Source organism: Bacillus sp. 522_BSPC (genome assembly GCF_001076885.1).
Lineage (GTDB): Bacteria > Bacillota > Bacilli > Bacillales > Cytobacillaceae > Niallia > Niallia hominis.
The window spans coordinates 1-52,160 of sequence record NZ_JVDT01000170.1; the positions used below are offsets into that span (position 1 = coordinate 1).

51 protein-coding genes are annotated in these 52,160 nt (G+C 35.9%); 14 read left to right on the plus strand and 37 right to left on the minus strand.

Annotation, left to right across the window (positions count from 1 at the left end):
- A partial coding sequence (locus tag ADJ83_RS14495) for an IS3 family transposase (protein WP_048717499.1) occupies window positions 1-260 on the plus strand: 260 nt, incomplete at its 5' end.
- Between the two features lie 441 nt (window positions 261-701).
- Here ADJ83_RS14495 and ADJ83_RS14500 read toward each other — a convergent pair.
- The 15 genes from ADJ83_RS14500 to ADJ83_RS14570 all read right to left on the minus strand — a co-directional run bounded on the left by ADJ83_RS14500 (window position 702) and on the right by ADJ83_RS14570 (window position 17,418).
- On the minus strand, window positions 702-2,639 hold the full coding sequence (locus ADJ83_RS14500) for a hypothetical protein (RefSeq protein ID WP_031534982.1): 1,938 nt from the start codon (window positions 2,637-2,639) through the stop codon (window positions 702-704).
- Between the two features lies 1 nt (window position 2,640).
- Window positions 2,641-2,874, minus strand: coding sequence for a hypothetical protein (locus ADJ83_RS14505; protein ID WP_031534983.1), 234 nt, complete (start codon window positions 2,872-2,874; stop codon window positions 2,641-2,643).
- Between the two features lie 228 nt (window positions 2,875-3,102).
- Window positions 3,103-3,885, minus strand: coding sequence for a serine hydrolase (locus ADJ83_RS14510; RefSeq protein ID WP_048718166.1), 783 nt, complete (start codon window positions 3,883-3,885; stop codon window positions 3,103-3,105).
- Between the two features lie 11 nt (window positions 3,886-3,896).
- Window positions 3,897-4,856: an ABC transporter ATP-binding protein gene (locus ADJ83_RS14515; RefSeq protein ID WP_031534985.1), complete on the minus strand. Its 960-nt coding sequence runs from the start codon at window positions 4,854-4,856 to the stop codon at window positions 3,897-3,899.
- A 12-nt stretch (window positions 4,857-4,868) separates the two neighbouring features.
- Entirely contained in the window at window positions 4,869-5,786 is a 918-nt protein-coding gene (locus tag ADJ83_RS14520) for a C40 family peptidase (RefSeq protein WP_031534986.1), read from the minus strand.
- Window positions 5,783-6,883: a mandelate racemase/muconate lactonizing enzyme family protein gene (locus ADJ83_RS14525; RefSeq protein WP_031534988.1), complete on the minus strand. Its 1,101-nt coding sequence runs from the start codon at window positions 6,881-6,883 to the stop codon at window positions 5,783-5,785. The genes ADJ83_RS14520 and ADJ83_RS14525 overlap by 4 nt, the downstream gene beginning before the upstream one ends.
- Window positions 6,884-6,970: 87 nt before the next feature.
- Complete coding sequence (locus ADJ83_RS14530) at window positions 6,971-7,900, minus strand: S66 peptidase family protein (protein WP_031534990.1); 930 nt, start codon at window positions 7,898-7,900, stop codon at window positions 6,971-6,973.
- A gap of 74 nt (window positions 7,901-7,974) precedes the next feature.
- Window positions 7,975-9,588, minus strand: a complete 1,614-nt coding sequence (locus ADJ83_RS14535; RefSeq protein WP_031534992.1) for a peptide ABC transporter substrate-binding protein — start codon at window positions 9,586-9,588, stop codon at window positions 7,975-7,977.
- Window positions 9,589-9,697: 109 nt separating this feature from the next.
- Window positions 9,698-10,690 carry an ABC transporter ATP-binding protein gene (locus tag ADJ83_RS14540; RefSeq protein ID WP_031534994.1) on the minus strand — a complete coding sequence of 331 codons (993 nt, stop codon included), beginning with the start codon at window positions 10,688-10,690 and terminating at the stop codon, window positions 9,698-9,700.
- Window positions 10,690-11,652: an ABC transporter permease gene (locus ADJ83_RS14545; RefSeq protein WP_031534996.1), complete on the minus strand. Its 963-nt coding sequence runs from the start codon at window positions 11,650-11,652 to the stop codon at window positions 10,690-10,692. The genes ADJ83_RS14540 and ADJ83_RS14545 overlap by 1 nt, the downstream gene beginning before the upstream one ends.
- Window positions 11,653-11,654: 2 nt before the next feature.
- Window positions 11,655-12,584: an ABC transporter permease gene (locus tag ADJ83_RS14550; protein ID WP_031534998.1), complete on the minus strand. Its 930-nt coding sequence runs from the start codon at window positions 12,582-12,584 to the stop codon at window positions 11,655-11,657.
- A 13-nt stretch (window positions 12,585-12,597) separates the two neighbouring features.
- On the minus strand, window positions 12,598-13,410 hold the full coding sequence (locus ADJ83_RS14555) for a M55 family metallopeptidase (RefSeq protein ID WP_031535000.1): 813 nt from the start codon (window positions 13,408-13,410) through the stop codon (window positions 12,598-12,600).
- A gap of 138 nt (window positions 13,411-13,548) precedes the next feature.
- On the minus strand, window positions 13,549-13,872 hold the full coding sequence (locus tag ADJ83_RS14560) for a DUF3870 domain-containing protein (RefSeq protein ID WP_031535002.1): 324 nt from the start codon (window positions 13,870-13,872) through the stop codon (window positions 13,549-13,551).
- A gap of 350 nt (window positions 13,873-14,222) precedes the next feature.
- Entirely contained in the window at window positions 14,223-15,878 is a 1,656-nt protein-coding gene (locus tag ADJ83_RS14565) for a histidine kinase N-terminal 7TM domain-containing diguanylate cyclase (RefSeq protein ID WP_031535004.1), read from the minus strand.
- 151 nt (window positions 15,879-16,029) lie between these two features.
- Window positions 16,030-17,418: a protoporphyrinogen oxidase gene (locus tag ADJ83_RS14570; RefSeq protein ID WP_031535006.1), complete on the minus strand. Its 1,389-nt coding sequence runs from the start codon at window positions 17,416-17,418 to the stop codon at window positions 16,030-16,032.
- A gap of 304 nt (window positions 17,419-17,722) precedes the next feature.
- On the opposite strand from ADJ83_RS14570, the gene ADJ83_RS14575 reads away from it, so the two are divergent.
- On the plus strand, window positions 17,723-18,145 hold the full coding sequence (locus tag ADJ83_RS14575) for an Rrf2 family transcriptional regulator (RefSeq protein ID WP_031535009.1): 423 nt from the start codon (window positions 17,723-17,725) through the stop codon (window positions 18,143-18,145).
- 357 nt (window positions 18,146-18,502) lie between these two features.
- Here ADJ83_RS14575 and tuaH read toward each other — a convergent pair whose 3' ends face one another.
- From tuaH to ADJ83_RS14640, 13 genes are all read right to left on the minus strand, one after another.
- Window positions 18,503-19,696, minus strand: a complete 1,194-nt coding sequence (gene tuaH, locus ADJ83_RS14580; protein ID WP_048718169.1) for a teichuronic acid biosynthesis protein TuaH — start codon at window positions 19,694-19,696, stop codon at window positions 18,503-18,505.
- Window positions 19,697-19,715: 19 nt separating this feature from the next.
- Window positions 19,716-20,465 (minus strand): teichuronic acid biosynthesis protein TuaG, encoded by a 750-nt coding sequence (gene tuaG / locus ADJ83_RS14585; protein WP_031535012.1) that lies wholly within the window; start codon window positions 20,463-20,465, stop codon window positions 19,716-19,718.
- Window positions 20,466-20,472: 7 nt separating this feature from the next.
- Window positions 20,473-21,147, minus strand: coding sequence for a hypothetical protein (locus tag ADJ83_RS14590; protein WP_031535014.1), 675 nt, complete (start codon window positions 21,145-21,147; stop codon window positions 20,473-20,475).
- 29 nt (window positions 21,148-21,176) lie between these two features.
- Window positions 21,177-22,616, minus strand: coding sequence for an O-antigen ligase family protein (locus ADJ83_RS14595; protein WP_048718172.1), 1,440 nt, complete (start codon window positions 22,614-22,616; stop codon window positions 21,177-21,179).
- Window positions 22,617-22,647: 31 nt separating this feature from the next.
- The gene (locus ADJ83_RS14600; RefSeq protein WP_031535018.1) at window positions 22,648-23,577 is read right to left on the minus strand and encodes an NAD-dependent epimerase/dehydratase family protein; all 930 of its coding nucleotides are present in this window, start codon (window positions 23,575-23,577) and stop codon (window positions 22,648-22,650) included.
- Complete coding sequence (tuaC, locus tag ADJ83_RS14605) at window positions 23,574-24,803, minus strand: teichuronic acid biosynthesis protein TuaC (protein ID WP_031535020.1); 1,230 nt, start codon at window positions 24,801-24,803, stop codon at window positions 23,574-23,576. Before tuaC ends, ADJ83_RS14600 begins: the two co-directional genes overlap by 4 nt.
- Window positions 24,804-24,838: 35 nt before the next feature.
- On the minus strand, window positions 24,839-26,281 hold the full coding sequence (tuaB, locus tag ADJ83_RS14610) for a teichuronic acid biosynthesis protein TuaB (RefSeq protein ID WP_031535022.1): 1,443 nt from the start codon (window positions 26,279-26,281) through the stop codon (window positions 24,839-24,841).
- Entirely contained in the window at window positions 26,282-26,941 is a 660-nt protein-coding gene (locus ADJ83_RS14615; protein ID WP_031535024.1) for a sugar transferase, read from the minus strand.
- 669 nt (window positions 26,942-27,610) lie between these two features.
- The gene (locus ADJ83_RS14620) at window positions 27,611-28,402 is read right to left on the minus strand and encodes an energy-coupling factor transporter transmembrane component T family protein (protein WP_031535026.1); all 792 of its coding nucleotides are present in this window, start codon (window positions 28,400-28,402) and stop codon (window positions 27,611-27,613) included.
- The gene (locus ADJ83_RS14625) at window positions 28,399-29,256 is read right to left on the minus strand and encodes an energy-coupling factor transporter ATPase (protein ID WP_031535028.1); all 858 of its coding nucleotides are present in this window, start codon (window positions 29,254-29,256) and stop codon (window positions 28,399-28,401) included. The genes ADJ83_RS14620 and ADJ83_RS14625 overlap by 4 nt, the downstream gene beginning before the upstream one ends.
- Window positions 29,241-30,044 (minus strand): energy-coupling factor transporter ATPase, encoded by an 804-nt coding sequence (locus ADJ83_RS14630; RefSeq protein WP_035415984.1) that lies wholly within the window; start codon window positions 30,042-30,044, stop codon window positions 29,241-29,243. Before ADJ83_RS14630 ends, ADJ83_RS14625 begins: the two co-directional genes overlap by 16 nt.
- A gap of 59 nt (window positions 30,045-30,103) precedes the next feature.
- On the minus strand, window positions 30,104-31,045 hold the full coding sequence (gene menA / locus ADJ83_RS14635) for a 1,4-dihydroxy-2-naphthoate polyprenyltransferase (protein WP_031535031.1): 942 nt from the start codon (window positions 31,043-31,045) through the stop codon (window positions 30,104-30,106).
- 23 nt (window positions 31,046-31,068) lie between these two features.
- A complete protein-coding gene (locus tag ADJ83_RS14640) occupies window positions 31,069-32,115 on the minus strand; it encodes an FAD:protein FMN transferase (RefSeq protein ID WP_031535034.1) in 1,047 nt (348 codons plus the stop codon).
- Between the two features lie 413 nt (window positions 32,116-32,528).
- Here ADJ83_RS14640 and ADJ83_RS14645 point away from each other — a divergent pair, with 413 nt between their 5' ends.
- The 3 genes from ADJ83_RS14645 to ADJ83_RS14655 all read left to right on the plus strand — a co-directional run bounded on the left by ADJ83_RS14645 (window position 32,529) and on the right by ADJ83_RS14655 (window position 36,258).
- Window positions 32,529-34,400 (plus strand): FAD-dependent oxidoreductase, encoded by a 1,872-nt coding sequence (locus ADJ83_RS14645; protein ID WP_031535036.1) that lies wholly within the window; start codon window positions 32,529-32,531, stop codon window positions 34,398-34,400.
- Window positions 34,401-34,722: 322 nt separating this feature from the next.
- Window positions 34,723-35,274 carry a Gx transporter family protein gene (locus ADJ83_RS14650; protein WP_031535038.1) on the plus strand — a complete coding sequence of 184 codons (552 nt, stop codon included), beginning with the start codon at window positions 34,723-34,725 and terminating at the stop codon, window positions 35,272-35,274.
- Between the two features lie 3 nt (window positions 35,275-35,277).
- Entirely contained in the window at window positions 35,278-36,258 is a 981-nt protein-coding gene (locus tag ADJ83_RS14655; protein ID WP_031535040.1) for a polyprenyl synthetase family protein, read from the plus strand.
- A gap of 78 nt (window positions 36,259-36,336) precedes the next feature.
- Here ADJ83_RS14655 and ADJ83_RS14660 read toward each other — a convergent pair whose 3' ends face one another.
- The 4 genes from ADJ83_RS14660 to ADJ83_RS14670 form a co-directional block, all read right to left on the minus strand.
- Window positions 36,337-36,567: a hypothetical protein gene (locus ADJ83_RS14660; RefSeq protein ID WP_031535042.1), complete on the minus strand. Its 231-nt coding sequence runs from the start codon at window positions 36,565-36,567 to the stop codon at window positions 36,337-36,339.
- The gene (locus ADJ83_RS24945; protein WP_081836540.1) at window positions 36,564-36,728 is read right to left on the minus strand and encodes a YvrJ family protein; all 165 of its coding nucleotides are present in this window, start codon (window positions 36,726-36,728) and stop codon (window positions 36,564-36,566) included. Before ADJ83_RS24945 ends, ADJ83_RS14660 begins: the two co-directional genes overlap by 4 nt.
- Entirely contained in the window at window positions 36,685-37,332 is a 648-nt protein-coding gene (locus tag ADJ83_RS14665; protein ID WP_031535044.1) for a sigma factor-like helix-turn-helix DNA-binding protein, read from the minus strand. The genes ADJ83_RS24945 and ADJ83_RS14665 overlap by 44 nt, the downstream gene beginning before the upstream one ends.
- Before the next feature lie 159 nt (window positions 37,333-37,491).
- Complete coding sequence (locus ADJ83_RS14670; protein ID WP_031535045.1) at window positions 37,492-37,929, minus strand: hypothetical protein; 438 nt, start codon at window positions 37,927-37,929, stop codon at window positions 37,492-37,494.
- A 139-nt stretch (window positions 37,930-38,068) separates the two neighbouring features.
- On the opposite strand from ADJ83_RS14670, the gene ADJ83_RS14675 reads away from it, so the two are divergent.
- The 5 genes from ADJ83_RS14675 to ADJ83_RS26900 all read left to right on the plus strand — a co-directional run bounded on the left by ADJ83_RS14675 (window position 38,069) and on the right by ADJ83_RS26900 (window position 41,866).
- Window positions 38,069-38,959 (plus strand): dihydrodipicolinate synthase family protein, encoded by an 891-nt coding sequence (locus tag ADJ83_RS14675; RefSeq protein WP_031535048.1) that lies wholly within the window; start codon window positions 38,069-38,071, stop codon window positions 38,957-38,959.
- Complete coding sequence (gene modA, locus ADJ83_RS14680; protein WP_031535050.1) at window positions 38,956-39,744, plus strand: molybdate ABC transporter substrate-binding protein; 789 nt, start codon at window positions 38,956-38,958, stop codon at window positions 39,742-39,744. The genes ADJ83_RS14675 and modA overlap by 4 nt, the downstream gene beginning before the upstream one ends.
- Complete coding sequence (modB, locus tag ADJ83_RS14685; protein ID WP_031535053.1) at window positions 39,725-40,405, plus strand: molybdate ABC transporter permease subunit; 681 nt, start codon at window positions 39,725-39,727, stop codon at window positions 40,403-40,405. The genes modA and modB overlap by 20 nt, the downstream gene beginning before the upstream one ends.
- 172 nt (window positions 40,406-40,577) lie before the next feature.
- Entirely contained in the window at window positions 40,578-41,267 is a 690-nt protein-coding gene (locus ADJ83_RS14690; RefSeq protein WP_031535055.1) for a metal-dependent hydrolase, read from the plus strand.
- A 341-nt stretch (window positions 41,268-41,608) separates the two neighbouring features.
- Window positions 41,609-41,866, plus strand: coding sequence for a TetR-like C-terminal domain-containing protein (locus tag ADJ83_RS26900; protein WP_353964064.1), 258 nt, complete (start codon window positions 41,609-41,611; stop codon window positions 41,864-41,866).
- A gap of 373 nt (window positions 41,867-42,239) precedes the next feature.
- Here the strand turns inward: ADJ83_RS26900 and ADJ83_RS14695 are convergent, their stop codons facing one another.
- From ADJ83_RS14695 to ADJ83_RS14710, 4 genes are all read right to left on the minus strand, one after another.
- The gene (locus tag ADJ83_RS14695) at window positions 42,240-43,211 is read right to left on the minus strand and encodes a rhodanese-related sulfurtransferase (RefSeq protein ID WP_109767885.1); all 972 of its coding nucleotides are present in this window, start codon (window positions 43,209-43,211) and stop codon (window positions 42,240-42,242) included.
- A gap of 346 nt (window positions 43,212-43,557) precedes the next feature.
- Window positions 43,558-43,803, minus strand: a complete 246-nt coding sequence (locus ADJ83_RS14700) for a hypothetical protein (protein ID WP_031535058.1) — start codon at window positions 43,801-43,803, stop codon at window positions 43,558-43,560.
- Window positions 43,804-43,816: 13 nt separating this feature from the next.
- Entirely contained in the window at window positions 43,817-45,163 is a 1,347-nt protein-coding gene (locus tag ADJ83_RS14705; protein ID WP_031535061.1) for a PTS sugar transporter subunit IIC, read from the minus strand.
- A gap of 90 nt (window positions 45,164-45,253) precedes the next feature.
- Window positions 45,254-45,556 (minus strand): PTS sugar transporter subunit IIB, encoded by a 303-nt coding sequence (locus tag ADJ83_RS14710; RefSeq protein ID WP_031535062.1) that lies wholly within the window; start codon window positions 45,554-45,556, stop codon window positions 45,254-45,256.
- Window positions 45,557-45,759: 203 nt separating this feature from the next.
- Between ADJ83_RS14710 and ADJ83_RS14715 the strand changes: the two genes are divergently transcribed.
- Window positions 45,760-46,503: a MurR/RpiR family transcriptional regulator gene (locus ADJ83_RS14715; RefSeq protein WP_031535064.1), complete on the plus strand. Its 744-nt coding sequence runs from the start codon at window positions 45,760-45,762 to the stop codon at window positions 46,501-46,503.
- 172 nt (window positions 46,504-46,675) lie between these two features.
- On the opposite strand, the gene ADJ83_RS14720 is transcribed toward ADJ83_RS14715, so the two are convergent.
- Window positions 46,676-47,665, minus strand: a complete 990-nt coding sequence (locus tag ADJ83_RS14720; protein WP_031535066.1) for a DUF3231 family protein — start codon at window positions 47,663-47,665, stop codon at window positions 46,676-46,678.
- Window positions 47,666-47,815: 150 nt separating this feature from the next.
- Between ADJ83_RS14720 and ADJ83_RS14725 the strand changes: the two genes are divergently transcribed.
- The 3 genes from ADJ83_RS14725 to ADJ83_RS14735 all read left to right on the plus strand — a co-directional run bounded on the left by ADJ83_RS14725 (window position 47,816) and on the right by ADJ83_RS14735 (window position 51,754).
- Entirely contained in the window at window positions 47,816-48,625 is an 810-nt protein-coding gene (locus ADJ83_RS14725; protein WP_231512495.1) for a MurR/RpiR family transcriptional regulator, read from the plus strand.
- A gap of 197 nt (window positions 48,626-48,822) precedes the next feature.
- Window positions 48,823-50,397, plus strand: coding sequence for a PTS transporter subunit EIIC (locus ADJ83_RS14730; protein WP_031535071.1), 1,575 nt, complete (start codon window positions 48,823-48,825; stop codon window positions 50,395-50,397).
- A gap of 1 nt (window position 50,398) precedes the next feature.
- Window positions 50,399-51,754 carry a 6-phospho-alpha-glucosidase gene (locus tag ADJ83_RS14735; protein WP_031535073.1) on the plus strand — a complete coding sequence of 452 codons (1,356 nt, stop codon included), beginning with the start codon at window positions 50,399-50,401 and terminating at the stop codon, window positions 51,752-51,754.
- Window positions 51,755-52,160: the final 406 nt, after the last annotated feature.

The following is a 52,160-nucleotide window of genomic DNA, read 5'->3' on the forward strand; positions in this document are numbered from 1 at the left end:
ATACTTTTCAAAATTATTTGAAGGAACATCATTTAGTAGGTAGTATGTCCAGACGAGGGAACTGTTGGGACAATGCGGTGATTGAATCATTTCATTCAAATTTAAAGACAGAGGAATTCCAATATTGTAAGTTTAATACCCTAGCTAATTTAGAAGTTATTTCTAGAATAGATGGGTACATTCATCATTACAACGAGGGTAGGATTCAAGCAAAATTAGGCTACTTAACTCCAATAGAATTTGGATTAAAGGCAGCTTAAAGGATTTCGGGGTTATCCACTTTGCATGTAGAAAAGACATGCACTTTATTTGGAGATGCGGGCATGATAGCCTATTATGGCTAAGCCAGATTCTCTTTGAGATATCTGGCTTCCTGGCTAAAGAATCTATGCCCGCAGAGGCTCCAAGTAAAGTGACAAAGTGCCTGAACTATTTCCAGTAAAGAACCAATATCAAATTAATGAAAAAGTGTTAAATTTAATATGGATAGGTGTTTTATATATGTCTCATTTGGCTAGGTCAGTTCAATTTGATGTCCCTTTTCTAATGCTTTTTTATATTTTGTACTCGAAAACGGAACCCGTTACCAGAAGTGGCCTTTTTTTGTGCAACAAATGACAATCAGGCTAAGATTGTATTCGCCAACACTAGTCGTAAATTTATTATCCCCTTGTTTAACATCAATACACAAAGAACGTGTTCTATCTAAAATAAATAATATCTTCCCAATTATATACTTTATCTACAATTCCAATTCTTTGTGCCGGAGTTGACAATTCCCCATAAGCCTTATAAGGCATACAAAAGTTGTAATATGTTCTTAAGATAGTTATAGCATACTGAGCATACTTAGGATTGAAGTTGGAATAGATATAACTCTTACCATCTCCCCTAGAAGTAACTAATGGTCTTTCTAATATAGAAATTCTTCTGCGAATTTGATTAATGAATGTATCAGTTGATTTATTATTTATTTTTTGTATCATTCTAGCAAGGTCTTCAGGTTCCAAAGTACTCACATCTGTTGTACAGTCAACGGTTGCGTATCCAGTATCCTTAAATGGAAGTGGATGTACAATAGGGTTTTGATACCATTTACGAACAAATCTTCCGTCTTTTTCAACTTCAGCGTAAAATTTGTGATGCTTCAATTCTTCGGCCAGCATTAATCTAGCTAATCTAGTAATGTTTTTGTCTTCGATATTCAAGTTTAATGCCCAATTTCTTATTACAGCTCTTGAATCTTTGTAATCTTCCATCGACTCACGTAAAGATTTACTTTTATCAATTTTATAAATGAAATGGTGTAAATCGCTCAATTTAACTTCTCTTGAAAACACCCTCATTAATGCTGAAATAATTGATGAATCCTGGTCAGTAGTAAATCGCCATTCATTCGCATTTAATATTTGTTTCAAATGCCAAAAATGAGCAACCGTTGTATAGGTTGAATTGGTGTGTAAACCATCGATGTAATTAGATCTCCTGAAAAACTTTTCCTTTTCCTTTTCATACTCATTGTTCGTTTGTGTGTCAAACTCAGTTGGAGGTTGAGGGGCAAACGGAAATCTTAAGTGACCGTATTTTTGAGCAAAAGTATGTAGATGATCGTCTTTATAGATTTTTGTGTGCTCATTGATTTCCTCTAAGGTAATATCCCAATCGTAAGCGATATCTGACCTAAAAACATATCTAGATAATATATCGCTGCTAATAATGACTTGCGTAGGGAATTGCTTTTCTTCCTGTTCTAAAAGATATTTTGAACCCGCGTTTTTCTTGCGTACATTGTTAAGGAAATAGATCATCTTATCAGTATTAATCCATAACTCTTTAAATTCTTTTTCTTTGAGCTTTATTTCGTGCCTCTCTTGAAACTCAAGGCACTTTTTATAAAGCCATTCCAACTTGTTATAGTAAGTTTGTGCCCCTATATCCAAAATTTCAATTACCCTATTTACAGGAGTTCTATTTGTAATTAATTCAGCAAATAAAGGTAATATATCGTTTCTTTTTTGATGATAAGTTGTACTTTCTTTTGTGGAAGGCAATACATTAGTGATTTTCTTGCAGCACTTACATTGATATTTTTGAGAATTACCGCTACTTTTTCCACATCTTCTAAATGCTTCTTTTTGATTGAAGGGTGTTAATCCTGATGTTTCACAACCTTCTTTATGAAAGTTATATTCAGATTCCATTGGCAGAACTGAATTAACTTCAGCCAGTCTTCTAATTTCTTCTGCGATAGCCCAATTAGACATCGCATAATTCCCGCAATTCCAAACTGCTCCAACACTAGGTGTTACTGGATTACAAATGAGCCTGGATTCGGTTCCAGATTTTGCGAGTGCTGATTTGTATCTTTTAGGCTTACCTTTTAATTCATATTGAACTTGAGGCATTCCGAAGTTATTGCAATAAGGATTAATACAACTATTCATTTGAATGGTATATTCTTGATCTTTGTACCTTATGGTAACAGGTTCGAATAGAGCATTACGGTATTTAGTCGCAAAACGATTATCCGGTAATAATAAGTAGTTCTCTTCTCTTTCTAATCGTTCTTCCTCGGAAACAGGAACAATTACATCAAAGATATTATCCGTTTTATTTGTTAATCTTTTTAACTTTGCCATCTTATGCTTCCTCACTAAGGTCTAATTGTTGCACTATCCTCTTATTTCGACGTTTTCGATTTATCCAATCGATAAAATTCTGATCATCTAAAAGGTTCTTCAAGAACATATCAACGACCTCATCTTCTGTGTAACCTGTATACTCAGCGTAATGTTTTACAGTTAATTTTGTGTGTTCTGAAACACGCCAGTCGGCTTTTTTCTCTAATCTCTTTTTAGGTTCAATGAAATGCATAATGACCTCCTAAATGACAATAAATTTGACACTATAATTGGCATCGAGTTTTCATTGTACAACAAGTATTGTCCAATGTGGAAAACTCTAAACTTTATGGTGTCAAAATAAATCAAAAAGTTTAATAAACCTTGATATAACAAGAAAATGACGTATGCCAATTCATACGTCATTTCTTATGTCATTTATTAAGAAAGCACCTCAAAACGGAACCCTTTATTAACAAGTTCAGACTTTTTTGTCGGATATACATTCAAAAATACTGGCCCCAATTAATTGGATAATCTCTTTTCCTTTTTGATTAGTTGGTAATTGATCTGTTAAAATCGCAACATAGATAATTTCATCCTCGTACTCGATAATAGCACAATCGTGTTCGACCTTATCTAACTCTCCTGTTTTATTGGCAATCCTAATAGAGCGATTCTCTCCAAGATAATAGGGCAGTTTATCAAGAAGTTGCTGATTGCTTAGGATTCTCTTAGCACTTTGATTCTTATCGTTCTGAATAGCCTTTAAACACCGAATAATGTCTAGAGGGGAAGTATAGTTATCCAATTTTCTTTCTCTTGCTTGTTGATCCATCATTTTTCGTTGAAGAACTGTATTGGACATTCCAAGCTGTTGGCATCTGCTATTAATACTTTCCAGTCCAAGTCGTTCAATCAAATAGTTGGTTGCCATATTATCTGAAACAATAATCATCGAAGTAAGTAAATCACCGATTGATAAATAGCTTTGTGGGGAGATGTATTGAACGATACCCGCTCCTCCTGCTTTCCGAATATTATCAACTCTTATTAACTCGTCCAACTCTAAGGTTCCACTTAGGCTTTGCATAAATCCTTCTATCATAATTGGTAATTTAATTAGACTAGCACTTGGAAAGACATCCCTTTCGTTTAGAAAAAAAAATTGTCCCTTCCACTCAATAGCTATCCCTAAATGACCTTGTCCCCTATGCTCCTGTGCAATTTTGTTTATACTTTTGCTTAATCTCTCTATATCCATTCTGCTATCTCCTAATAAAGATGACATGCTACAAAATGACCATTTTCTCGTTGCTGCCAAGTTGGCTTATCATTGGCACAAATATCCATTGCATGAGGACAGCGCGTTCGAAAAACACAACCACTTGGTGGGTTTACCGGACTTGGTATCTCCCCTTTTAAGATGATTCGTTCCCTTTTGTCTTCTATATCAGGATCTGGAATCGGAATAGCAGAAAGGAGCGCCTGTGTATATGGATGAAGTGGATTCGAATACAACTCTTTACTATCTGTTAATTCTACTAAATTCCCTAAATACATGACGCCAATTCGATCACTAATTTGCTTTACCATCGATAAATCATGGGCTATAAATAGATAGGTTAATTGTTTTTCTCTTTGTAATCGTTTTAATAGATTTACTACTTGAGCTTGAACAGAAACATCTAATGCAGAAATCGGCTCGTCAGCAATAATAAATTCAGGCTCTAACGCCAAAGCTCTTGCTATGCCAATTCTTTGTCTTTGTCCCCCACTAAATTCATGTGGAAATCGATTACCATGTTCTCTATTTAGACCAACACTTTCCAATAACTCATCTATCCTTGCATTTTTTTCTTCCTTTGTATGATACACTCCATGAATTTCCAAAGGTTCTGCCAAAATCTCTCGCACAGTAGAACGAGGATTTAACGAAGCATAAGGGTCCTGAAAAATCATTTGCATTTTGCGACGAAACGAAAAAGTATCCTTTTCAGAAATGTTCTCCATATTGGTATCATTATACAGAATCTGTCCATTTGAAGCTTTATACAGTCCAATAATCGTCCTACCCAATGTCGATTTTCCACAGCCTGATTCACCAACAATGCCAAATGTTTCTCCTTTTTTAATTTGAAAGGAGACATTTGATACAGCTTGTAATGTCGTATTTTTTTCTAATTCAAAATATTTCGATAGATTATCTACCTTCAATAGAACTTGCTGTGCCATATCATTCTCTCCTTATTCCCAATATCTTCTTGCTATACATAATTCTTTTTCATAGTTTGTATTTTTTAAAGGAATAATTTCGATTGTTTTTCCTGTCTTAGGAGAATGAAGCAATTTATTTTCTCCATAATAGATACCTACATGGTGAATCTTTCCTTTCCCTTCCTCGTAAGCAAAAAATAATAAATCTCCTGGCTCTATATCATCTAAAGGAACATTTTTCCCTGCCTCTGCCTGCTCACTTGCATCTCTCGGTATCACATAACCATTTGCTAAACACATGGAGTAACTGAAACCTGAGCAATCATAACCATAAGAACTCATGCCACCCCATAAATAATCAAGACCCAAAAATCGTTCTCCTTGCTTCACTATATCCTTCCCCGTTCCTTTACGGACATCTTGAGAAGAGGAATAACTGGATACATCCTCAGCTTTAATCCACCCTTCTCCAGTAGGTGTAGTCACTTGTACCCATTCCCCTTCTTGATTTTTTAGTGGAAGCCTCGTTTGGAAGGCTAATTGCAATACAGCATCTTTATTGACATCACATAAATCTGTTGTAGATGCTTCAATAACTGCAATCGGTCCACTTTGTAAAGAGTAAATCCCTTTTTCTACTAATTGTTTTTTCGGTATCCACCCCGGATAACCTAGCTGATTTTTTTTAGTCGCTTGATTGGGCAATGCAACAAACATCCAGTCCTCTTTTTCTGCCAAGACATATACCTCTTGGCCATACAATACTTGTGATTGTACTAAGTTCCCGGTACAAAGCTCCAGTCCTTTTTCATAATCAAGGCTATCTATCCAGTTCTTCATATCACATGGATTATCAATTGCCATACAATCAATTTCCCTTGCCGAGTCTTCACTTGTCCAAAGGGTAGCAACAGGAACATCCACTATTTTCACATCATATTTACTCATCCCACATTCTCCTTTTCGTGTCCAAGAATATGATTTATTCCTAAGCCAAATTGATCAGATAGAGTGATGCTTCTTCCGTTATATTGAATACCTCCACCCACTATATCCTCAGCCAACATCAGTGGTGCATCAAAATCATAACGAGTTATATTCTTTTTACTTGCTGCAAAATGTGCAGCTGCAGTAATTCCTAATTTCGTTTCAATCATACTTCCGACCATACATTCTACTCCAGAGACTTCAGCCAGATGGTTAATAATCTGAGCTCGGTAGATCCCTCCCGATTTCATTAATTTAATATTAATCAAATCAGCACTACGTGTTTTTAGCACCTCAAAGGCTTGATTCGGAGTAAATACAGCTTCATCAGCCATAATTAAAGTATCTACTGAATCGGTTACTTTCTTCAGCCCTTGTATATCCGCTGCTTTAACCGGCTGCTCAACTAATTCGATGTTTAGTCCTAAATCCTCCATTTTTCGTATTGCTGTAACTGCTTCTTTCGGGCTCCAGCCTTGATTAGCATCCAATCTTAATTTAATTTCCTTCCCTACTCTTCGTCTAATTTCTATCATTCTATTAATATCCGTTTGAATTTCATCTTTTCCAACTTTAATCTTTAATACAGTAAACCCTTGCTTAACATAGCTTGCTGCGTCTTCTCCCATTTCAATCGGATCATTAACACTTACTGTATAATCTGTTTCCAATGTATTATTATATCCGCCTAATAATTGATAAAGCGGCAGTTTACAATATTGAGAAAAACAATCATAAAGCGCCATATCAATTGCTGCTTTTGCACTTACATTTCCTACAAGTATTTGATGGATTCCTTGAAGTAATAATTCGAGTTGCAAAACACTTTTACTCAATAAATATGGTTTGAACACTTCATGAATAGACGCTTCAATGCTTTTCAGGCTGTCTCCAGTTATCACTAAAGTCGGTGGTGCTTCTCCCCAACCAACAATTCCGTTTTCACATGTAATTTTTACATATACAGAATCTGCAATAGTTACGGTTCGTAATGCAGTCTTAAAAGGCTTGATTAACGGAACTGCGACACGGAATGTTTCAATTCTTGTTATCTTCACTATGTACCATCCTTATTAAAAAAATTCTAGTTTTATGGTGTTAATTAATTATTGACTCGTTCTAAAACTTTCAATCTCCTTCTATCGTTATTCCACCCCACTATCAATCATTAATACTTTCTCATTCGTGTTTATTTCCGCATTCACACCTAGCGGGATTGACACTTGAGGAGAGCAATGTCCTATTTTAAATCCCTTCATCGCGGGTTTCCCAGCTTTTTGAATGTAGTGATCCATCACTTCTTCTAATGCAAGTGATTTATCTCTTTTAGAATGACATTGATGGAAGTCACCGATAACGATTCCGGCAGCATCGGTTAGCTTCCCAGCTTGCAGTAATTGATTAAGCATCCGATCTACAGAGCGCGGTTCTTCATTTATATCTTCTATCAATAAGATATTCGATTTTGTATTTATTTCAAAAGGAGTACCAATTGAACTTGTGATAAGGGAAAGATTTCCTCCTGTTATCCTTCCAGATGCCTTCCCTTCCACTAAAACCTCTAGCGGTGAGTATTCTTCGGTATATAGCATTTCCTTTGGTTCAAATAATTGTTGGAATAGGTCTTTCGATAAAGGATGACAGTCTTCCTTCCCAATATCAGAAGAAAGCATTGGACCATGAAAAGTAACCAATCCAGTGCTATTAGAGATAGCTGTATGCAAAAAAGTTATATCACTATAACCCCAAAATATTTTTGGATTTTGAGAAATTATTGAATAGTTAATCTTACTTGCCAACCTTGCTGTTCCATATCCTCCACATGCACAGAAAATTCCTTTTACTTCTTTATCTAAAAATGCATTTTCTAAATCTATTAATCTAGATTCATCTTCTCCTGCTAAATAACCGTAATGGTCGTAAACATGTTGTCCAACTTTAACTTTTAAACCTAATTCCTCTTCCAGATAGCTAATACCTTTCCTTAAAAAGTTGGGCGATGGCGGACTTGCTGGGGCGATTACTGCAACAGTATCTCCTTTTTTTAAACGTTCCGGCTTTATCACTTTTTTAATCCCTTTCTCGTTTCGTTTTTTGAATGCTTTAAGGAAAAAAGGGATGCCTTCCGTTCATCCCTTCTCCCCTCCATTTATTTTTTATCTGCCCATTTTAACTCAAGATATCCAACTGGATGACGAACAATTCCCGTCACACTATCATTTTGTAAATACACATAGTTATAGAAATGAATTGGGAAAATTGGTGCCTCATCAAGCAATAACTTTTCTGCTTTATACATTAATTCATAACGTGTTGCTTCATCAGATTCACTCTTAGCATCTTTAATTAATTGATCATATTCAGCATTTGACCAACCCGTTCTATTCATTGCTAAACCTGTTTGGAAGTTTTCCAAAAAGTTAATTGGATCACCATAGTCTGCTAGGAAGGAACTTCTGGATAATTGCAGCTTCAATGCTGTTTGTTCTTGAGTAAAGACACTTGATTCCATATTTGCAAGCTTTACATCTACCCCAAGATTATCCTTAAACATTGCTTGTAGAGCTTCCGCTATTGCCTTATGTGTATCATTTGTGCTATAGGTGAGCGTCACTTCTGGTAATGTTTTATAGCCTTCTTCCTTCATTCCTTGTTCAAGTAATTTCTTTGCTTCTTCTACATCTGTTTTTATTAAATCTCCACTCGTTTCACGAAAATCATTTCCGTTATTGTCCAAGTATCCATAAGAAACAAAACCATATGCAGGTTTCTCCTGATTTTTTGTTACATAATCGACAATTTGCTGTTGATCAACTGCTAAAGCAAAGGCTTTACGGATATTTTTATTTGTGAAAGGTTCTTTTGTTACATTAAATCGATAGAAGTATGTTCCTGCCTGGTCTTCTACTTTTACTTTTCCTTCATTAAATAATTGCTCACTTAATTCTGCTGGAACATCAGAAGTATCCAATTCTCCATTTTGGAACATTTGATATTCAGTATTAGAATCATCTACCATTGCCCAATGTATTTTATTAAGTTTAACCGTATCAGCATCCCAATACGTTTCGTTTTTCTCCATTTCAAAATAGCTGTCATGCTCCCATTTTGTTAATTTAAACGGACCATTTCCTACAAATGAATCTGCCTCTGAAAACCATTCTGGATTCTCCGTTGCTACCTTTTCATTAATCGGGAAAAAGGCAGGATTGGTGATGACATTTAAGAAATAGGCCTGTGGGCTTGTTAACATAACCTCAAACGTCTTTTCATCAATCGCTTTAACTTTTACATCATCCGCTGAGCCCTCTCCGTTTGCATATGCTTCTCCTCCCTCAATGAAATAACCAAGAAAGGCAGCTGGCGATTTCGTATCTGGATTTAACAATCGCTTCCATGCAAATTCAAAATCCCCAGCAGTAACCGGATCTCCATTAGACCAATTTGCATTTTCCCTTAAGTGGAAAGTATATACTTTCCCATCTTCTGATACATCCCAATTTTCAGCAATGGCAGCTTGAGGCTCATGGTTGTTATCCAATCGGGTTAAGCCCTCCATTAAATTATTTAAAGCTGTCCAGGAAACACTATCAAAACCAATCGGCGGATCGAAAGAACTAGGCTCTTGTCCATTATTTAAATATAATATCTTTTCTTTCGTCTCCCCAGATGACTCTTCCTTCCCTGCATCACTATTTGCTGTACATGCAGCAAGAGAAAAAATTACAACCATAGCCAAAAAACTTATCCATATCTTTTTCATCGTATTCCCCCCACATCGTTTTCATCTAGCAATCTATAAAATGACTTTTCCTTAAAGTCAAAAAATAGCATAAACTTACACTGCTAAAAAACAGTTTCTTTTTACATCATTAGATTGTGTGCAATATGCGTTTTGCTCGCTCATCCTGGAGCCAGCAGTTGATTTGATGGTGATCGTTCAAATTACTTTCTAATGGATACACCCGCTTGCAAACTTCCATAGCATAGGGGCATCTAGCAGTAAAAGAACATCCTTCTGGCGGTGAAAATAAGTCTGGTGGTGTTCCGTCTATCGGTACTAGTTCTCCTTCTTGGTCCAATCTAGGTACAGAGTTTAATAGACCTCTTGTATAAGGATGCTGGGGAGAATAGAAAATGTCTCGTCTATTACCCATCTCCACTATTTTTCCAGCATACATAACTGCCACACGGTCAGCTACTTGTGCAACTACGCCTAAATCATGTGTAATTAAAATGATCGATACATCTCTTTTTTGCTGAATCTCTCTAAATAGGTCCAAAATCTGCGCTTGAATGGTTACATCTAAAGCAGTTGTCGGCTCATCTGCAATCAAAATCTCTGGCTCGCAAATCAATGCCATCGCGATAACAATTCTCTGTCTCATCCCTCCACTAAATTGATGGGGATATTGTTTTAATCGCATTTCTGGATTAGGGATTCCAACTAATTCAAGCATTTCAATAGCTTTACTCTTTGCTTCCACTTTTGAGATTTGCTTATGCTGCTTAATCCCTTCCATAATCTGATCACCAATTGTTAACGTAGGATTTAAGGCAGTCATTGGATCTTGAAAGATCATGGAGATAGAAGAACCTCGAATTCCTCTCATTTCTTCCTCTCTCAACTTTGTTAAATCTTTCCCTTTATATAAAATAGAACCGTCCTTGATTTTTCCCGGCGGACTGGGGATTAATCGCATAATCGTTTGGGAAGTTACACTTTTCCCGCAACCAGATTCGCCGACAATTGCTAATGTTTCCCCTTTTTTTAATGAAAAATTCACTCCTCTGACAGCTTGTACCTCTCCTCCATATGAAGCGAAAGAAACATGTAAATTATTTACTTCTAACAGACTCCCCATTATTTCCCACCCCTTAACTTTGGATCTAATGCATCCTGGAGTCCATCACCCAACACATTAAAAGCAAACATCGTAAGTGAAATAAATAATGTTGGGAAAAATAGTCTCCACCAATGACCTGTTAAAATAGCAGATAGTCCTTCATCTGCCATTACCCCCCAACTTGTTAAAGGAGCTTGAATACCAAGCCCTAAAAAGCTTAAGAATGCTTCCGCAAATATAGCGGAAGGAACGGTTAAAGTCATCTGAACAATAATTGGCCCCATAGTATTGGGAAGTAAGTTTTTTCTAATTATTCTGTAAGTTTTTGCTCCAAACGTTTTCGATGCTAAGATAAACTCATAGTTTTTTATTTGCAGAACTTGCCCTCTTACGATACGCGCCATCCCAACCCATCCTGTAATAGATAGTGCGATAATAATGGAACCTAATCCTGGCCCCATCACTACAGACATTAAAATAACAATTAATAGATAAGGTAGTCCATATAATACTTCTACTATTCTCATCAAGATATGATCTACCCTGCCACCCTTGTACCCCGATAGACCTCCATAAGCTACCCCTATCAAAAAATCAATGACAGCAGCAGCAATCCCAACAAATATCGATATTCTTGCTCCATACCAAGTTCTAGAAAACACATCTCTGCCTAAACTATCTGTCCCAAACCAATATTCAGAAGATGGTGGCTGATTTTGATTAATTAGTTTTTGCTCTGAGATTGAATGGGGAGAAAGAATCGGTCCTATAATAGCCATGATAATTAGTAGAATTAAGAAAATTAATGCTCCCAACGCTAATTTATTCTTCCCAAGATTTCGCCATGCTTCCTGCCAATAGGATAGACTTGGTCGAACAACCGCTTCTGCTTCTCCTTTCTTTTTCTCTATTGGCACAAACCATTCGTCAAGAGCAATATCTTCCTTCTCTTCGTACAATGTTTCCTGAGGTAAACCCATTGCTATCCCTCCTTTTTCTGAAGTTTTATTCGAGGATCCAATATGCCATATGCTAAATCAACGAGGAATAGCATGATAATCAAAATGGTACTGTAAAAAATAGTAGTTCCCATAATGACAGGGTAATCACGGTTATTGATACTATCTACAAAGTATTTTCCCATACCAGGTATCGCAAATATTTTTTCAATCACGAATGTTCCTGTTAAAATACTAGCTGCTAAAGCACCTAATAATGTCACAACTGGCAAAAGAGCATTGCGCAGTGCGTGTTTTACAATGATTTTGAATGGAGATAGCCCCTTCGCCTTTGCCGTTTTTATATAATCCTGTGTTAACACCTCTAGCATGCTTGTTCTTGTTAATCGCGCAATAATGGCAGTTGGACTTGTCGCAAGTGCAATCGTCGGTAAAATCATATGCTTCCAGCTTGACCAAGTTGCTGTCGGGAGTATCTTCCAATTTACAGCAAACTGTTGAATAAGCATGGTTGCTAAAACAAAGTTAGGAATGGATATGCCTATTACTGCTATTGTCATCGCTATATAGTCAATGACCCCGTTATGTTTAAGGGAAGCAATTACTCCAAGTGTTATCCCCGAAATGACAGCAACTACTAAGGCAACCATACCGAGCTCAAAGGAAACAGGAAATCCTCTTCCAATCATTTCATTCACTGTTTGAGATGATTTTTTTATCGAAATGCCAAAATCAAAGGTAGCGATTTGTTTTAAATACATTCCATATTGGACAATTAGAGGTTTATCTAGATGATATTGCTCCTCTAAGTTTTTCTGAATAGCCTCATTTGTCGTTCTTTCATCATTAAATGGAGAACCTGGTGTGAAATGCATTAAGAAGAAAGTAATCGTAATAATAACCCATAGAGTTACGAGCATCGAGACAAACCGCTTTATATAATAAGATTTCATCACTCCTCACCACCTAACAAAATGTTGTTCTCATCGCAAGTTCAGTCATAACTAGCATGGCTTGATAAGCTTCTAAAATGCTTTTTGCTTGAAACCGAACTATTGTAGTACCTGGTTCTATTTCGGTTCCTGGCATTAGATGGGCCCATTCAGCTTGTCCATAATTAGCAAACTCAATTCGGAGTAAAGGACTTGTTGGTGGTACTAGCGGCTTTATTAAATGTTTTCTTTCTAGTGCTTCCTTTGTCTTTTCCTTCAATAATTCTCCTGCCTGAGCCGGTGTTAAGCTCAAAGCTGCTGATCTTGAAATACTATTTTTCACAATTGCTGTTGTTACATTGGGAATAAGCTTCTCTGCTTCTTTTGCAGCTTGATCATCCCCTGCAACAAGAAGAATGGGGACTCCATAATACCCTGCGACATAGGCATTAAACCCTAATTCGCCAACTACCACATCATCTATGTACATATTACGAACTCCAAAGATCATGCTATGTGTCATAACACCAGGAACGGAAGCTCGTGCATGATAGCCAACAAAGATTGCCCCATCATATGTAGCATCAAGGCCCTGTACCATTGAGTACGGCTTGACATCTCCTGTTATTATCTTTGTTTTCGGATGAAATCTTTCTACCAATAAATTATTCATTTTACTATGACTATCATTCACAACTACTTCTTCTACGCCCTGGTCAAACAAGCTTGTTACAACATAGTTCGCCTCATCCGTCATTAGAATCCGGCTTCTTTCGTAATTTAACTTAGTTGAATCAACCTGTGTGTGATCAATTAATCCTGTTATTCCTTCCATATCAACGGACATATAAATTTTCCCCAATAGAAAAACCTCCCCTATTTTCTTATTAGCCCTCTTTATTCGTACAAAATAAAAAATCCAGCCAATAGAGAAATAAAGTCTCTATCAACTGGATTTCCTCTGCGTATAACAGAAAAAGCAGTTTTATACCAATTCTTTTAATAGTTGTTTATATTTAATATGGGCATTCTTAAAAGCAACCATAACTGCCTTTTGAGAAGATCCAAAATAACGACTTTCTACTTCCTTTAAGACAGTGTCTGTATCTAACATCGATTTTCCAACAACGATAGACTTAATAAAGGAAGAGGTAATATTAATAGTTGAAGAACATTCAGCATCCACAATTGTATGCGAAACTCTATCCACAACCAATGCGATAAAAAAACCATTGTATTGCTGCATAATTGCATTATTAGAGGATGTTTTACTTTCTCCAATAATATAAACGGTATTAGCATGATACATGTGATACTCCTCCTACAAACATCTGGATATTGCATGAGATATCTATGAGAAAATCATAAACATTCGAAGCAATGCATATGTCTTAAGAAAAGCGCGGTTGCCTTGATTGGCAAAAGACTACTAACATACTTTTCTTCCTATCATTTCACAAAATAGTTAGAATCTTTTCTGACTATAAAAGATAGATTTAGATTATATAAAAAATTGTAATACACCACCCTTTTTTACGCAATAGATTTTTAAGTATTTTCTAAATATTTTAACAAATAACGTAAGAAAAGATGACATAAGTAGTAATTTTATATTAAACACACGTCCTACAAGTAGAAATATGTGCCCTAAACCTTCTATTATCCGTATTTTCCTGCAATTATCTCAGAAGATAATTTAATATATTCTCCATCCATTGCGACACAAACAGTATTTCTCCCTTCTTTTTTGGAAGCATATAGTGCTTCATCTGCTTCCTTAATCAAAAGGGGAAGTGCTGTACAATTTTCCTTTAACGCAACACCAAAGCTTGCAGTAATATTAATCACTATATCATCATAATGGAAGGGAGTTTCTGCAATTAATCTTCTCAACTTACTAGAAATGGTACTGGCTGCTTCTGCTTCTTTCCCAAATAAAAAGAGAATAAACTCTTCTCCACCGTATCTGCCGAATACGCCACTTTCTGGTATAACATTTCTACTTAAAGATGCAACATGCTTCAGCCCTTCATCTCCTCCAAAATGACCATATGTATCATTTATTTTCTTAAAATGGTCAATATCAAACAAAACAACAGCCATCTTTTCATGTGAGGCAAACATCTTTTCAGCTATAGATAGAACATACGCCCGATTATATATTTGCGTTAATCCATCCGTGTATGCCAGTTTCGTTAAATTCATCTGTTCCATTTTTTGCTCGGTAATATTAGTAAAAATAATAGTAGTGCCAACAATCGTCGACTCCCCTCTTTTTATTGGGGATATCTTTGCTTGATAATATTCTTTTATAGAATTATTACTCATCTCTACTTCCAGTATTATTGATTCTGTATGGACATTTTTCAATAAGGGAAGGATTTGATTATCCACTCCTAATACAGCTGCTATATGCTCCCCTATTTTTACATGTGAAAATATAGTAAAGGCTGCCTTATTAAAATCTTTAATATGGTAGGTTTGATCTAATACTAGAACAGCATCTCCCATACTTTCAAATACATAGTCCTTTTCGATGGGCGGGACCACTAAAAACTTTGTGGATATGATGGAGTATAAATAAAGAGAACTAGAAAATAGCATGGCAACTGGAACAGGATCAAGACCACCAGGAGTAATTCCTATTAAATACGAAAAAGCAGCAGCAATCGGAACAAAGACTCCTATTAACAGAATGATTACTTGTTTCGTTTGTCTAGATTTATCTCTAAACCAATAGATTGCTAGTAATACAAAAGCAATCGCAAGCGTACCGAATGTATATGCTCCATGTATTAAATACCATTGCCCTATTGTGATTTGCATAATAGGAGTTGCATTGCGATATTCTAAATAGACAGATTGGTAGAATAAATGGTGAAAATCATTTGTCGCAAGTAGCAAAAAGGATATCGCCGGTATTAGATAATAGAAAAAATATGTTTTTTTATTTATATACTTGTCATAGCCAATATACTGCAAAACAAGAATTAAAGTAGCAGGCGCTGAAAAAGGCATGCCTAAATACTGAATAGCTGTCCAGAACTTCATTCCCTCTATCGTTGTACTAGCAAGACTTAATGCATATCCAAATGCATAAATAGCAATAAAACACGAAAACCATAAAAAGGTCCTCATGCCTTCAAACGCATGTCTATTCATATAGGCAATAATTGCTAATATGACATGCAATGCACCAGACATTGTTATTAAAACAATATATATCATTACTAATTGATCCATTAAGTTTGCTCCTGTATTCCAATCATCTGTCTCATCTTCATTTTGGTCCCTCAATTCTTTATATTCTTTCATTCTATTATAATTCTTGTTAAAAGTTGATACTAGCTAAGAACGAAAAAAACCTCTATTTTGCTATAAATGACAGTAAAATAACCAGCAGATTTATAGGTTGCACAGAAAAAAGCAGAACCTTCCCATTGTAAAGCGGCTCTGCTTTTTTTGACTATTCTATTGAATTTAATAATTTCACGGCTGTTTCTTCCCCATTTGCCATACATGCGGCAATCCCTACCCCGAAGTATGAACATCCTGCAAGATACACATTTGGATATAAGTCAGCTAAGGTTTGAGTAAGTGCTTCTACCGCTTGCTTATGATCTAAAGAATAAACCGGCATCGCATTTTCCCACTTTGTCACTTCATAGCTTTTTGGATTCGATTTAATTCCTAAACTCTTCTCAATATCCTTTTTTGCCTCTTTTATCAGCTCTTCTTCTGTCAGACTATTTAATCGCGCAAAGGCCGGATTCGTTTTTTTATAAAAAAGCCGCAATAATAGCTGATTATTCTTTGAAGTATGTTTCCACTTTCTGCTTGTCCACGTACATGCATTACAAACAATATCACTATCTTCTGCAACAATAAATCCCGTTCCGTCTTTAGGCAGCTCTTCATCTGATATGTCATAGGATAAATACAGGGTAATATTCGATGAATTCTTTAATTTGCCGAATATCGGGTTTAACTCTTCCTTGTTTAAAATTCTTTGCGTTATATCTTGAGGTGTCGATAACACTACAGTATCCACTATTTGCTGTTCCCCATTTGATAACTTAATTTCATATTGATCATCTATTTTTTTCATGCCTGTAACTGCAATTCCCTTTAAAATCGTTACATCTGTTAGTACTTCTTCCAATCGATTAATAATAGTAGATAACCCTTTTTTAAATGAGATAAATTTCTTATTCGCAGCAGACTGAAATGTGTCTTTATTCTTTCCAAGGCCACGGATAATGCTCCCATACTTTTCTTTATAATCCAATAGATAAGGTAAGGTAGATCCCATTGTTAACGAATAAATATTACCTGAATATACACCAGCAAGAACTGGTGCAATCTGTTTTTCCACAATTTCTTTTCCGAGATAATACTCTAAAAACTCACCAATAGACGATTCTTTCGTAAAGCATATATTTGTTCGAAAAAGATCCTTTAAAGCCTCTATCTTCCCTCGCGTAGATAGAAGCTCACTTGTAAAAAGTGCTTCTAGCGTCATCGGAATGCCGAATATAGAATCCTTAGGAATTTCTAACAACTTATTTTGAGTATGAATATAGGATGTTCCTGTTGCATTAAAAACAAGTTCCTCTTCTAAGTTCAGTTCCTTTACAAAGGGGAGAACATTTTTATTCCGCGCGACAATAGAATCCGCTCCAGTTTCCATAATAAAATCATCTTTTTTTACGGTATAAATTTTCCCACCAAGATATTCATTTGATTCTACTAGCACTAAACGGAGCCCTAAGTTTCTTTCCCTGTTTTGTTTTTGTAAATAATACATGGCAGTTAACCCCGTTATTCCACCACCAACGACTAAAACTGTTTTCACAATTCCTACACCTCATTTACTAATGACAATATCTAAAAACTTGTTTTCTCTACGATTTCTTAGCTTTTTTTATTATAAAACAGGTTTACCATTTTCTTTCTATTTATCAACATATTTTTTGTGTCTATTTGTTCACAATTTAGCAGAAATTTAACCGCATATGGTAGTAAAATCCATTGTATAATAATGTTAACCACGGAATGTAAGCGCTTGTCGAAAGAATCACTATTCTTTTTTTACAACGCAACAATTATAACGTATTCCTGATGAATGACAAAAAATTTGATCGGTGGTGTCTATCTATATGGCTAACAGTCGACTATCTGTTGCTATCCATATCCTATCTTTAATTGCCTCGAAACCTTATGAACAAATAACCTCTGATTCTATTGCAGAAAGTGTTAATACAAACCCTGTAGTGATAAGAAGAATGTGTGGTCTTTTGAAAAAAGGTGGAATATTAACGAGTAGAGCAGGAATTTCAGGGGCTATTCTATTAAAATCTCCTGCTGACATCTCTCTTTTGGACATTTATTTAGCTGTTCAATCAAAAAGTGAATGGTTTGCGCTACACGATCACCCAAATCACGATTGTCCAATCGGCTGTAAAATTTATCCTACACTAGAGAAGACTTTTTCTACTATCCAGAAATTAATGGAAAAGGAATTAACACAAATTACCTTACTGGATGTAATGGAAGAAATGGATTTATACAGTAAGATATAACATCAATTGAATATTTTAAAATAGAACACAAAGAAGAGGCTGGGACATAAGTATTTCAACTAAAAATAAACACGAACTTTTGTATAGTTAATATACATAAAAGATCGTGTTTTTCAGTTTGAAAAAAAGTTTAAAAACGAAGTGAAATGGAGCGGAGGACGCTCGACTCCTGCGGGAAATAGAGACGCTTTAGACCCCACACAGCGCATGCGAGGAGGCTCAGCTTCCTCCCCGGCGCATCGTGCGTCTGTAGCGCAATGGAACGACTTAGTTTTTACGCATAATTTTATTTGAAAACATAGATAACCATCATGAGGAAGTAGCTTTATTTAAGACTACATTAGAAATTATTCGTCTTTAAAGATTAGTTATTTTGTTTTGACCCAGACTCTCTCTATCTTTATTTATATGAATAATTTCTTGGAAAATCGTCTCCCAATCTTTTGTCTTAGCAATTTGCTTTCTTCTTTTTTCCCACTCTTGATTTCTAGCTATGTTCATCATCTTGTCACATGCTTGAATATATGTATCCACTTCCAGCCCACCCTGCAGAAGTTCATAAACACCTTCTTCTACATATTCCTTTGTTGAGGGGAGGTTCATCCCTATCACTGGCTTTCCAGCAGCAAGAAACTCAAACAGCTTTAATGGAAAAATAGCTTTATTGTATTGGGTATCCTTATATGGCATTATCCCAATGTCTAATGTATGCATATATTCCGAAACCTGCTCTCTCGGTACACTTCCAGCCCAATGAACATTTGACTCCTCCAATAATTGCATAAATTCTTGGCTAGAATTAGTGCCATCAGGTCCCACCAATAATATCCGCCAATCCTTCCTTCTTTGTGCTATTTGCTGAATAAGATTAAAATCAAGCTTTGGCTTGATTCCTCCAATATACCCAATCGTTAGTTGCTCTTTATCTATTAGAGGAACATTTTTCGCCTGTTTTTGAAAAAGCCCATATTCCACACCATTTTCAAACGTGTAAATTTTGTTGTGATAGACAGGCATTCGGTTGATTAATTCCTCTTTTAAAAAACTAGAAGTACAAGTAATATAACTCGCTTTCTCTACAATTCTTTGTTCACTTTTCAAAATGACTCTTTGTTTTAAATAGGCAAGAATAGAAAATTTTCCACTTAACTGTTCTGCCCATAGATCACTACAATCATAAACGATCTGATCCCAATCATATATCTTATAGAGGGTCGGCAATGCTGGGTAAGTATACCATAATTTCACCAAGTACCGCCCTTTCTTCTCTGCTAAATAGTTGCTCAAGCTGCGAAGCTTCTTTTGATAAAAACAGGGAATAAATCGAGCGAATCGTTGTATTTTATGATTTCCCAAATCACCAATTATCCATTGATAAATGCCATTTTCTAATTTCGTTACTTCCGGCATTTGCTTTTGCCCTGGACAAAGCCAAATTACTTCCTCTGTATCTTGCTGTTTTTGTAGGAACTCTGCAAATCGATGTCTACGGTATGTTAAATGATCTAGATTCCAAATACCAGTCGCCACAATAACATGGATTGTTCTCATTTTAATATCTCCTTACCTTTTACAGTCTTTTCCGGATAGCATTATAGGCATAATGAGAAAAATACCAAGACGACTGCAAGAAATTCAACTGCTCTATTTGGCGATACACATGCCAATTATTTTTTGCTGCCTTCCATTTGTTTTTGGAGATAGATTCATTTCCCACCCTGTATTCTGCTAGTATTTCATTTAAGCCAAACGCACGGAATCCTCTTTTTAAAATCATTAGCCAAGTTGCCAAGTCTTGCCGAGTGCGGATATTAGGCATACGGAAATCTCCCACTTGGTCACGATCAATTAGTACAGTAAGGCAACCGACAATTGTATTTTTTAGCATCGTTTGATAGTCAACTCGCTTAGGAGCACGAATATATTTATTTAAATACTCTCCTTTTTGATCAATCCACTCATAGGCAGTAAAGGTAAAAGCATATTTGTTATCCATCATATAGGCTAACTGTGCTTCAAGCTTGTCTTTTTTCCATCTATCATCACTGTCTAAAAAAGCGATGTATCTTCCACGGGCATGAGCTAGTGCTATGTTTCTGGCAACAGCAGCTCCTTCATTCACCGTCTGGTAAAAAATACGAATGCGTCCATCTGCCTTTTCCCATTCCTTTAATAAATCGACCGTTCCGTCCGTTGAATGATCATCAACAATTAATAGTTCCCAATCCGTGTAAGTTTGTTCTCTGACTGATTCGATGCTATAAGATATATATTCTTTACAATTATATGAAGGCATAATAATGGATACAGATGGAGTCATTCTACATTCACCTCTTTAAATCCGTTTCAGATTTTATAAACACCGGATATATTATCCATAAACAACTGAGCATGATTCCAATCATAACTCCTAAAAGCGCCCGATCTTGTTGAGAAAATACTCTGTTATCTGCCTTAATTGCCATAACATCCTTCACTAGCATCGCTGGCTGAAGTGTTAACTGTTTCGTTTTTAGCTCGTATAAAAATCGCTCTTGATCTACTACCAAGTCTTCTGAAACGGTCTTTTCCTGAAGCTGATTAATGCTTTCTGAGATAATTTCATCCTTTTCTTTGTAATATCGCTGATCCATTTCTAAAAAAGCTGTTACTAATTCTGATAATGAATCCAATGCTTCTCGTTCATTTATTGCAGTCAAAGCAAAGCTTATTTTTGTCGGTGCATCGGTAGAAATACGGAGTTGCTCTCTATCAATCTCAACATCTGGTAAATATTCTTTAAAAGTCGTTTCATTTCTTAATAAGGACGCGATTACTTCACTATTGTTCAAATACTCATTTTCATAATTTCCAAGTAAAATCGTTGCCTCTGCTTTTACATCTGTAATTTCTTTCCCTGCTGGTGCAAACCATCCAATTGCTCCGAGAAGGAGGCTTAATACTAATAAGGTCAAAATGTATCTTTTCAATCTGGCTGTAAAAAGTGATAAACCGAACTTCACGAACGAACTCTCCCTTTCAGCTATGAAAGTTAAGATTCTAGCTTTTTATTTTTATAAACAGATAATGTAGATAAAATAAATCCTAGAAACACCCAATGGAAATATAAATTCATCACTGAACTTGGACTAATACTAGAAATGAGGAAAGAGACCATTCCAATCATGGATGCTTCTAACAGCATTTTATCCGTACTGCTGTTAGTCCTTTGATAGATTCGATAGAACCCTATAAATGCATAGATCCACACAAATAAATAACCAAGTAGAATAACTAAACCAAAATTCCCTGCAATTTCTGCAAACCAATTATGCACTTGATAGACATTTCCAGTTGGAAAGTAGCTTTCATGCTCCAAATAATAAGGGATATTCCCCGCCCCGATACCAAATCCATATGAATCTAGTAAATAATAGAAGGTGTTCCTTAAAAGATTGATTCTTGCCAGGTTTGATGGCAGCACTTCATCGAATCCATATTCTCCTGCTGAGTCCATAAGTAAATGAACTTTGGCAATCCCTCTGTTTGCAAACAAGAGACTCCCTAATACAAATAATCCAAAAAGAGTTAGCAGAATTAACTTTTTCCACCTTTTCGGTATCAATAAGAATAGATAGACTAACCCTCCTCCTACTACCGCAAGCATGGCAGCACGTGATTCCGTTAAATATAGAAGAATAAGTACCATTACACTTAGAAGAAATGTTGATCCTTTCAGCATGGTTCTTTTAGCATTTTTTGCTACAGCTAAGAAAAAGAAAAAGGAAATTCCCAGATAAACAGCAAAATCATTCTGGTTAAAAAAAACAGCTGTAGGGTAGGTTAGTTTATGAACAGAAGCTCCATACAGCCCTGAACTTGGCAATTGAATTGCGAAAAAATAATTCACAAAGCCTATTCCAACTAATACAACAGTCATTCCAAGCCAGCCCGCCAAAAAGAACTTCAATTGCAGTCTTGTTTTAAATGTCATACTTGCTAAATAAACGAATGCTATCCCCATCATCAATAAGGACAGATATTTAATGGATGCCATAATCGAGAGGGACCAAAGAACAGATAAAATTCCATAAAGTAACCACCCACCAAAAAATAACCATATATAGGACAGACCACTACGATTAAAGTCCACCGTCAGCCTTTTATTGTATAAAGCAGTGCACACGTACATAATAATTGCCAATAATAGCAATATTCTGTACAAAAAAAGAGAAAAGGCACCAACATTTACACTAATGACGGACTGGTTAAGAAAGGTAGAGAGCAGCAAGGCATACATAACCTTTCGGAATAATTGGTCAAGTGTCATGACTGATTTTAAATAAACGCCTAATTGTATAGAAATCCATATGCTTACAATAGGAAGTATCCAGGTTAATTTATACATCGTTGTCACATATAAAACGGTAAGACAACCGATAAATAAGACTGTAAATCCTATTGTTTTGCTTCCTGTACGATTATTTCCCAAACTTCTACAATCCTTCCTCCCTATTCTACGCTTACTTTTGTAAAACTTTTTTTGATGAGAAAAGGGTTTCTCTCAATCCATTTTCTAAATTGGTTCGAGGCATCCATTCCAATTGTGCCATTGTCTCCTCATTACAAAGAATGCTATGTAAAATATCTCCAGCTCTTTCTGCTTTATATATTGGATTAAAGGAAAAACCGCTAATTTTCCCCATCTTTTCCCAAAGCTGATTGATAGAAATTCGATTATTTGAGGAAATATTTAAACAAACATTTTCTTGTTGCTTTAATGCCAGTACATTTGCATATGCTACATCTTTTACAAAGATAAAGTCTCGAGTCTGTTCTCCAGAACCGTAAATGATCGGCGTCTCATTTTCAAGAATACGATCAGCAAAAATAGAAATAACTCCGCCTTCTCCTTTGCCATCCTGCCTTGGTCCAAAAACATTGCTATATCTTAGAATCCCATAGGATAAGCCATAAAATTTATGTGCTAGCTTTAGATATTTTTCGACAGTTAATTTAGTCAATCCGTAAGGTGATTCTGGTAAGGTTGGATGATCTATCGTAACAGGAAGCGCCATAGGGTTTCCGTATACAGCTGCAGAGGAAGCAAATAATATTTTCTCCACAGAGGCACGAATAGCTGCTTGAATCACATGCAAAGATCCTTTTACATTTACATTTTCATCATGCAATATATCATGAACCGATTCTGCCACACTTACTTGGGCAGCCTGGTGAATAATAAAGGAAGGATGTAAGTCGACAATAACATCGATTACTCTTGGATCGGTTATATCAAAGGGACAAATTTTAACAGGCAAATCTTTAATATGATCAAACTTCCCTGATGAAAAATTATCGATAACGACTACTTCATATCCTTCTTCTAATAGAGCTTCTACAATATGTGATCCAATAAAACCTGCTCCACCTGTAACTAGAACCTTGGTCATTTTGCTTCCTCCCAAATGTGATTTATTTCATAAGTAGAATTTGTCGACTTATTTGTTAATCCTTCATATTTCTCTATTAGTTTTTTTGCATTATCAACTACAGAGTAATTTGCATGGACGTGCTGGGATAATTCTTCTATTACCTCTTCATAGAAAATCGGATTAGCCATTAACTCTTTTACTTTTGTTACGATATCTTGTACCGATTTAGGTTGGATTAATAGATTAGAATATTTACCAAATAAATCTGGTATCCCACCTACATTCGTACAAATAATTGGGATTTTTAAAGCCATCGCCTCTATTACAACGGTTGGCACCCCCTCCGAATAGGACGGTAAAATAAAAATATCGCTTGCAAGTATATATTCTCGCACTTTATCATTAGGAATTTGCCCCACTAAAAACAATCGTTCATTGTACATTTCCTGCCTTTGTAGCCTTTTCTTTTCCGGTCCATCGCCCACATAAACAACTACATATTCTGCTGGAAGAAAAGGCAATGCGTTTGCTAATTCAAAAATCCCCTTTTCTTTCACCAGGCGTCCAATATACAGAATGATTTTTTTACTCTTCGGTAATGTTAACTCCCCTTTACGCTTTGCTTTCCATATCGAGGCGTCCGTTATCTTGAATGTCGTTAAATCAATCCCTATTGGCAACGGGGTACATTCCCTACCTGTTTTTCGCTCTGCTGCTATCGCAAGGTGCTTCCCTACGGCGATTACTTCATCTGCAGATTTAACCGTTTTTTGAAAAATCCGTTCTGCGCTTCGACTGAAAGAAGGATAAATATGAACATCACTTCCATGCAGTGTTAAAAGCCATGGCTTCTGACATTCAGCAGCAATTATTCTGGCAGCACCTCCAGAGGGCATTGCAAAATGAGCATGGATAAAATCGAAATGGAGATTTTCTTTCTTCAAGGTGTTAAGAATACTTCTTGCAATCCGTTTGTCCGGCTGAAACCAGCGAAGTTGACCCGGAGTTGCTCTATACACTGGTCTGTATACCTTCACGCCATTCCGCTTTTCTAAATAGGGGAGATTCTTTTTTCGATACTTTTTCTTCCATACTCTAATAATGGATGTATTTAAGGGAATAGGATTAATAACCGTTACTTCTACTCCTAAAGAAGTTAGTGCTCTTACCTGTGTTTCATGAAACACTCCAATTCCAGGGTTCTCCTCACTTGGGTAAACACTGGTTATCCACAATACCTTCATGATACGTAACCCTCTTTCTATAGGTTTATCTGCGATTATTGATACTCTCCTCTAAGCTCTAGCTTTTTTGTTACAAGGAATAACAAGAAGTAGCTGATCCCACTTATCAACACAGACCATATTAGCGTCCAAACCAAATTATTGTGGAGCGAAATCATTTGATTTTTCAATACAAATGCGATCACACTACTTACTCCTGCAAGAATAAATGGCAACAGCAACACTTTGATATATCTTTTTAGTTGAAGGCCAATCATTCTAGTTAATAAAATTCTTCCACCTATAAAATTCAGTATGCTTACAGCTACATATGTCCATGCCACCATTTCCAGCTGCTCACTTTGAACTGCAGCTAGCAATGCTAAACTGTAGCAAACTAATACTCCTGAATCCCAATAAAATGAAATATTCGCCTTTCCCTTGGCTAAAATGATGCTGCCATTTGGGTTCATAAGGACTCTTAGGATCCCGACAATAATCATAATTTGCAAAATTGGAATGGCTTCTCCCCATTGCTTACCAAAAAATAGAGGAATAACTATATCTGCAACAGAATAAAGCCCGAGTAGCAGCGGAAAAGAAACAAGCGCCAATAATTTGGTCATGTACAGATAACCAGTTTCTAATGTCTGATTATTATTTTTATCTTTCGAAAACACTGGAAATGCAACTCTTGTTATGATGGGATTTAATTTAAGAACAGGAATGGTCACTATTTGATAGACCAAGCTATATATTCCTAATGCCTCCATTCCAATAAATCTCCCAATTAAAATCATATCTACATTGCTACCTAGACGATTTACGAGACGAGATAAAAGCTGATATATCCCAAAAGAAAAGAATTCTTTACAGTCTTTCATATCTAAAACAAAGCTTGGTTTCCACTTTGGAAGATAACAAATAAAAAAAAGAACTCCTTTCAAGGAATAGAGACAAATCTGCGATATTACATACGCATTTATTGGGTCTTGTTTCGTGAAAACAATCAAACCAATTAAGAGCCCAAAGCTTAAAATAGTTGCTATCGTCTCTATTTTTCCTAATAGCTGAAAGGATAAGTCGCGCTGCATTAGATACTGGGATTGCTGGCCGATTGGAGCAATCAAGAAAACAATAGATAACAGGCGTATTTTTCCCTCTAGCTCGTTTGTTTGAAAGTAATCTGCAATAATAGGACTAGCAGCCTGCATAACAATACAGATTAAAATCCCCAAAAGAATATTGATCCAAAATAAAGTGGACAACTGTCTATTTGTTGCATGATGCTTTTGAATAACAGCTGCCCCTAGTCCAAGTTCGACAAAAATCTGTGCAAAAATAATGATGGTTGTCAACATGCCTATCATGCCAAATTCCCTTGCACTCATTGCATTACCTAGTATTACAAACTGCCCCATCTGTAATAGAGTAATGACTAACGTCGCTATACTAGTCCATTTTGCTCCACTGTTAATTTTGCTTTTAATGGAGTCCAATTACCTAGCACCTTCTCCTGTTAAGACAACCTTTATTGTTTTTAACAAAATGATCATCTCTAAAGTAAACGTCACATTATTAATATATTGAAGATCGTACTTGAGCTTTTCCTCTGGCGAAATATCATATCCGCCATTCACTTGTGCAAGACCTGTCAACCCAGGTTTCACAAGAAGCCTATTGGAAAACCCATCAATCTCTTCACTAAATTTCGCTGTAAAAGACGGTCTTTCTGGTCTTGGTCCAATTATGGACATATCGCCTTTTAATACAGAAAATAGTTGGGGTAATTCATCAATTCGCGTTTTTCTTATAAAGGTCCCGACTTTTGTAATTCTTGGATCATTTACTTCCGCCCATTTTTCGCCATCTTTTTCTGCATCATTTCTCATCGAGCGCAATTTAATTAAACGAAAGCATTTCCCATTCTTTCCGACCCTTTTTTGAATATAGAAGGGTGAACCTGGGGAATCTACTCGAATAAGAATAGCAAACAATAGAATGAATGGGAGTGAAATCACAATACCTATACTTGCTATAAAGAGATCCATCATTCTTTTAAAAAATGGATAAGAGGAAACTTTTTTTGATGACGTAAGTTTATTTGCTTGTACAATTGATATCTCTTTTAAAATATGGATACTCCTGTTAGCCTGCATTTTTTTCACCTCAAAGTTTTATCTATCTGGGCTATTTACAAATTTAGTATATGGTTCTTTTGTTAATAAATCGTTGAATCTATTTTAAAGAATGGTAAATGATTGTAAATTTCCAGTTATTTTTCGATATACATGGATGATTTTTATGGAATGAGGTGGTGATCCATTAATGGAATTTGACTGTATGTTTTGTTTGGTAGTCTTTTGCAGAGGAAGCTAATTCTGTCTGTTACGGTCCCTTGCTGTTTTTCTTGTTTACGGGCTCAGAGAACGCTTCTCTGTTACCTTCTCTTCCTGTTTTTCTTGCTTATGGGCTCAGAGAACGCTTCTCTGTTACCTTCTCTTCCTGTTTTTCTTGTTAATGGGCTCAGAGAACGCTTCTCTGTTACCTTTTCTTCCTGTTTTTCTTGTTAATGGGCTCAGAGAACGGCTCTCTGTTACCTTTTCTTCCTGTTTTTCTTGTTACCAGACTCAGAGAGCGCTTCTCTGTTACCGTCTTCTCCTGTTTTTCTGGCTCCCGGGCTTAGATAAAGCTTCTCTGTTACCGTCTCCTCCTATTTTTCTCACTCCCCGGGCTCAGAAGTCCCACTCTATCCCTTTCCAAAAATAAAATAGGACTGCCCATCACCCGACATCGGTTGACAGACAATCCTTACTCAAAATCAAAAATCAATTTAATAATAATGTGACTATTCCAATGAACAGTACACTGCATAAACACCATGAATCTTGTTTTTTCCAGTTGATTCTCCGAAAAGTAGATCTTTTTATTCCAGATCGATATCCTTTTACATCCATCATATTAGCCATATCCTCTGCTCTATTTATCGAACTAACAAATAAAGGAAGAAAAATTGGCACTAGTGTTTTCATTTGCTGAAATAATGAACCTTCGCCAAACACTGTACCTCTTGCTCTTTGGGCATCCATTACCTTTTGGGTTTCATCTAGTAAATTAGGAATGAAACGTAAGGAGATAGATAGCATGATGCTTATATCATCAATCGGAACTTTTACAAAGCGTAATGGTGATAATAATTTATTTATCCCATCTGTCAAATCGATTGGTTTCGTTGTTAATGTTAAGACCGTTGATAAAAATACCATCATGACAAAACGGCTAAAGATAAAAATTCCATTTATTAAGCCGTACTCTGAAATCGTAATTGGTCCCATAGTTACATATACGTTGCTTCCAGAAGTAAATAGCACTTGTAATACCACTGTGAATAAGATAAGCCAAATCATTGGTCTTACTCCCCGTACATAAGTACGAAATGGAACTTGTGATAAATGCATGATAGAAAATGTGATGAGCCATAAAAATAAATAGGCTTGCCAACTATCTGCTATAAATAGCATCACTATAAGTAAAATGACTGAAATCATTTTTGCCCGAGCATCTAACCGATGAAGCCATGATCCTCCAGGAAAATATCTCCCTAAAATTAATTTATTCATACCAATCCCACCATAACCAAAGCATCTGCTAGCTCATCTAACGTTAGGCATATCTTTGGTAATTTCATTCCTGTTTCCTGTTCAATTTTTATTTGATAGCGCCGAGCCTGTGGCAATTCAAGTCCCCAACTCTCTAGTAAATCTGAATCTGTAAAAATCGTTTTTGTTTTTTCGTATTTTATTATTTTTCCTTGATCCATTAAAATAACACGATCAGCGTATAAAGCTACATCCTCCATGTCATGCGTAACCAAAATGGTAGTTAAGCCTTCTTGTTGATGCCAACTAGAAATGAGAGACATAATTTCTTTTTTTCCCTGTGGATCTAATCCAGCACCAGGTTCGTCTAGAACAAGCACAGCAGGTTCCATTGCTAAAATCCCTGCAATTGCAACTCGTCTTTTCTGCCCCCCCGATAAGGAAAACGGGGATTTTGATAAAATGGATGGCTCTAGCCCCACTAACTCAATCATCTTTTTAGCAGTTTTTTTCGCTTCTTCTAAAGGCACGCCAAAATTCATGGGCCCGAAGCAAATATCTTTTTCCACTGTTTCAGCAAATAATTGGGACTCTGGAAATTGAAAGACCATTCCCACTTGTTTACGAATGTTCCGGATATCCTTTTTAGGATACGGTTGCTTAATGACTGTTTCTCCAATACGTACACTGCCTTTTGTCGGTAGAAGCAAGCCATTTAATATCTTTAACAAGCTAGATTTCCCAGCACCAGTTCTTCCAATGAGCGCTGTAAAAGTCCCTGATTCAATTGTAAGATTTACGGTATTTAATACGTTGGATTTACGGATTGGTCCGAGCTGATAATTTGCTGACACATCCTTTAATTCGATTTGCATATCCATAACACCATTTCTGCTTCTGTCATATATTTTTCTGGAACATTACACTTTCTATTTTTCAATGCATTTCTTAGTTTTTCTGCAAAGGGCTTTTCAAGTGATGAATCGGTGAAAAATAGCTGGGAAGGACTTTCTATTTTCGCTACTTTCCCTTGCTTTATGACCATAACTTTATCTGCATGGGCTGCTTCCTCCATATCATGAGTAATCGATAGGATTGTCATTCCTTTGTTTGTTAACTTACGTATTGTGTCCATTAATTCCTTTCTGCTTCTCGGATCCAACATAACAAAAGCTTCATCCAAAATGAGCACCTTTGGCTGCAATGCAAGCATTCCTGCGATTGCAACTCTTTGTTTTTGACCACCTGATAATTGAGAAGGATCTGCCATCCGATACTCGGTCATTCCAACATCTTCTAATGCCTTATCCACTCTTTCTCTCATTTGTTTATATGGCATATTTATATTTTCCAGTCCGAAAGCAACATCATCCTCTACCGTTGTTCCAATGAACTGATTTTCAGGATTTTGAAAAACGATGCCGATATCCCAAGATACTGATTCTTTCCTTAAAACTGTTCCGTTTATTTTCAGTTGTCCTGCATCAGGTTGAAGCAATCCAACAAGCAAATGAGCTAACGTGGATTTACCACTTCCATTATGACCAATAAGTGCGGTCCATTCCCCTTCTCTTAATTGAAAGGAAACATCTGATATATTGCTCCTGTCCTGTTTTTTATCATATCGAAAGCTTAATCCTTCCACTTCCAAAACAACACCCAAACTAATCCCCCCTATCCCTAAATAGAAAAGTGCAAGTCTCTTAGTGATCAGTAAATTTCTTATCTAATAATGAAAGACATTGCTAAAGACACTACTAGAAATCCATTAACAATAATCAAGTTTTTCACAGCTAAACTAAATGTTTTTGATTTAACTTGGAGTTCATTAAAAATCCGCATATGCTTATATACTGGTAAAATAGCAACTAAGCTTAATAACGCTATTATTGGTAGTAAATGTAGAAAGACTGAAATCAAAATAGCAACAAAAGATCCTACATAAAGCCCGTTATACAGCCATAAGGAATATTTTTTGCCTAGATAAAACGGCAAGGTAAAGCGATGATTCTTAATATCTTCTTCTACGTCACAAATATTATTTGCAAGCATAAGGTTTGCTATCGTAAACATACATGGTAAAGACACAATAATGATTTCTATTATTTTTATCAGGTTAACTTGGAGAAATATCATTTCCTTTTCCCAAGTCAAAGCGGCAATTCCAACATCAAAGGCATTTACATATACCGTTAGAAAAACGATACCAAACCCCATCGTAACTCCAGAAAACACTTCTCCTAAAGGCATTCTTGATAAGGGAATTGGCCCAAAGGTATACAAAATTCCAATGCAAAAGCATATAAATCCAATTAAAAGTACAAGTAAGTCTGTCTCGATACTAAGCCAGATTCCCAACCCTGTTGCCATTAAAAAGAGCGTAAGTATCGTTGCGATAACCGTGCTTTCTTTTATCCCTTCCTGCCCAATCACGTTTTTTTCTTTCCTATATTCATCACTTTTCGCTTTTCGATAATCCATATAGTTATTTATTGCTGTTGTTGTTAAATCAAAGATGAGCATAGAGCTAAAGAATATAAGCGTATTTTTCAAATGAAATGCATCGTATCGGTATAATACAAATAATATCCCGATGAAAAACGGAAAAACACTAGCTATTTTTGTTTGGATTTCTACTAACTTTAAAAATGAACGAATCGACATGCCTTACGCCTCCCTCTTCCTTATTAGTTCGCTATTTCAAATTTATCATTCGTTAAAGTAAATTTATCTTTTAGTCCCGATGTTAAGTAAACCTTCTTATCTTTTGTTACAAAAATAGCTTCCATTCCATCCATTTGTTCTACTGCTTTTAATCCTTCATCTACTCCTTTTATAAATATCGTTGTCGAATATCCATCCCCATCAAACGACTTATCAGAAACAATGGTTATTCCCGCAACATCATTATTTACAGAATAACCTGTTTTAGGGCTAAGAATATGATGATATTTGACACCATCAACTTCCAAATAACGTTCATATATTCCTGATGTTACAATGGATGTATCCGTTTCTTCCATTTTCCCTACCATTTCTCCTCTGTCTGAAAATGGATCCTGAACACCAACTTCCCAAGGCTTTCCTGATGCATTCTTTCCTTTTACATAAATGTTTCCGCCTAAATCGATAATGGCAGATTTCACCCCATTATCCTCTAATACCTTCACAACTTCGTCTGTAATAAACCCTTTTGCAATTCCTCCTAAGTCCAACATCATTCCTTGTTCTGGCAAATAGACGGTTTGCTTCTCTTCATTTAATTCTATCTTTCTATAATTAATAAAAGGGAGGATTTCATCTATCTCTGCTTGAGTCGGCTTTTTTTCATCTGGAAATCCGATATGCCACAAATTAGTAAGGGGACCAATTGTGATATCAAAATCGCCTCCTGAGTATCCACTATAATCTTTTCCTGCTTTCACCAAACGATAGATATCATCTGGTACCTGTACTGGTTTTAAACCAGCATTTTCATTGATTTCGTCAATAATCGATCCTTCTTCATTGACTGTAATTTGACTTGCAAGCAGCTCTATTCGATCGAATACTTGGTTCAATACTTCTTCTTTATCTTTATCAAAGATTTTAATGGTTACTACTGTTCCCATTAAGAATTCCGTTTTTTTATAGGGGGTACTCGTTACCCCTGTGTCTGTATCCTTTTGCTTGCCACAGCCTACTAATAAAAAGAGGGAAAGTAACAAAATCGCCGCCTTTTTTAATTTTTTCATTAAACCCATTCCCTTCTATGAATATCACATTATAGTTATTTACTATTTTATGTTGATTACCTAAAAGCCGCCATTTATTTCAAAATGTGAACTTTTTCACATTTATAACATCGTCATTTTATCATTGCATTCTCTTACTGTCTATCGACTTTTTAGTGTACAAAACCCTGTAAAACAGCTCATTTCCGGATTAATCATTGTCGTAATAGTGTTTATCAGTGACCTTTTAAAATATGGAGAATTTATGACAAAAATCATTCGTTCGTAATTGTTGCAAAAATGTGAACAACCGTAATTTTTAAATGTATACATTCTATGAAGTCCATAGACAGATAAAAACCACATTGTTATATTAGTATTGTTCAAAACTTCACAAGAAAGAAATTAACCAATTAAGGGAGTGAATAGGAAGAATGGACAAAAAAAATATTGTCATAATCGGAGCAGGTTATGCAGGCGTTCATGCCGCAAAAAAGCTTGCTAAAAAGTATAAAAAAGATGATTCGGTTTCCATTACACTTATAGATAGACATTCCTATCATACAATGATGACTGAATTACATGAGGTTGCTGCACACAGAGTAGAACCAGATGCTATTCAATTTGATTTACGTCGTTTATTTAATCGCACAAAGGTGAAATTAGTTACAGACAATGTTAAACATGTTGATTATCAAAGTAAATTAGTAACGACAGAACACGGACAATTTTCCTTCGATTATTTAATCTTGGGAATGGGTGGCGAACCAAATGATTTTGGCACACCTGGAGTACAAGAAAACGGATTTACCCTTTGGTCTTGGGAAGATGCTGTTAGATTAAGAGAGCATATTGAGAAAATCGTTCGTAAAGCAGCTAACGTTCATGACGAAGCTACTAGAAAAGCAATGCTAACCTTTACTGTCTGTGGTTCTGGGTTCACAGGAATTGAAATGGTTGGGGAACTTATTGAATGGAAAGAGAGATTGGCGAAAGACTATAAATTAGACGCAGAAGATATTACTTTATATGTGGTCGAAGCTGCTCCTACTATATTAAATATGCTTGAGCGCAGAGATGCTGATAAAGCAGAAAGCTATATGGTGAAACAAGGCGTTAAGATCCTAAAAAGCTCTCCAATCGTTGAAGTAAAAGAAGATGCTATTGTTTTAAAATCCGGCGAAGAGCTTCCAACCTATACGCTTATTTGGACTGCAGGGGTTCGCGCAAATTCTGATACAAAAGATTATGGTATGTCTGCAGGAAGAGCAGGACGTTTAAAAGTAAATGCTCATATGGAATCAGAAGATTATAAAGATGTATATGTAGTTGGTGACTTAGCATATTTTGAAGAAGAGCCTGGAAAGCCTACTCCTCAAATTGTTGAAGCTGCTGAACAAACTGCTCTAACAGCTGCAAAGAATATCATTGCAGAGATTAGCGGCGGCGAAAAAGAAGCATATAAAGGGAAATACCACGGGGTAATGGTATCAATCGGAGCTAGATACGGTGTTGCGAATTTAAGTGGTATGCATTTAAGTGGTTGGTTTGCAAACTTCATGAAACATATGGTTAATCTATATTATTTCTTTGGCATCGGAAGCGGCTATTATATGTACCAATATGTGATGCATGAGTTTTTCCATACAAAAGATAAACGTAATATATTCCGTGACTTCTTAACACGCTATGGAAATGTTCTTTGGAGTTTACCTTTACGTGTCTTTGTTGCAGGTTTCTGGATAATAGAAGCTTGTGCAAAACTTTGGGGTGAATCTACATGGAAAGATTCTATCTCTAGCTGGTCTAAGGTTCCAAACCTATTCAATGGTCTAGGAGAAGATTCTTGGCTAACAGCTACTAGTGTAAAAATGCCGTTTGAATGGCTACAAACTGCAACAAGCGGTGCGAGTGAAGCCGCTACTTCTACTGACTTTGCGACACCGATTTTAAGCAAAATGCCATTCTGGTTTGAATGGATTATGAAAATCATGCTGCCAACACCAGAAGTTGCACTATTTATGCAAAAAATGATGATCTTTATTGAATTAGCAATTGGATTAGCAATTCTAGCTGGTTTATTCACATGGTTAGCAAATGCTGCGAGTGCTGCTTTCTTAGTAATGTTTACACTAACTGCAATGCTTGGATGGGATAAAGTTTGGGCATTGCCAGCATCAATCGCCTTGATGAACGGATCTGGTCGTACATTTGGATTAGATTATTGGGTTATTCCGTTCCTTCAAAGAAAATTAGGTGACTGGTGGTATGGAAAAGAACGAGCGATTTATAAGGATTATAAGTAATGAAATAATATGCTAGAAACATAGAGAATGCATTATTTTCCATGTTTCTAGCAATCCTCCTGAATCAGTAAAGGAGAAAAAAGAAGCTAATTGAATTTATTCCTTGATCATGTCTAAAAGCTAAGCTTTGAAATTAGTTGATTGCTTTTTGCTCCAAGCTCTTTATTTGACTATAGGGTTTATTCCTTTGAATGAAGAGGAAGATCAAAATTCACTCTATTCTTTTTTGTCCTATACTGATTAATAGGTATCAGTATTTATTTAACCTACAATCAACTTATTTATAGGAAAAATAACATCCGCAAGAATGGAAGTTGAGAATATGACGAAAAATCAACGCCTTGTATATATAGCACTGCTTGCGTCACAAGCTGTAATAATAAGCTTACTAGAACGGGCTATTCCATTTCCATTTGCCTTTGCACCTGGAGCAAAGCTTGGATTAGCAAATATTATTACATGCTTAGCTCTTTACACACTTCCTACAAGAGATGCATTTAAAGTAATTGCGATTCGCCTTTGCTTAGCGACACTATTAGGAGGAACGCTTTCTACCTTTATGTATAGTGCAAGCGGGGCTCTGTTAAGCTTTATTGGCATGTGGAGTGTAAAGCAGCTTGGCACCAAACGAATTAGCTTAATAGGAGTAAGTACCACCGGGGCTATTCTCCATAATATTGGTCAATTAGCTGTTGCAAGCTTTGTTGCACAAACATGGACTGTATTTTTATATTTGCCTATTTTATCCTTTATCGGCATCTTATCAGGAATAGCCATAGGAATACTTGCCAACTATCTAATCACACATGTAGAAAAACTACAATATTATAGAGATTTATCGGAAATAAACGAATCTAGTAATGAAAGAGGTTAGAGTATGCGTGTACATCAAATGTGGGATACGTATCCGGAATTAAAGAATGACTTGTCAAAAGTACTTCAATTAATTGAAAGCAATATTCGTGTTCGTGACAAAGTAGTAGAAAAAACGATTAAAGATTTAATCTATTCAGGTGGCAAATTACTTAGACCTGCTTACTCCCTGCTTTGTTCACAAGTAGGTCCTTCTAAAGACAAAAACCGCGCGATAGCAGTTGCAGCTGCATTGGAAACATTGCATATGGCTACATTAATCCATGATGACGTTATTGATGAATCACCTACACGGCATAATATTCCCACAATCCATGCTCATAATGGAAATAAGTTTGCCATCTATGCAGGTGATTATCTATTCTGCGTTTGTTTTACGATTTTATCTAAACACGCAACGTCTCTATCTCATTTAGAATTTAATGCTCGCAGCATGGAAAAAATTTTAAGCGGAGAATTAGATCAATTAAATGCCCGATATCAATCTAAAGTGACGGTTAAAAATTACTTAACAAGAATCTCTGGAAAAACTGCCCAGCTTTTTGCTGTAAGCTGCTATTCCGGTGCTATAGAAAGTGAAGCTAGCCGACCACTCGCTATGAACGCTTGGAATATGGGACATTATATCGGCATGGCCTTTCAAATTATGGATGATATTCTAGATTATAAAGGAGATAGCTTAACATTAGGCAAGCCTGTGTTGGCAGATATTAAACAAGGTCATTATAATTTGCCGCTCATTTATGCAATTCAAGCGAATCCTAAAGAACTGATTCCTATTTTAGATAAAAAAGACGCGTTGACTGATGAGGATATGCAACAGATTTCTGAACTTATTTCTAAATATAAAGGGGTAGAAAAAGCAGAGCTCCTTGCTAAAAAATATACTGAAAAAGCAATCAAACAACTTAATAAATTACCTGATGGAGATTATAAACAGCATCTTTATGCCATTACAAATAGTTTATTGAAACGGAAAGTGTAATCTTTCTAAAAAATCCGAGCCTTTCTATCCAAGTTGATTATAGATTGGACTCGGATTTTTTCTGTTAAAGGGCAACTATTAGCTTGTATACTTATCTTTAAATTCCCAAAATCCCGGAATACTTTCTAAATCATATTGATAAGCAGACTCTATTAGCATGATTTTCAGTTCTTGTGAAAGATCCGTCCTGTCATTCGGATTTGTCCTATTCATTAGTTTATTGACCTTTGGCTCAAACAGCTTAATTAATTCCATTAACATTTCAGGATCTACTTTTGCTCTTTTTACGATTGTATACATATCTGTCATTTGCCATTTTCCTTTCGTTGATTTGGTTTCATTTCGTTCCATTCCTTCAGAAGCTGATCTATTTTTTTGTCTAATCGAAGCAGAACAAATAATGATAATGTTAAGGGAAAACCAAAGTTACTGATCATTGTCATCCATTGAGTCATATCTATCAATTCCATCCACCTTCCTCCTTCCGTTCATAAATGAAAGAATTCGTTGTAAAGCTACTTTTCGTGTTTTTGAAACATATTGTTGCGATGTACCAATTGTTCGAGCAATTTCTGTATCCGTTAATTTATATAGATATGCATAGGTTAGAATGTCTCGTTGTGAAGTGGTCAAACTAAGAATGGCTGAATAAATCATCTTATCTGCAATATACTCCTCCACACTTGCTCGCAAGACCTCCTTCTCCACCATCCTTTCTATTTCAGCCTCTTTATCATATAGAGTAATGTCCTTCTCTCCCCCAGCTTCCCTTTCAGCAAGTATTAACGGAAATCTTTTCTGATACATTGTTAAGTTTTTATTAAAATTAATGGTGCTATACTCCATGGAAGAAGTAATATACGCAGTAAATCGAATGGTAAAAAAATGCTTTTTAAAGGCTTCATCCAGCTTTTCTTTATTTTCCTTTGTTGGGAATTCTATCGCCTTTTTTAATAGAAGTAAATTTATCTTTTTTTCCAAAAAGCTTTTTACAATTGGATTGCTTAATAATGATTTATTATCCTGCAAGAACGCGGTAAAAGCCTCTGATTGAAAAGAACGGCATTCCTTCATACTCAAGCCTCCCAAAAGGAACATATGTTCTGTTTTTGTTGTAAAAAAAGGGACTAATCTTCATTAGCCTCTTTCTATTCATATATGCTATTTCTACCTCCTTCTATATTATAAAGAAAGATTTATCGTAAAAATAACAACCACTTGTCCTAATTTCATTTAATCGATTACGGATAACTTAATATCAAAGATAACATTGTATGTATTCTCTTCCAATACGACAAAAGTCCAATTTTTTGCTAAAATCGATGTAAAGGAATGAAAGGATTCCTTCGATAAAGTGATTGTTCCCAATACTTCTCCTCGGTCCTCAAAGTCTCTTCCCTCTACTAATTGATATTTTAATGATAAAAGTCTTTTTAACGTTCCCTTTGTTAAAAAGGTTATTTCATATTCATCTGCAATAATCGCTTTTACGCCTGTCTTATTTTTTTCATAATAGGAGAAAAGTGTTTCCCAATCAGGCAAACCATTACCACAGCTTTGAAAAAAAATAAGATCCTTGCTTTCCAAAGCCTGTATAATCGCTTCTTCCTTATATCCATTACTTTTTACTTGTTCCAGCATTATCGCATAATTCAACGCTACTTTTACCACAAAAAACCTGCTCCCTTCACATTTCATATTGATTTCAAAACGAGAAAAAGATAAATTGATAGAAAGACTTTTATTAAACAGCCTTCTTTTTACTATTGAATAGTTTAAGTATAATCTATTTTAAAAGGAGTGAGGAAGAATGATTAAACAAAATCCATTTGTTCCATTTAGCATTGCAATGGTTACCCCGTTTGATGATAAGGAAAATCTCTCATTAAGCGGTATTTATTCTTTAATAGATTACTATAAAAAAAATCAGGTTCCTGCACTGCTTATCAGTGGTTCAACAGGAGAGCAGCATTCGATGTCCATCGAGGAACGCATAACCCTCTTACGAGAAGCACGGTTAGCTGGAGAAGAAAAGCTCCTTCTTATCGGAGGAGTTGCTGCTGTAAGAACATCTGACGCTATTCGATTGGCGGAAGCTGCCCAACGAGAAAATCTAGATGGAATTATGCTAGGGTTTCCTCCTTATTTACGAATGAGCCAAAGAGAAGCAGCTGAATACGTGAAAAAAGTGTGTGCTGTGACTGATTTACCAATTATGCTCTATAATAATCCATCACGTACTGGATTTAACTTAGAATTAACTACTTTATACGATTTAGTAGAGTCCTGCCCGCAAATCCAAGCTTTAAAGGAAGCAGGTAATCCTAGCAATGCACCTCTAGTAAAAAATAAGCTTGGTCCTTCCTTCTCCGTGTTAACTGGATTCGATATTCATCTTTTAGATAATATGCAAAACGGTTATGACGGAATCACTAGTATAATAGGAAATATTTTTCCAAAAGAAATACAACAAATTGTTCAATTGGGAAAAAATAATGAATGGAAACTTGCAGAAGACCAATTGTCTAAACTACTGCCAACCATGCATACCATCTTAGAAATAGGAACACTGCGAGCCATCAAATATGTACTAACAGAAAATAATATTAATGCAGGAATATGTAGAGAGCCACTATCCATTTTGAGTAAACAAGAAAAGGCATCATTAAGCGATATTTTTAATAAAGGAGAGGTACGATGAAAAAGTACAGTAAATTCCTCCTATTATTAGCCTTATTGATTTTAGCCTCTTGTAGCAATAATGGAGAAAATACCTCTTCCTCTAAAAAAGAAACGTTTTCTTTAACGATCTCTGCAGCAGCAAGCATGCAAGATTCATTAAATACGATCAAGAAGAAATTCGAGGAGGAACATCCAGACATTACATTAACCTTTAACTTTGGTTCATCAGGAGCTTTGCAGCAACAGATTGCTCAAGGAGCACCGGTTGATTTATTTTTCTCAGCTGCACAGGATAAGCTAGATCTTTTGGTTGACGATGGACTGATTAAAGAGTCCGATCATATCGACTTAGTAAAAAACAATTTAGTTCTGATTACAAATAAACAATCTAATGTAACGATTAATCGTTTCGCTGATCTTGAAACATTAGATAAGGAAAAAATCGCCATCGGCATACCAGAATCAGTACCCGCAGGAAATTATGCGAAAGAGACGCTTCAAACTCTTCACATATGGGAAAAAGTACAGGAGAATATCATTACCGCAAAAGATGTTCGTCAAGTATTGTCATATGTTGAAACAAACAATGTGGCAGCAGGGATTGTTTATGGAACAGATGCAAAGACATCTGATTCTGTAGAAGTCGTTGCCACTGCGGAGGAATCAAGTCATTCCCCGATTGTCTATCCGATTGGCATCATCAAGGACAGCAAAAATTACGAGGCAGCAAAAACGTTTTATGACTATCTGCAAACACCAACTAGTTTAAAGGTTTTCGAGGAAGATGGATTTATTGTTAACTAAAGAGGAATGGTCAAATTTTTGGTCCCCCCTCTGCCTATCCTTACAAGTTTCTCTGGTTGCCACTATTGTCGTCATAGTTAGTGGCACAATACTTGCTGCCAAGTTAGCCAGAAAAAAATTTAAGGGAAAGGCATTGCTTGAAACTTGTTTACTTTTGCCAATCGTTCTTCCTCCAACTGTTACTGGTTTCCTACTACTCGTTCTGTTTGGTAGAAATAGTATCCTCGGTAAAGTAATCGAATGGATCTTTCATCAGCCTGTCATTTTTACATGGTGGGCTGCAGTAATTGCTGCATTTATCGTATCCTTTCCTTTAATGTATCAATCAGCTAAAGCAGGATTTATTCAAATTGATCGCTCAATCGAGGAGGCAGCACGAGTCGATGGGGCAAATGAATGGAAAGTACTCACATCCATTTCCATTCCACTTGCTTCCCACTCTATCCTTTCTGGAAGTATCCTTAGCTTTGCCAGAGGGCTAGGAGAATTTGGGGCCACCTTAATGTTTGCAGGGAATATTCCTGGAAAAACACAAACCTTGCCTACCGCTATTTATGTTGCTATCGATAATGGAAATATGCGAATGGCTTGGATTTGGGTACTATCCATCACGATTATTTCTTTTATAATGCTAGCTTTGTGCCAGCCGAAGCAACGATAATCTTTTCCTTTGACAATGTATTTCCTTATAAAGTAGTGTTAATACTTCTTACTGCAGAGGACATATTATGAAAGCAACAGACAAGCATATCATTTGGCACTTTCCCTCTCTCTGTTTTAATCTAAAATGGACAATAATCCACATTTTTGTGGAATTAAGGAGATGATTTTGTATGAAAATTACGTATCATGGTCAATCCACTATTGAAATTAGTACAGAAGGAAAATCATTGGTTATTGATCCGTTTATTAGTGGCAATCCTTCCGCAGTTTCTAAAGTGGAGGAAATGAAAGTAGATGCTGTTCTTTTGACACATGCTCATATGGATCATATTCTCGACGCTGCACCAATCGCTAAAGCAAATAATGCCCCGGTTGTCGCTAATCCAGAATTAGCTGCCTATATGTCATGGAAGGGCGTGGAAACAATTGGGATGAATATCGGAGGAACACTGGATTTAGAATTTGCAAAAGTGAAAATGACACATGCATTCCACAGCTCAGGGATTATTGATGAAGAAAATAAAAACATCTTATATGGCGGAATGCCAGCTGGATATATTATTGAAGCAGAGGAAAAAGTGTTGCATCACGCTGGAGACACTGGACTATTTGGCGATATGAAAATGATTGGGGATCGTCATAATTTAGATGTTGTTTTCCTACCAATCGGAGACCATTTTACAATGGGAACTGAAGATGCACTACAAGCAGCCGAATGGTATCAAGCAAAACTAATTATTCCTATTCATTACAATACATTCCCTGTTATTGAACAAGACGCAAAAGCATTTGTCAACAAGCTTGAAGAACTTGGATTTAAAGGGAAAGTATTAGAGTTAGGTGAGACCTTCGAATTATAAGAAAACGGAGGCGCCGTACAAACTGGAAGAACTTCGACTGATATAAAGGAAACACGATGAGCGTTAGTGAATCGATGTTGACTTATCGTGGGGAGAAGATCTGAAAGTTTGCTAGGCGGTATTCGCTGGAGCTAGACAATAAGATAAGCGGAGAGCACCCGGTTAGGGGCGTGTAGGCTTCAGAAAATTTCTACTTTCTTAACAGTTAATAAAAATATTTTAGTAAGAAGTCCAGCCTTCATCAGCTGCGATGTTCCTGCTGATTTAATTTGCGCTTATCACTTTCTATATGTACATCTAGAAACCTTTAATGTCTCCAATTAACAGCAAAATCAATTAAAATATTTGAACATGTACAAAGACATGCCTTGTTTTATAAGCTAGTTTTTTCTTCTGACTTCCTATATGATCACCAACAGCATATTTATCAGACTTTAAAGAATGTGAATAAAGAAGATTTTGAGTATGCACTAGTAGATTCACACATCAACCGAAATCTTCCTATCAGTTATCAGGCTAATGCAATTGTCGGGATGATTAGGGAGTGGTTCAAGGGGGATTTTGGTATCCTTGTGAATATATGGCGGAACAATTATTAGCATTTATTCATAGTAACCAGTCACCCCCATCAAAAATCAAGATATTAAACTAATTTCATTAGATTTGACACCAAAGAAGGCTGATATCGCGCAAATAAAAGGGATATCAGCCTAAGTTTTGGCTTTTATTATCCAAAACTATTGCATTATCAGCATAAGTTTCGTTTTTTCAGTCAATGTTTCATTTTATCAGCCAAATCTTCTCCTTTATCAGCCATTGTTTCATTTTATCAGCCAAATCTTCTCCTTTATCAGCCATTGTTTCATTTTATCAGCCAAAACTCCTCCTTTATCAGCCATTGTTTCGTTTTATCAGCCAAATCAATCCCAAATAACAAAAAGGCCGTCCATTAAGGACAGCCCCTATTATTTATTACATTACTTTACTTTCTTCTTCCCATTGAGCAATTTCTTTTACTCTTGCTTCCACTTGTTCTGGAGTAAGACCATGATGTTTAACATAGAAGTTTCTTGGATGCGTACGGCACTCGTGGCTACAGCTTCTCATATACTTCTCTTCATTTTCTTCACTGCAAAGCATTTTGCGGTTACACTCTGGGTTTGCACAGTTTACATATCTCTCGCATGGCTCACCAGTAAAGAAGTCACGTCCAACGATAACATGCTCTTTTTGATTGACTGGCACACTGATTCTTTGGTCGAACACATAGCATTGACCATCCCAAAGCTCGCCTTGTACTTCTGGATCTTTACCGTAAGTCACAATTCCACCATCTAATTGACTTACATCTTCAAAGCCCTCTTTCATTAACCAGCCAGAGAACTTCTCACATCTTACTCCACCAGTACAGTAAGTAAGAATTTTCTTACCTTCTAGCATCTCTTTATTTTCTTTAATCCATTGTGGCAGTTCTCTAAATGTTTCAATCTCCGGCTTAATAGCACCTCTAAAATGACCAAGATCATATTCATAATCGTTACGAGCATCAATTACGATTGTATTTGAATCTTGCATTTGCTCATAGAATTCTGTTGGTTTTAAGTGCTTACCAGTTAATTCAAGTGGATCTACATCATCTTCTAAGCTTAAGTTCACTAATTCTTTTTTATGGCGAACATGCATTTTCTTAAAAGCATGTCCATCCACTTCATCAATTTTAAAGATAGTATCACTAAAGCGAGGATCCTGTCTCATCGCTTCCATATACTTATCTGTTTGCTCTACCGTACCAGAAACTGTTCCATTAATCCCTTCATGGGAAATAAGAATACGACCTAATAATCCAAGCTCTTTACAAAAAGCTAAATGCTCTTGTGTTAACTCTTCCGGATTTTCAATCGGTACATATTTATAATAAAGTAATACTCGATATTCACTCATTATTTCAACACCCTATTCCTTCTAAAATTATCTATAATAACTATACACCAATTGTGCTAATAGTAAAAACCAATCGCTTCTTTATAAAATCGCAAACAAACAGAAAGAGACTTCACCCATTGAAATCTCCCCCTGCTTAAAATTAAAGTTAAAATAATTATAATGTAATACGAGATAAAAAGAAAGATGCAGATTTTACCTAGTATATATTCCATTCGATATTTATCCTATACATTCTAGCATAAAAATATAATTCCTGCCTATCTAGAAATGGAAAAAACAATCCCCTTCCATCAAAAAAGGTACCCACTAAATGAGTACCTCGGACACCACTATCATTTCCAGTATATTACTCTCCCCCTTCTATCACTATCGTTTGAAAATGCAACGCACAGCCATATTTAGATTGTTGAAAAATTTGCTCTAAGTAAGATTGTACTTCCGTTACATTTAACGCTGACTCTACCTGAATGTTTGCCTTTATATTATTTAGAATCTCTACATCTGTTTGAACTTTAGCATCCTGATAATTTTCAAAAAAAGCACGGACATAGTTTATTTGTCCACATAGAAACTGGATAGTATATTGATTCATTTTTTCTCACACTTTAAGCCGAGACATCCGAATCATTTTTTTGTCCTCCATAGCTTACTGCATTGGCTTTATTTGCTGCTATGACAAATGGCAAATAGACAAGAGTAGAGACGGCCAGACACACAAATCCAAGCAATAACGCGATATAATTTCCGCCTGTGCCCAGGAAGGCAATTAACGGTCCTGGTGTAGTCCACGGCACAGAATAGGCAATTGGCGGGATTAATCCAGATACAATGGCAACATATCCGATAATAATATTAATGGCAGGGACAAGAATAAACGGCACGATTAAAATCGGATTCAATACTACTGGCAAACCAAAAATAACTGGTTCATTAATATTAAATATTCCTGGCGCAATCGATAATTTACCAATATCTCTGTAATCCTGCCTTTTCGCAACAATAAAGATAGCAATTAGTAATCCTAGTGTCATTCCAGAGCCGCCATAGTTCGCAAAAGCATCGTTAATCGCCCAAGTTACTGGATATGGAGCTCCCCAAGCAGTCCCATGCTCCGCAACAAAGTTAAGGTTTTCTAAATTCGCCTCTGCAAACATTGCTTCACGAATAGCAGCAATCGTATTGGGACCATGAATACCGAATACCCATAAAAGATTGGAAACAATCGCTAATATAACAAGAGAAACGATATTTGTGCCTAGGCTTTTTAATGGTGTCTGAATTACGGCATAAATAAATCCGTGCAGGCCATCGGGATAAATAGCATTAATTAAAGCGTTTATAATAGCGAACAAAACAGTAATAATAATAATTGGGAATAATACCTTAAAAGAACGAGAAACAGCTGGAGGAACAGAATCAGGCATATTAATTTGAAGCCTTTTCGATTTAGATAATTTACTGAAAAGCTCTCCAACTAACAACCCCACAATTAATGCAACAAATAATCCTTGTGCACCGACCCATTGAGTCGTTAAGAAATTTGTCCCATCTACATTTGTATATGGTGGGTATATTATAAAAAATACAGAAAGACCAGTAAGCCCACTTAATAATTCATCTGCTTTGAGAGAGATCGCCATATTTCTGGCAACGAGGAAGACAATAAACATGGATAAAATATTAACTGATCCATTTAGAACCGGCGAGAAAACAGATTGTAGATCTGCTAAATTGGGAAATAATTTATGCAAAAATAAGATTTTAGCTATAAAGCCATCTGGAGCTAAAACGGCAAAATTTAGTAAGACAATTAATGAACCTGCAAGTGTAATAGGAAAAGATAGAATAAATGCATCACGGATTGCAACTATATGTCTTTGTGAGTTTAATTTTGCTGCAACTGGCACTAATGTTTTCTCCGCAAACTTCTCAAAAGCGGCCATAAAACCCATTGTAAAACTCCCCCCAAATAAATGTCATTATATTCACAGTTAGAAACTGTTTTATTTTGCAGGCTTCTCTAGTTGCAAATTGCATATCCATTAAGCTATTAATTCTAACGCCCTTTCTAATACTGCCTTTCCATTCATCGTGCCATATGCTCTCATATCGATTACTTCCACTGGTACTCTTCCAGCTATAATCTCTTCTACCTGTGGTTTTTGGTAACGAACCTGTGGTCCTAATAAAACGACATCTACTTCATGAGCAACTTTTTGACATTCTGACACTGGCAACGCGAAAATTTCTAGCTCTACCCCTTTCTCTTTTGCCGCATCCTTCATTTTATTTACCAATAAACTAGTGGACATTCCTGCTGCACATACTAATAGCAATTTCTTCATTTTATTCCCTCCCTATTTTCATAACCAAAACATCATATTCTGCCTTCCTTCTAAATTGTATACGCTTTCAAATATAATACAATAAAAAATAAACACTTAGTATCTTTTTTCTTCAGTAGGAATTTGTTACATTTTAGTCACAACCTGTTTTATACTAAATGGTGAATATAGGAAAACTAATTTTTAGAGTAGGAGGGGGAAATTTGTTCACAAATGAAATGATCCAATCCTTTAATGATTTGGAAATGCTACTCTATAACTATGTTACAAAAAATATTGAAAAGGTTATTTACATGCGCATTAGAGAATTATCTGACGAAACACACGTCTCCACTTCTAGTATTTTAAGGTTTTGTCGAAAACTAAACTGTGATGGTTTTTCCGAGTTTAAGATTAAATTAAAATTATATTTAGATAGAAATGAACAAGAAAACTTAAAATCAACAAAATACTATCTTTCTGAGTTTTTGGAACGGACAATGAAAGGGAACTTCGAAACGTACATACATGAAACAGCTGAAATGGTAAACCAATCGAATAAAGTCATATTTGTAGGAACAGGCAGTTCTGGAATTTTAGCAGAGTATGGGGCAAGATACTTTTCCAGCTTAGGAAAATTCTCTACTTTTATTAAAGACCCCTTTTATCCAATTAATAGTAAAGAATTAAAAAACAGTACAGCCATTATCTTATCTGTTTCTGGTGAAACGGATCATACACTACATCTTGCAAATCAATTAAAATTAGAAGGCTGCAACATCATCAGTATCACCAATAGCAAAAACTGCCAATTGGCAAAAATTTCCGATATCAACATTGCCTATTATGTTACAGAAGTTTATATAGGAGAATCGAATATTACATCCCAATTACCGGTAATGTATATACTAGAGGAAAGCGCTCACACCGTAAAAAGGAACAGTAAAAAAAATACAACGGAACTGTAGACATAAGATTAGAGGATTAACCTTAACAGCTTAAGATAAACCCAAACAATTATACGCAATCCCGACAAATGATTCATATAATTGTTTGGGCTTTTTTTAAAGTATTCCAGGAAGTTTGTCGCTATTACTACCTACGTCCCATAACATACACTTCTCTTTCCATAGGGAAAGTTTATATTTGAATAGTTGGCGGTGGCTGTTCTAGCCAACTATTTTCAATCATCAAATCTGCCCCATCTTTTGCATATTGAGCTATTTCCATGGACAGTCTTTCATAATTGAGCAAAAGGTCACTTCTTTGACTAGCGCCTCCTGCTAATGCATAGTTTCCAACTCCAGAAGCACTTAATAAGCTTATATGAAACATCATTAATTTATCTGAAAATGTACGTACCTTAGAATCAGTAACCCCTATATCCGATGAATTTGGACTTTGTATTCCTTCATCCACTAAAGCATCCATGAATAATTTTAAATGCTTTTGGGAAATATCCTTTCCTCTTAACATATATGCCCGTACATCTTTATTTGTGGTAGTTTGAGCAAAGGCTAATGTAATCTTCACTCCCAAATTGTTCGTCTGCGTATTCATAAAAAGATGGGAAACCTCTACGGCATTTAAGGGTCTTTTTTTATGGAACAAAGAGAAACCACTTAAGTATTTCTTGCTATCTATGTAGTCAATTTTCTTTGGAATGGAAGTATGCGGTGATCGAATTAACAGACCCTTCTTTTCTAATATTGAATTCGTTAAATGATAAAGCTTGGAAGTATTATGTAATCCATGGTGATAAAAAGCGCTGAGGTCTTCCCTTGTACTCATTGCAAGGAACCCTCCATAAGCCAATAAGCCTGCTTTCGCCATTTGATTAATATATGCTAGACAAAAGGTTTCTGTAAATAAGGCAGGAGCATTGGTATTAACATCTGTTTCTGTAAATCCATTGGGAATGGCGAAATCATCTTTTTGAAAAATCTTTATAAAACGCTTTTCTTGTTTTTGGGCAAACTGAAAAGAAAAACGAATCGCATTAGAGATTTCTCGATCCTTTACATGCTGAAGCATATGCGTTAGAACCTGCTTTGACATACAATTATTCATATAAGATGTCCACAGGGAAGCTATTTCTGAGGATGTTAGCTTTATATTTGATTGAGACACGAAGTAAAACCTCCAGAATTTACATTGTGTTTAGTAGTATTGGCATCCTTTTTTAAATTATGCTTACCACAGCAAAAAAGTAAAACATAATACCCTATATATTCATTATAATAAGAGATACATATAGGCCGAAAATACGAACAAGGAATGATGAGAGGTTTGAAAAATATAGATATGCTGTTTCTTGATTATGCAAATGATAAAAACTTAACAGAAGCAGAGAAAGAGATCACCTATTTCCTTATCCAGAAGAAATTAGCAGGAGAAACATTAAGCATTCGAGCAGCTGCAAATGATCTATTTGTATCCACAGCAACCATTATCCGCCTCTGTAAAAAACTTGGTTTTAGTGGCTATAGTGAATTTATTTACAACCTAAATTTAAAAGTAACAAAAATGCTTGATCAAGAAGTAGAATATGTAGATAGTATTCATCAACCATTGATAGATGCTGTTTCTTCCTTTAAGCAAAATTATAAACAAACAATCGATTCCCTTGATGAAACAAGCATCGAACTATTTCTTGCGCAAATTAATGAAAATAAAATGATTTACTTTTATGGTGCAGGCTTTTCTACGCTTTTTTCTAGCTATTTTGCAAAAAAACTAGAGCTCTTTGGTTATTATGTTTCCAATTCAACAACAAGCGACAGTAGAGCGATTTTTCTCAATAATATTCAAAAATACAAATTGCTCATTGCTTTTTCTCGCTCAGGTGAAACAGCTAAAGTACTAGAGAAAGTGCAAATCGCAAAGGATAAAGGCGTAAAAACAATCCTTTTTACCGGAAACAATAAAAGCTCTACCGCCAAAATTGCTGATATTGTCTTTACCGTCCTCGATCCTACCATTGAGTCTCAACAAGAATTCGAAGTTACCTCTTTTGAATCCAATATGTTTATGCTCATTGATTTACTTTTAATCGTAGCGATTAAAAGAGGGATTGTTAAAGAATATTAATACTTTTTTTATATACACTGTTGAAAGAGGATGCTATCGAACATCCTCTTTCTTTCACTTAAGCCTTGTAACATGTTACAGGATTGAAAGACATTGTACACAATCCTTGCAAACCCTTTCAAATTTACCTGTTCAATTATATACTTTGGTTATTAAAAAGATATGACAACGCTTACCAACAAAGGGAGGTTTTATAGATGAAAAAGGTAGTAAATGGTCTTCAGCTCTTCGGAAAATCTTTATTTGCACCAATTCTCATTCTACCGATTATCGGTCTATTTATCGCATTTGGAAATGTTTTCGGAAACGGAAACTTAGCACAATATATTCCGATTTTAGAAAATCCATTAATTCAAAATACAGGGAAATTTATATCTTCCTCCGCTGTATCGATTTTGCAAAACCTAGCTTTAATCTTCGCTGTCGGTATTCCGATTGGCTTAGCTAAAAAAGATAAAGGATATGCTGCCTTAACTGGCTTAGTTACCTTCGTTATTTTCATAAATGCAATGCATCAAATATTAAGTTTAACTGGTAGCTTAGTAGCACCAGAGCAAATGCAATTATCTGGTCAAGCAATGGTATTAAATGTTCAAGTATTGGAAATGGGTGTTTTTTCTGGAATTCTTCTAGGTGCTCTAGTTGGAATTTTGCACAATAAATACTGCGACACGGAATTCAAAGGTGTTATGGCTATATACTCAGGACATCGCTTTGTAGCTATTTTAGCCATTCCTAGTGCGATGATTTTAGGAGCACTTGCCGCAGAATTTTGGCCATTCGTACAAGATGGTATTACAGCTGTAGCCAGCGGCATTAAAAATTTAGGAGTAGTTGGATTACTTATTTATGGATTCTTAGAAAGAATTCTCATCCCAACTGGATTACATCACTTAGTGTATACTCCATTTCTTTACACAGAATTAGGTGGAGTTGCAAATATCGGAAATGAAATTATTTATGGCGCCCGAAATATCTATTTTGCCGAAATGGCAGACTCAAGCATTAAAGTATTAAGCAGTACAGTGAACTGGGATGCTCGCGGTTTAAGCAAAATGTTTGGACTTATGGGAGCAGCACTAGCAATGTATGTAACTGCAGATAAAAAGAAAAAAACAATCGCAAAAGCAATTCTTCTTCCTGCAGCCTTTACCTCCTTCTTACTAGGAGTAACAGAGCCTTTAGAATTTGCTTTCCTTTTCACCGCACCAATCTTGTTTGTCCTACATGCTGTTCTTTCTGGTGTGGGTATGATGCTCTTAAGTATCTTTCATGTACATGCAATTGGCGCAAATGGATTTATTGATTTCTTACTATATAATTTACCGCTTGGAACAACAAAGTCCAACTGGCCAATGTTTATCTTAGTAGGATTACTAATGGCAGTTATCTATTTTATCCTTTTCCGCTTCTTAATTCTTAAATTTAATTTAAAAACACCAGGTCGTGAAGAAGATATGATAGCAGCTGAAACAAATGAATTAGCTAATGCAGAGGCAGCTGTATCTGGTGGAACGACAAATGATTCGCCATCAGCTTTAGGGGCAACTATTGTCGATGCATTGGGCGGAAAAGCAAACATTGAAAATGTTGATAATTGCTATACAAGATTACGCCTAATTTTAAAAGATCCAAATGCAGTAGATGAACTGATATTAAAACAAACAGGATCCAAAGGAATTATCAAATCAGGAAATAATGTCCAAGTCGTATATGGTTTAAATGTTAAATCTGTTCGAGATCAAGTAGACCAACAATTAGGAGGAATTTAAGATGAAAACATATAAATTAGCAGTTGCAGGCGGGGGAAGCACATACACTCCAGGAATTATTCGTAGCTTAATGGACCGATTAGAAGATCTACCACTTTCTGAAATTCGCTTCTACGATATTGACGGAGAAAGACAGTCTAAAGTAGTCGTAGCTGCAAAGGCCGTCATTGAAGAATATACAGATAAAATTAAAGTCATTGATACAACAGATCCACAAACAGCCTTTGAAGATGTAGACTTTGTATTTGCCCAAATGAGAGTTGGAAAATATGCAATGCGTGAACTCGATGAGAAAATTCCCCTTTCCCATCATGTAGTTGGGCAAGAAACATGTGGACCTGGCGGATTGGCTTACGGACTGAGAACTATCTCTCCAATGATTGAGCTGATCGATTATGTAGAAAAATATGCTAAAGAAACAGCATGGATTGTAAACTACTCCAATCCAGCATCCATTGTGGCAGAAGGTGTTCGTAAGCTTCGACCAAATTCAAGAGTCTTAAACATTTGTGATATGCCTGTTGCAACAATGCGTAATATCGCAGCAATCCTCGGAGTAGAAAGAGAAGAATTAGATGTTGACTACTTTGGTTTAAATCACTTTGGCTGGTTTACAAGCATTAAAGTTGATGGGGTAGAAAGATTGCCAGAAATTCGTGAGCATGTATATAAACATGGATTACTAACAGAAGATGTTTCAAAAATTGACTATCGTCATGCAGATTCTTCCTGGATTAAAACCTTTAAGAATATTAAACTAATCATGGATCATTTTCCAGAATATCTGCCGAATCCATATTTACAATACTATCTGTTCCCAGATCATATTGTGGAAACTTCAAATAAGGAATACACTCGTGCGAACGAAGTAATGGATGGCCGTGAAAAAACATTGTTTGAAACAGTAGATAAATATGAAGAGACTGGTATTTTAGAAGATTCCTTTGCAGTTGGTGTACACGGAACATTTATTGTAGATGTAACAGTATCTCTTGCTCAAAACCTCGGAAAAAGATATTTAGTAATGGTAGAAAACAATGGAACAATTCCAAACTTGCCAAATGATGCGATGATTGAAGTGCCTGCGCTTATTACAAGTGATGGTCCTAAACCTGAATTTGTTGGAGACATTCCTTACTTCTACAAAGCAATGATTGACCAACAATTAGCATCGGAGAAAATTTTAGTGCAAGCCATTGTGGAAGGTTCTTATGAAAAAGCATTACAAGCATTCACATTAAATAAAACCTTACCTTCTGCTAAAGTAGCGAAAGCAGTTCTTGATGATTTAATTGAAGCAAATAAAGAATTCTGGCCAACATTAACAAAAGAATATAAAGAAGGCGTATTAGTGTAAGATTATAATAGGAGGCTGGGACATAAACATTTCAGTTAGCAACAAAGTCGAACAATTATGCGATTAACATGCATAATTGTTCGTTTTTCGTTTTAGAACAAGGTTTTAAAACAAAGTGAAATGGAGCGGAGGACGCTCGACTCCTACGGGAGATGCGAGAAAGTCCGAGACCCTGCAGGAGTGTGAGCTGTGAAGCGGCTCGGCGCTCGCCCCGGTGAGTCGTGCGGTAAGCCTCGGAAAACAAAAACCTACACTAAGTTAGAATGGTTTGCTAACTAATGATTCACCAGGTAATATACTTTTTCAGTGGCCTCGCAGTGAGGAGGCTCAGCTTCCTCCCCGGCGCATCGTGCGTCTGTAGAGCAATGGAACGACTTAGTTTTTACACTTAACTATATTTAAAAAC

What these genes read in the sequence shown, in the direction of transcription:
- ADJ83_RS14500 (WP_031534982.1), bottom strand. Translation starts at nt 2,639, where the DNA reads ATGGCAAAGTTAAAAAGATTAACAAATAAAACGGATAATATCTTTGAT.
- ADJ83_RS14505 (WP_031534983.1), bottom strand. Translation starts at nt 2,874, where the DNA reads ATGCATTTCATTGAACCTAAAAAGAGATTAGAGAAAAAAGCCGACTGG.
- ADJ83_RS14510 (WP_048718166.1), bottom strand. Translation starts at nt 3,885, where the DNA reads ATGGATATAGAGAGATTAAGCAAAAGTATAAACAAAATTGCACAGGAG.
- ADJ83_RS14515 (WP_031534985.1), bottom strand. Translation starts at nt 4,856, where the DNA reads ATGGCACAGCAAGTTCTATTGAAGGTAGATAATCTATCGAAATATTTT.
- ADJ83_RS14520 (WP_031534986.1), bottom strand. Translation starts at nt 5,786, where the DNA reads ATGAGTAAATATGATGTGAAAATAGTGGATGTTCCTGTTGCTACCCTT.
- ADJ83_RS14535 (WP_031534992.1), bottom strand. Translation starts at nt 9,588, where the DNA reads ATGAAAAAGATATGGATAAGTTTTTTGGCTATGGTTGTAATTTTTTCT.
- ADJ83_RS14540 (WP_031534994.1), bottom strand. Translation starts at nt 10,690, where the DNA reads ATGGGGAGTCTGTTAGAAGTAAATAATTTACATGTTTCTTTCGCTTCA.
- ADJ83_RS14545 (WP_031534996.1), bottom strand. Translation starts at nt 11,652, where the DNA reads ATGGGTTTACCTCAGGAAACATTGTACGAAGAGAAGGAAGATATTGCT.
- ADJ83_RS14550 (WP_031534998.1), bottom strand. Translation starts at nt 12,584, where the DNA reads ATGAAATCTTATTATATAAAGCGGTTTGTCTCGATGCTCGTAACTCTA.
- ADJ83_RS14555 (WP_031535000.1), bottom strand. Translation starts at nt 13,410, where the DNA reads ATGTCCGTTGATATGGAAGGAATAACAGGATTAATTGATCACACACAG.
- ADJ83_RS14560 (WP_031535002.1), bottom strand. Translation starts at nt 13,872, where the DNA reads ATGTATCATGCTAATACCGTTTATATTATTGGAGAAAGTAAAACATCC.
- ADJ83_RS14565 (WP_031535004.1), bottom strand. Translation starts at nt 15,878, where the DNA reads ATGAAAGAATATAAAGAATTGAGGGACCAAAATGAAGATGAGACAGAT.
- ADJ83_RS14575 (WP_031535009.1), top strand. Translation starts at nt 17,723, where the DNA reads ATGGCTAACAGTCGACTATCTGTTGCTATCCATATCCTATCTTTAATT.
- tuaH (WP_048718169.1), bottom strand. Translation starts at nt 19,696, where the DNA reads ATGAGAACAATCCATGTTATTGTGGCGACTGGTATTTGGAATCTAGAT.
- tuaG (WP_031535012.1), bottom strand. Translation starts at nt 20,465, where the DNA reads ATGACTCCATCTGTATCCATTATTATGCCTTCATATAATTGTAAAGAA.
- ADJ83_RS14600 (WP_031535018.1), bottom strand. Translation starts at nt 23,577, where the DNA reads ATGACCAAGGTTCTAGTTACAGGTGGAGCAGGTTTTATTGGATCACAT.
- tuaC (WP_031535020.1), bottom strand. Translation starts at nt 24,803, where the DNA reads ATGAAGGTATTGTGGATAACCAGTGTTTACCCAAGTGAGGAGAACCCT.
- ADJ83_RS14615 (WP_031535024.1), bottom strand. Translation starts at nt 26,941, where the DNA reads ATGCAGGCTAACAGGAGTATCCATATTTTAAAAGAGATATCAATTGTA.
- ADJ83_RS14620 (WP_031535026.1), bottom strand. Translation starts at nt 28,402, where the DNA reads ATGAATAAATTAATTTTAGGGAGATATTTTCCTGGAGGATCATGGCTT.
- ADJ83_RS14625 (WP_031535028.1), bottom strand. Translation starts at nt 29,256, where the DNA reads ATGCAAATCGAATTAAAGGATGTGTCAGCAAATTATCAGCTCGGACCA.
- menA (WP_031535031.1), bottom strand. Translation starts at nt 31,045, where the DNA reads ATGTCGATTCGTTCATTTTTAAAGTTAGTAGAAATCCAAACAAAAATA.
- ADJ83_RS14640 (WP_031535034.1), bottom strand. Translation starts at nt 32,115, where the DNA reads ATGAAAAAATTAAAAAAGGCGGCGATTTTGTTACTTTCCCTCTTTTTA.
- ADJ83_RS14645 (WP_031535036.1), top strand. Translation starts at nt 32,529, where the DNA reads ATGGACAAAAAAAATATTGTCATAATCGGAGCAGGTTATGCAGGCGTT.
- ADJ83_RS14650 (WP_031535038.1), top strand. Translation starts at nt 34,723, where the DNA reads ATGACGAAAAATCAACGCCTTGTATATATAGCACTGCTTGCGTCACAA.
- ADJ83_RS14655 (WP_031535040.1), top strand. Translation starts at nt 35,278, where the DNA reads ATGCGTGTACATCAAATGTGGGATACGTATCCGGAATTAAAGAATGAC.
- ADJ83_RS14660 (WP_031535042.1), bottom strand. Translation starts at nt 36,567, where the DNA reads ATGACAGATATGTATACAATCGTAAAAAGAGCAAAAGTAGATCCTGAA.
- ADJ83_RS24945 (WP_081836540.1), bottom strand. Translation starts at nt 36,728, where the DNA reads ATGGAATTGATAGATATGACTCAATGGATGACAATGATCAGTAACTTT.
- ADJ83_RS14665 (WP_031535044.1), bottom strand. Translation starts at nt 37,332, where the DNA reads ATGAAGGAATGCCGTTCTTTTCAATCAGAGGCTTTTACCGCGTTCTTG.
- ADJ83_RS14675 (WP_031535048.1), top strand. Translation starts at nt 38,069, where the DNA reads ATGATTAAACAAAATCCATTTGTTCCATTTAGCATTGCAATGGTTACC.
- modA (WP_031535050.1), top strand. Translation starts at nt 38,956, where the DNA reads ATGAAAAAGTACAGTAAATTCCTCCTATTATTAGCCTTATTGATTTTA.
- modB (WP_031535053.1), top strand. Translation starts at nt 39,725, where the DNA reads ATGGATTTATTGTTAACTAAAGAGGAATGGTCAAATTTTTGGTCCCCC.
- ADJ83_RS14690 (WP_031535055.1), top strand. Translation starts at nt 40,578, where the DNA reads ATGAAAATTACGTATCATGGTCAATCCACTATTGAAATTAGTACAGAA.
- ADJ83_RS14700 (WP_031535058.1), bottom strand. Translation starts at nt 43,803, where the DNA reads ATGAATCAATATACTATCCAGTTTCTATGTGGACAAATAAACTATGTC.
- ADJ83_RS14705 (WP_031535061.1), bottom strand. Translation starts at nt 45,163, where the DNA reads ATGGGTTTTATGGCCGCTTTTGAGAAGTTTGCGGAGAAAACATTAGTG.
- ADJ83_RS14710 (WP_031535062.1), bottom strand. Translation starts at nt 45,556, where the DNA reads ATGAAGAAATTGCTATTAGTATGTGCAGCAGGAATGTCCACTAGTTTA.
- ADJ83_RS14725 (WP_231512495.1), top strand. Translation starts at nt 47,816, where the DNA reads ATGAGAGGTTTGAAAAATATAGATATGCTGTTTCTTGATTATGCAAAT.
- ADJ83_RS14730 (WP_031535071.1), top strand. Translation starts at nt 48,823, where the DNA reads ATGAAAAAGGTAGTAAATGGTCTTCAGCTCTTCGGAAAATCTTTATTT.
- ADJ83_RS14735 (WP_031535073.1), top strand. Translation starts at nt 50,399, where the DNA reads ATGAAAACATATAAATTAGCAGTTGCAGGCGGGGGAAGCACATACACT.